The sequence below is a fragment of the Nocardioides sp. P4_G4 genome, assembly GCF_056401085.1.
The window spans coordinates 1-42720 of record NZ_JBFUKA010000029.1 but is presented as its reverse complement, the minus strand read 5'-3'; the positions used below and the strand labels follow the sequence as shown (position 1 = coordinate 42720).

48 protein-coding genes are annotated in these 42720 nt (G+C 73.7%); 26 read left to right on the top strand and 22 right to left on the bottom strand.

The genetic code is table 11. From position 1 onward, the window contains the following. The 7 genes from AC1DQF_RS08895 to ssd all read right to left on the bottom strand — a co-directional run. A partial coding sequence (locus tag AC1DQF_RS08895) for a pilus assembly protein TadG-related protein (protein WP_477524859.1) occupies nt 1–211 on the bottom strand: 211 nt, incomplete at its 3' end. Then, nucleotides 208–567: a TadE family type IV pilus minor pilin gene (locus tag AC1DQF_RS08890; RefSeq protein ID WP_477524858.1), complete on the bottom strand. Its 360-nt coding sequence runs from the start codon at nt 565–567 to the stop codon at nt 208–210. The genes AC1DQF_RS08895 and AC1DQF_RS08890, both read right to left, overlap by 4 nt. A gap of 47 nt (nt 568–614) precedes the next feature. Then, on the bottom strand, nt 615–749 hold the full coding sequence (locus tag AC1DQF_RS08885) for a DUF4244 domain-containing protein (protein WP_477524857.1): 135 nt from the start codon (nt 747–749) through the stop codon (nt 615–617). Nucleotides 750–886: 137 nt separating this feature from the next. Then, entirely contained in the window at nt 887–1609 is a 723-nt protein-coding gene (locus AC1DQF_RS08880) for a type II secretion system F family protein (RefSeq protein WP_477524856.1), read from the bottom strand. Continuing rightward, entirely contained in the window at nt 1606–2406 is an 801-nt protein-coding gene (locus AC1DQF_RS08875) for a type II secretion system F family protein (protein ID WP_477524855.1), read from the bottom strand. Before AC1DQF_RS08875 ends, AC1DQF_RS08880 begins: the two co-directional genes overlap by 4 nt. Next, on the bottom strand, nt 2403–3563 hold the full coding sequence (locus AC1DQF_RS08870; RefSeq protein ID WP_477524854.1) for a TadA family conjugal transfer-associated ATPase: 1161 nt from the start codon (nt 3561–3563) through the stop codon (nt 2403–2405). Before AC1DQF_RS08870 ends, AC1DQF_RS08875 begins: the two co-directional genes overlap by 4 nt. Then, nucleotides 3560–4591 (bottom strand): septum site-determining protein Ssd, encoded by a 1032-nt coding sequence (gene ssd, locus AC1DQF_RS08865; protein ID WP_477524853.1) that lies wholly within the window; start codon nt 4589–4591, stop codon nt 3560–3562. Before ssd ends, AC1DQF_RS08870 begins: the two co-directional genes overlap by 4 nt. A 142-nt stretch (nt 4592–4733) precedes the next feature. Between ssd and AC1DQF_RS08860 the strand changes: the two genes are divergently transcribed. After that, nucleotides 4734–5531 carry an HAD family hydrolase gene (locus tag AC1DQF_RS08860; protein WP_477524852.1) on the top strand — a complete coding sequence of 266 codons (798 nt, stop codon included), beginning with the start codon at nt 4734–4736 and terminating at the stop codon, nt 5529–5531. 251 nt (nt 5532–5782) lie between these two features. Here the strand turns inward: AC1DQF_RS08860 and AC1DQF_RS08855 are convergent, their stop codons facing one another. Beyond that, a complete protein-coding gene (locus tag AC1DQF_RS08855; protein WP_477524851.1) occupies nt 5783–6511 on the bottom strand; it encodes a Fic family protein in 729 nt (242 codons plus the stop codon). A 28-nt stretch (nt 6512–6539) separates the two neighbouring features. Between AC1DQF_RS08855 and AC1DQF_RS08850 the strand changes: the two genes are divergently transcribed. From AC1DQF_RS08850 to AC1DQF_RS08795, 12 genes are all read left to right on the top strand, one after another. Further along, nucleotides 6540–7394 carry a class I SAM-dependent methyltransferase gene (locus AC1DQF_RS08850; RefSeq protein ID WP_477524850.1) on the top strand — a complete coding sequence of 285 codons (855 nt, stop codon included), beginning with the start codon at nt 6540–6542 and terminating at the stop codon, nt 7392–7394. A 35-nt stretch (nt 7395–7429) separates the two neighbouring features. Beyond that, entirely contained in the window at nt 7430–8575 is a 1146-nt protein-coding gene (locus tag AC1DQF_RS08845; RefSeq protein ID WP_477524849.1) for a histidine kinase, read from the top strand. A gap of 71 nt (nt 8576–8646) precedes the next feature. Then, nucleotides 8647–9366 carry a LytR/AlgR family response regulator transcription factor gene (locus tag AC1DQF_RS08840; protein WP_477524848.1) on the top strand — a complete coding sequence of 240 codons (720 nt, stop codon included), beginning with the start codon at nt 8647–8649 and terminating at the stop codon, nt 9364–9366. Then, the gene (locus tag AC1DQF_RS08835) at nt 9363–9755 is read left to right on the top strand and encodes a DUF485 domain-containing protein (protein ID WP_477524847.1); all 393 of its coding nucleotides are present in this window, start codon (nt 9363–9365) and stop codon (nt 9753–9755) included. The genes AC1DQF_RS08840 and AC1DQF_RS08835 overlap by 4 nt, the downstream gene beginning before the upstream one ends. Continuing rightward, entirely contained in the window at nt 9752–11251 is a 1500-nt protein-coding gene (locus AC1DQF_RS08830) for a sodium/solute symporter (RefSeq protein ID WP_477524846.1), read from the top strand. The genes AC1DQF_RS08835 and AC1DQF_RS08830 overlap by 4 nt, the downstream gene beginning before the upstream one ends. A 116-nt stretch (nt 11252–11367) precedes the next feature. Continuing rightward, on the top strand, nt 11368–11868 hold the full coding sequence (locus tag AC1DQF_RS08825; protein WP_477524845.1) for a hypothetical protein: 501 nt from the start codon (nt 11368–11370) through the stop codon (nt 11866–11868). A gap of 51 nt (nt 11869–11919) precedes the next feature. Beyond that, entirely contained in the window at nt 11920–13473 is a 1554-nt protein-coding gene (locus AC1DQF_RS08820; RefSeq protein ID WP_477524844.1) for a flotillin family protein, read from the top strand. A gap of 148 nt (nt 13474–13621) precedes the next feature. Then, nucleotides 13622–13990, top strand: coding sequence for a DUF485 domain-containing protein (locus tag AC1DQF_RS08815; protein ID WP_477524843.1), 369 nt, complete (start codon nt 13622–13624; stop codon nt 13988–13990). Further along, nucleotides 13987–15594 carry a solute symporter family protein gene (locus tag AC1DQF_RS08810; protein WP_477524842.1) on the top strand — a complete coding sequence of 536 codons (1608 nt, stop codon included), beginning with the start codon at nt 13987–13989 and terminating at the stop codon, nt 15592–15594. The genes AC1DQF_RS08815 and AC1DQF_RS08810 overlap by 4 nt, the downstream gene beginning before the upstream one ends. A 170-nt stretch (nt 15595–15764) precedes the next feature. Beyond that, nucleotides 15765–17759, top strand: coding sequence for an acetate--CoA ligase (gene acs / locus AC1DQF_RS08805; RefSeq protein ID WP_477524841.1), 1995 nt, complete (start codon nt 15765–15767; stop codon nt 17757–17759). Between the two features lie 24 nt (nt 17760–17783). After that, on the top strand, nt 17784–18602 hold the full coding sequence (locus AC1DQF_RS08800; protein ID WP_477524840.1) for an S-methyl-5'-thioadenosine phosphorylase: 819 nt from the start codon (nt 17784–17786) through the stop codon (nt 18600–18602). Beyond that, nucleotides 18599–19651 (top strand): NAD-dependent epimerase/dehydratase family protein, encoded by a 1053-nt coding sequence (locus tag AC1DQF_RS08795; RefSeq protein ID WP_477524839.1) that lies wholly within the window; start codon nt 18599–18601, stop codon nt 19649–19651. Before AC1DQF_RS08800 ends, AC1DQF_RS08795 begins: the two co-directional genes overlap by 4 nt. A 28-nt stretch (nt 19652–19679) precedes the next feature. Here the strand turns inward: AC1DQF_RS08795 and AC1DQF_RS08790 are convergent, their stop codons facing one another. Further along, the gene (locus AC1DQF_RS08790; RefSeq protein ID WP_477524838.1) at nt 19680–21080 is read right to left on the bottom strand and encodes a hypothetical protein; all 1401 of its coding nucleotides are present in this window, start codon (nt 21078–21080) and stop codon (nt 19680–19682) included. Nucleotides 21081–21192: 112 nt separating this feature from the next. Here AC1DQF_RS08790 and AC1DQF_RS08785 point away from each other — a divergent pair, with 112 nt between their 5' ends. The 7 genes from AC1DQF_RS08785 to AC1DQF_RS08755 are packed head-to-tail and all read left to right on the top strand — an operon-like array spanning nt 21193 to nt 26583. Continuing rightward, the gene (locus tag AC1DQF_RS08785; RefSeq protein WP_477524837.1) at nt 21193–21849 is read left to right on the top strand and encodes a glycosyltransferase family 2 protein; all 657 of its coding nucleotides are present in this window, start codon (nt 21193–21195) and stop codon (nt 21847–21849) included. Beyond that, entirely contained in the window at nt 21846–22508 is a 663-nt protein-coding gene (locus AC1DQF_RS08780; RefSeq protein ID WP_477524836.1) for a TIGR04282 family arsenosugar biosynthesis glycosyltransferase, read from the top strand. Before AC1DQF_RS08785 ends, AC1DQF_RS08780 begins: the two co-directional genes overlap by 4 nt. Then, a complete protein-coding gene (locus AC1DQF_RS08775; protein ID WP_477524835.1) occupies nt 22505–23146 on the top strand; it encodes a methyltransferase domain-containing protein in 642 nt (213 codons plus the stop codon). The genes AC1DQF_RS08780 and AC1DQF_RS08775 overlap by 4 nt, the downstream gene beginning before the upstream one ends. After that, entirely contained in the window at nt 23143–24303 is a 1161-nt protein-coding gene (locus tag AC1DQF_RS08770) for a molybdopterin-dependent oxidoreductase (RefSeq protein WP_477524834.1), read from the top strand. The genes AC1DQF_RS08775 and AC1DQF_RS08770 overlap by 4 nt, the downstream gene beginning before the upstream one ends. Continuing rightward, nucleotides 24300–24722, top strand: a complete 423-nt coding sequence (locus AC1DQF_RS08765) for a hypothetical protein (RefSeq protein ID WP_477524833.1) — start codon at nt 24300–24302, stop codon at nt 24720–24722. The genes AC1DQF_RS08770 and AC1DQF_RS08765 overlap by 4 nt, the downstream gene beginning before the upstream one ends. Nucleotides 24723–24730: 8 nt before the next feature. Continuing rightward, nucleotides 24731–25447, top strand: coding sequence for a response regulator transcription factor (locus tag AC1DQF_RS08760; protein ID WP_477524832.1), 717 nt, complete (start codon nt 24731–24733; stop codon nt 25445–25447). After that, a complete protein-coding gene (locus tag AC1DQF_RS08755; protein ID WP_477524831.1) occupies nt 25444–26583 on the top strand; it encodes a sensor histidine kinase in 1140 nt (379 codons plus the stop codon). The genes AC1DQF_RS08760 and AC1DQF_RS08755 overlap by 4 nt, the downstream gene beginning before the upstream one ends. A 10-nt stretch (nt 26584–26593) precedes the next feature. Here AC1DQF_RS08755 and nhaA read toward each other — a convergent pair whose 3' ends face one another. After that, nucleotides 26594–27967 carry a Na+/H+ antiporter NhaA gene (gene nhaA / locus AC1DQF_RS08750; protein ID WP_477524830.1) on the bottom strand — a complete coding sequence of 458 codons (1374 nt, stop codon included), beginning with the start codon at nt 27965–27967 and terminating at the stop codon, nt 26594–26596. Between the two features lie 188 nt (nt 27968–28155). On the opposite strand from nhaA, the gene AC1DQF_RS08745 reads away from it, so the two are divergent. Continuing rightward, nucleotides 28156–28623, top strand: coding sequence for a phage holin family protein (locus tag AC1DQF_RS08745; RefSeq protein ID WP_477524829.1), 468 nt, complete (start codon nt 28156–28158; stop codon nt 28621–28623). Here AC1DQF_RS08745 and AC1DQF_RS08740 read toward each other — a convergent pair. From AC1DQF_RS08740 to nth, 4 genes are read right to left on the bottom strand one after another with little or no spacing between them, the layout of a single operon-like run. Beyond that, entirely contained in the window at nt 28564–29742 is a 1179-nt protein-coding gene (locus AC1DQF_RS08740; RefSeq protein ID WP_477524828.1) for a MarP family serine protease, read from the bottom strand. The two genes, AC1DQF_RS08745 and AC1DQF_RS08740, sit on opposite strands and share 60 nt — an antisense overlap. Nucleotides 29743–29746: 4 nt before the next feature. Beyond that, nucleotides 29747–30472, bottom strand: a complete 726-nt coding sequence (locus AC1DQF_RS08735; protein WP_477524827.1) for an NUDIX hydrolase — start codon at nt 30470–30472, stop codon at nt 29747–29749. After that, a complete protein-coding gene (locus AC1DQF_RS08730) occupies nt 30469–30981 on the bottom strand; it encodes a TlpA family protein disulfide reductase (protein WP_477524826.1) in 513 nt (170 codons plus the stop codon). The genes AC1DQF_RS08735 and AC1DQF_RS08730 overlap by 4 nt, the downstream gene beginning before the upstream one ends. Then, the gene (nth, locus tag AC1DQF_RS08725) at nt 30978–31706 is read right to left on the bottom strand and encodes an endonuclease III (RefSeq protein WP_477524825.1); all 729 of its coding nucleotides are present in this window, start codon (nt 31704–31706) and stop codon (nt 30978–30980) included. The genes AC1DQF_RS08730 and nth overlap by 4 nt, the downstream gene beginning before the upstream one ends. Nucleotides 31707–31884: 178 nt before the next feature. Here nth and AC1DQF_RS08720 point away from each other — a divergent pair, with 178 nt between their 5' ends. The 4 genes from AC1DQF_RS08720 to AC1DQF_RS08705 all read left to right on the top strand — a co-directional run bounded on the left by AC1DQF_RS08720 (nt 31885) and on the right by AC1DQF_RS08705 (nt 35406). Further along, the gene (locus tag AC1DQF_RS08720) at nt 31885–32562 is read left to right on the top strand and encodes a Crp/Fnr family transcriptional regulator (protein ID WP_056888191.1); all 678 of its coding nucleotides are present in this window, start codon (nt 31885–31887) and stop codon (nt 32560–32562) included. 31 nt (nt 32563–32593) lie between these two features. Beyond that, nucleotides 32594–33619 carry an aminotransferase class V-fold PLP-dependent enzyme gene (locus AC1DQF_RS08715; protein WP_477524824.1) on the top strand — a complete coding sequence of 342 codons (1026 nt, stop codon included), beginning with the start codon at nt 32594–32596 and terminating at the stop codon, nt 33617–33619. Between the two features lie 78 nt (nt 33620–33697). Continuing rightward, on the top strand, nt 33698–34204 hold the full coding sequence (locus AC1DQF_RS08710; RefSeq protein WP_477524823.1) for a SigE family RNA polymerase sigma factor: 507 nt from the start codon (nt 33698–33700) through the stop codon (nt 34202–34204). Continuing rightward, nucleotides 34201–35406 (top strand): hypothetical protein, encoded by a 1206-nt coding sequence (locus tag AC1DQF_RS08705; protein WP_477524822.1) that lies wholly within the window; start codon nt 34201–34203, stop codon nt 35404–35406. Before AC1DQF_RS08710 ends, AC1DQF_RS08705 begins: the two co-directional genes overlap by 4 nt. A 41-nt stretch (nt 35407–35447) precedes the next feature. Here AC1DQF_RS08705 and AC1DQF_RS08700 read toward each other — a convergent pair whose 3' ends face one another. The 8 genes from AC1DQF_RS08700 to AC1DQF_RS08665 form a co-directional block, all read right to left on the bottom strand. Continuing rightward, the gene (locus AC1DQF_RS08700) at nt 35448–35975 is read right to left on the bottom strand and encodes a TIGR03086 family metal-binding protein (RefSeq protein WP_477524821.1); all 528 of its coding nucleotides are present in this window, start codon (nt 35973–35975) and stop codon (nt 35448–35450) included. A gap of 41 nt (nt 35976–36016) precedes the next feature. Next, entirely contained in the window at nt 36017–36805 is a 789-nt protein-coding gene (locus AC1DQF_RS08695) for an MBL fold metallo-hydrolase (RefSeq protein WP_477524820.1), read from the bottom strand. Continuing rightward, nucleotides 36802–37662, bottom strand: coding sequence for an NUDIX hydrolase (locus tag AC1DQF_RS08690; RefSeq protein ID WP_477524819.1), 861 nt, complete (start codon nt 37660–37662; stop codon nt 36802–36804). The genes AC1DQF_RS08695 and AC1DQF_RS08690 overlap by 4 nt, the downstream gene beginning before the upstream one ends. A gap of 2 nt (nt 37663–37664) precedes the next feature. Continuing rightward, nucleotides 37665–38126, bottom strand: coding sequence for a RidA family protein (locus tag AC1DQF_RS08685; RefSeq protein WP_477524818.1), 462 nt, complete (start codon nt 38124–38126; stop codon nt 37665–37667). After that, the gene (locus AC1DQF_RS08680; RefSeq protein WP_457206122.1) at nt 38126–38281 is read right to left on the bottom strand and encodes a DUF4177 domain-containing protein; all 156 of its coding nucleotides are present in this window, start codon (nt 38279–38281) and stop codon (nt 38126–38128) included. Before AC1DQF_RS08680 ends, AC1DQF_RS08685 begins: the two co-directional genes overlap by 1 nt. A gap of 31 nt (nt 38282–38312) precedes the next feature. Continuing rightward, nucleotides 38313–39374: an LLM class flavin-dependent oxidoreductase gene (locus tag AC1DQF_RS08675; RefSeq protein WP_477524817.1), complete on the bottom strand. Its 1062-nt coding sequence runs from the start codon at nt 39372–39374 to the stop codon at nt 38313–38315. Between the two features lie 65 nt (nt 39375–39439). Continuing rightward, nucleotides 39440–40855, bottom strand: a complete 1416-nt coding sequence (locus AC1DQF_RS08670; protein ID WP_477524816.1) for a purine-cytosine permease family protein — start codon at nt 40853–40855, stop codon at nt 39440–39442. Nucleotides 40856–40954: 99 nt separating this feature from the next. Then, the gene (locus AC1DQF_RS08665) at nt 40955–41995 is read right to left on the bottom strand and encodes an LLM class flavin-dependent oxidoreductase (protein WP_477524815.1); all 1041 of its coding nucleotides are present in this window, start codon (nt 41993–41995) and stop codon (nt 40955–40957) included. Between the two features lie 128 nt (nt 41996–42123). Between AC1DQF_RS08665 and AC1DQF_RS08660 the strand changes: the two genes are divergently transcribed. After that, the coding region (locus tag AC1DQF_RS08660; protein ID WP_477524814.1) for an MFS transporter at nt 42124–42720 on the top strand (597 nt) is incomplete at its 3' end.

The following is a 42720-nucleotide window of genomic DNA, read 5'->3' as shown; positions in this document are numbered from 1 at the left end:
TCGCGCAGGCGTCGCCGCCGTCGGTCGCTGCGGCCGCGCCGGCCAGGGCGGCGAGGTCGGCGGCCGACTGCGCCTGACGGTGGGCCACCACGAACGCGGACACCGAGCCCAGCGCCACCCCGACGAACAGCAGCAACCCCGCGGCGCACACCACCAGCAGCGTCGCTGCTCCCCGCTCCGGTGACCCGCGGGATCGCCGCAGCGTGGTCACGGCCCCTCCTCGGCCACCGCCACCGCCGCCGACCGCACCGTGACCCCCGGCAGGAAGTCGAACAGGCCGCCGGGACCCTCGATCCGGGCCGAGGCCTCGGCCCGCACCTCCCCGTCCGCCACCTCCACCACGAGCCGGGCACCCTCGGGGGCGATGCGTCGTCCCACGGCCGTCGCCGCGTCGGTGCCGTCGCCTCGGGCGGCGACCCGGGCGGCCTCCCGTGCCGCGTCGACGACCCGCACCTGGGCGCTGGCCGCGGCCAGCAGCCAGACGAGGCCGACCGTCACGGCCAGCAGCAGCGGGAGGCCGAGCGCGAGCTCGGCGGTCACCGCCCCGCGCTCGGACCCTCGCCTCATCCGATGCCCAGCAGGCCCATGACGTGGTCGAAGAGGGTCTTGAGGAGCTAGTCGCCGAAGCCACCGGTGAGCAGCTGGTAGAGCAGGCCGGCGAAGCCGGCGCCGGCCGCCGTCCCCACCGCATACTCCGCGGTGGTGATCCCGCGCTCCTCGCGCCGTCCGGGTCGAAGCATCTCGCGCATGTCGTTCCTCTCGGTCGGGGCCCGCACCGTGCGTGCCGTCGACGTCGACCCTGAGCGACCGGGCGCGACTGCGGGTGCCGTGCGTCGGCCGCTGTGGAGGAGACGCCCGACGTCCCCGGGTGTGGAGGGCAGGTGGCTCACGGCGTCGGCCCCACGGTCGCCAGCAGGCCGGCCACGGTGGGGACGATGCCGATGAGGATGAAGGCGGGGAGCAGGCACAGGCCGAGGGGAACCGCGGCCTTGACGCCCACCGCCCGGGCCCGGTCCTCCACCGAGGCCAGCGCCTCCTGCTCGAGGTCGTCGGCGAGACGTTCGACGGCATCGGCGACCGAGGTGCCGCTGGCCTCGGCGCGCGCGAGGGTGTGGCCGAGCGGCGCGAGCACGTCGTCGCGGGACAGCACCTCCCAGACGATGGCCGGGGGTGCCCCGACGCGCAGCCGCGCGAGCACGGGGTCGAGCCGGTCCGCCGCCGCGCCGGGACACGCGGCGCACACCGAGGCCAGGGCCGCGGTGGGCGCCGCCCCCGACCGGAGCGTCGCCGCCAGCAGGTCGACGAGGTGGGGCAGGTCGCGTGCCGCCGAGTCGCGCGCCTCACGGACCTCCGCCGACTCCCAGCGGCCCAGCACCACCCAGGCGACGACGRCCGCCGCCGGCCCCGCGACCAGCCCCAGCGGTCCCGTCAGGAAGAGGACCACCGCGCAGCCCGCGAGGCCGCACAGCACGGCTCGCCACCAGGTCGGACGGCCAGTGGACGCGGGAGCCGCGCGGCCACCGGCGGGGGTGGCGGGAGTCCACCGCGGTCGGGGCGGCACGGCCAGGAACGCCACCAGGACGGCCGCGAGCACGGCCAGCGCGGTCACGGGCGATCGACCCCGTCGGCGATGACCTCGATCCACCAGAGGCCGAGCAGCCCGAAGGCCAGCCCGAGCGCGAGACAGCCCCAGCCGACCGGCGTACCGAGCAGGAAGGCCCACGGGTCGCCACCCGCACCCGAGCCCATCCCGAGGGCCACGACGGGCAGCGCCGCCACCAGGCGCGCGGTCGCCCGCGCCGAGGCCAGCTCGGAGGTGACCACCCGCCGGGTCCGGCGGCGCGCCCGGATCCGGGCGGCGACCCGGCCCAGGGCCCCGGCCAGCCCGTGCCCGGAGTGCTGGGAGACCTGCCACGCCGAGGCCACGACCCTCAGCTCGCCCGCCCCCGGCGACTCGGCGAGGCGCCGCAGTGCCGCGGGGACGTCGGAGCCGAGCGCGTGTGCCTCCACGACGGGTGCGAGTCCGGGCCACCGGCCGGCGGCCTGGGCCAGGGCGACGTCGGGAGGACGCCCGGCGGACAGCTCCGCCGCCACCACCTCACACGCCTCGAGGACGTTTCGTGCGGTGGCGTCGGCGATCACACGGGCCCGGCGTCGCCTCCAGATCCGTGAGGCACCGACGCCGGCGAGGGTGGCGACCGCTCCCAGGACGAGCAGTCGGACGGGCACCGTGCCGGCCGTCGCGAGGGAGACCGCCAGGACCAGCAGCACCCGCGTCCGCGGACGCCGCCCCGGCGGCGCCGTCGCGCCCCGGGACGCGGCCGCCGGCTGGAGCGGCGCCGGGCAGGCCAGCCATGCGGCCGACGCGGCCCCGAGGGCCAACACCCACCACAGGGACCCGGTCACAGGGCGATCCGCCGGGAGAGCTCACGCGCGGCCGGGCCGCGTTCGACCCGACCGAGCGCGTCGAAGGCGACTGCGACATCGAGGGCCACCAGTCCGTCGGGGCCACGTCTCGGGACCCCGACCTGGGCCACCCGACGGACTCCGTCGGTCCCGCGGACCACGTGGACCACGACGTCGAGGGCGGCCGCCAGCTGGCTGTGCACCGCCGGCTGCGGCAGGCCCGCCGCGAGGGCGAGTGCCTCGAGACGGGCCGGCACGTCGACGGCGGAGTTGGCGTGCACGGTGCCGCACCCGCCGGCGTGGCCGGTGTTGAGGGCGGCCAGCATCTCCACCACCTCCGCCCCGCGCACCTCGCCGACCACGAGGCGGTCGGGCCGCATCCGCAGTGCCTGGCGGACCAGCGTGCGCAGCGTGATCTCCCCGGCTCCCTCGATGTTGGGCGGGCGCGCCTCGAGACCGATGACGTGTGGATGGGCGGGGCGCAGCTCGCTGGAGTCCTCGACGAGGACCAGGCGCTCCCCCGGATCGACCAACGACAACATCGCCGCCAGCAGAGTCGTCTTGCCGGTGCCGGTGCCGCCGGTGACCAGGAAGGCGGACCGGGCCGCCACGATCGCGGCGAGCAGCTCGGCGCCCTCCTCGGTCACCGCGCGGCCCGCCACGAGGTCGGCCATCGTGAACACCCGGGCCCGCGGGACGCGCAGCGACACGACCGTCCCCGGACGAGCGGTCGGGGCGAGCACCGCGTGGAAGCGGGTGCCGTCGGGAAGGCGCACGTCGGCGTGCGGGGTGGCGTCGTCGAGCCGCCGGCCACCCGTGGCGGCCAGCCGCTGGGCCAGCCGACGGACCGCCGCGTCGTCGGGGAACCGGACGCCGGTGAGCTCGAGACCGTCGCCACAGTCGACCCAGACCTCGTCCGCACCGTTGACCAGCACGTCGGTCACCCCGGTCCGCCTCAGCAGCGGCTCGAGCGGGCCCGCGCCGAGCACGTCGCGGCACAGCTCGTCGTGCACGGCCAGCACCATCGCGTCCCCGACGGGCCGTCCCGCGGACCGCAACGCCTCCGCCACCCGGTGCGGCGAGAGGTCGCCGGGGGTGGAGGCCAGGCGCTCGCGCACCTCGTCGAGCAGACCGGGAGCAATCGTCGGTGGCGTCATGCGGCGGCGTCCAGCACCTCGCGGGCGGCCCGCGCCAACGGGACCCGGTGGTGGCGCAGCGGCCCGAGCCCCAGGTCCAGCGACTCGGCCAGGCCGCGCTGGTCCGGCACCTCGACAGCGACGGGCAGGCCGGTGGCCCGCTCGAGGTCGTCCCAGGAGACGCCCCCGCGGCGCACGGCGAGCGCGGCACCCGGCAGGTGGTCGAGCCGGTGGAGGAGCCGGACGGTCGACGCGATCCCGGCCAGGGTCGCCGGGACCACCACGAGCACGCGGTCGCACCGGGCCACGAGCTCGTCCAGGAGGGTCCCGCCGTGCCGGTCGAGGTCGAGCACCACCAGGTCGTGTCCCCGCTGGGCGGCCGCGACGGCCTCCCGGACGACGGTGGCGTCGGGCTCCACGACCGTGCCCGACGCCCAGGTCAGCACACCGGGACCAGCCGGTGCGCCTCCGGAGCGGGGCACCGCCTCGCGCAGGGCCCGCGCCCCGAGGCGACCCGAGCCCGCGGCGAGCTCACCCCAGCGGACCCCCGCGACCGACTCCAGCCCGAGCATCCGGTCGAGCCCCGGACCCAACGGGTCGGTGTCGACGACCAGGGTGGCCCCGCGCGCGGCCCCGGCCTGCCCCAGGGCGCAGGCGAACGTCGACGCGCCCGCACCGCCGGCACCCCCGATGACGCCCAGGGTCCGCCCGCGCCCGGGCGACTCCTCGGAGTCGGCGAGCAGGTCGACGAGCCACGCCTCGCAGGCGGGCAGCTCTCCCACCGTGCCGGCGCCGAAGGCCAGCGCCGCGCGGAAGACACCGTCGCCCAGCGTCCAGCCCACGACGTGGACCCCGTCGCGCCGGCCCGGGCGGGCGGAGGCCACCTCGTCGACGAGGTCGGCCCCGACGAGCACGAGCGGGGCCGACGACCAGACGGACAGGGCGGCGAGCGGGTCGTCGTACACCTCGGGGCGGACCCCCGCGGCGGCGCTGAGCCGAGCCACCTCGTCGGCGAGGGACCGGTCGCGGGTGAGGAGGAGCGGCTGCATGGGTCGAGGCTCCCCGCGGGGACCCACGACGCGTCGGCACCGCCCGCACGCCTGTGGACGAGCGCCCCTCCCACCGGCCCGGTGGACGCCTGGTGGCTCGCGACGGCTGATGCCCCGCGGACCGCGGCCTACGATGGCCGACATGCCCCGCCCCACTGCGGCCTTCTTCGACCTCGACAAGACGATCATCGCCAAGTCGAGCACCCTGGCCTTCAGCAAGCCCTTCCAGGCGGGCGGGCTGATCAGCAGGCGCGCGATGCTGCGCAGCACCTACGCGCAGTTCGTCTACCTCGTGGGCGGTGCCGACCACGACCAGATGGAGAAGATGCGGGCGTTCATGTCCGCCCTCTGCGCCGGATGGGACGTCGCCACGGTGCGCGAGATCGTGGCCGACACCCTGCACAACGTGGTCGACCCGATCGTCTACGACGAGGCGGTCAGCCTGATCGAGGAGCACCACCGGGCGGGACGCGACGTCGTCATCGTGTCGACCAGCGGCTCGGAGGTCGTGGAGCCCATCGGCGAGATGCTCGGCGCCGACCGGGTGGTGGCGACCCGCATGGAGATCGTCGACGGCAAGTACAGCGGCGAGATCGAGTACTACGCCTACTCCGAGGAGAAGGCACGCGCGATCGAGGACCTCGCCGCCCTCGTCGGCTACGACCTCGAGGGCTCCTACGCCTACAGCGACTCGGTGACCGACGTGCCCATGCTGCGGGCCGTGGGCCACCCGCACGCCGTCAACCCCGACCRCGAGCTGCGCAAGGCCGCGGTGGCCGAGGGATGGCCGGTGCTGGTCTTCGACAAGCCCGTCGCGCTGCGCTCGCGGGTCCCGCTGCCGCCCGCCCGGACCACCCTCGCCGCGCTGGCCGTGGGCGGTGCGATGGCCGCCGGCGGCGTGCTGTGGGTCAACGCCCGCAAGCGCCGGGACGGGGCCTGAGCCCGCACCGATCGGTGTGGAAGTCAAGCCTTGAACGCGGGCCGGGACCGGCGTACAACTGAGACACAACTCCACAAGCAGCACGTGAGCCCAGAACCCACGCGGCGATCTACCCTTCGCACAAGGGCGCGAGTCACCGGCCACGACCGGGACAGCAGTTGATGTTGCACGCTTGGTAGCCCGGCTTCACGTGTCAGCGACGGCACCTGATCTCACGATCAGGTGCCGTTCGCATGTGGTGTGCCCGCCTGCTACTCCGCCGCTCGCCGCAGCGGGGAGGCCTCGGCCCCCGCGGCGTACGCCTCGGTCGCGTAGATCACCCACGCGTGCACGCCGCGCGGTCCCCCGTCGCGGTAGGCACCGAGGTTGGACTCGTACTGCGCGCGCAGGGCGAGGTGCCCGGCCTCCGGCACCACCAGCGACTTCGCGTCCACCCCGCGGGAGACCAGCACGAGGCGCTCGACGGCCCGCGCGACGATGCCGTTGTGGGAGGCGAAGGGCGCGGCCGTGGCCAGGTCGGCGTGCACGACCGCGGCCACCAGCAGGGCCGGGGCGGACGTGTCGGCGAGCAGCAGCTCGGCGACCCCGCGCAGGCGGTCGGCCGAGGCGGCGTCCCGCGGACGGCCCAGCTGCTCGGGGTCCAAGGAGGCCGAGCCGACGACGCTGTGGATCCGGGCGATCGCCTGCAGGGGGGCCGTCTTGAGCAGGGGGGCCAGGGCCAGCAGGGAGGCCGACATCCGCACCGCGTCGGACGCGATCGCGTCGCCGCCGCCCTCGCGCAGCTCGGCCAGCGTGGCCGCGGAGCCCTCGAGCACCGCGGACGCGTGGGCGCCGCGCAGCAGCGACTCGGCGGTCGTCTCCGGCGACGTACGACGCAGTCCCCGGTCGCGGAGCATCACGTCGATGCCGTCACGGACGGCGGCGTACCCGGAGGGCACTCCCTCGAGGTCCACCAGCCAGGCCAAGGGATCGGTCGTCACGGATGAGGACGCTAGTAGCCTGCAGGGGATGAGCGACGAGCAGCCCACCCGCGACGACATGAAGCGCTGGTCCGGATCCTTCGGGGACGTGGCCGAGGCCTACGACCGGGGGCGTCCGTCGTACCCCGTCGAGGCCGTCTCCTGGCTCGTCGGCGGGGAGGCCAAGGTCGTCCTCGAGCTCGGCGCGGGCACCGGCAAGCTCACCCGCGAGCTCGTCGCGCAGGGGCACGCGGTCTACGCCACCGAGCCGGACGCGGCGATGCTCGAGCTCCTTGAGGCGCGGGTCGCCGGCTGCAGCGCCAAGGTCGCCGGCGCGGAGGAGATCCCCGCCAACGACCGGTCGGTCGACGTGGTGGTCGCGGGGCAGGCGTTCCACTGGTTCGACCACGAGGTCGCCCTCCCGGAGATCGCCCGGGTCCTCAAGCCGGGCGGCCACCTCGCCCTCGCCTGGAACTTCTTCGACCAGCGGATCCCGTGGGTGCGGCGTCTCGTCGCGGCGATGGACGAGCAGTCGATGACGTCCTCGTCCCAGCAGCTTCTCGCGGACTCCGACCTCTTCGGGCCGGTCGAGGCGAAGACCTTCGCGCACTGGCAGGACGTCAACCGAGAGACGCTCCTCGACACCGTCGCCTCGCGCTCCTACATCTCCAGCCTCGACGAGGCCGCCCGCGAGGCGCGGCTCGACAAGGTCCGCGCGCTGTACGACGACTACGGCCGCGGGCACGACGGCATGCAGCTGGCCTACCGCACCGAGTGCTACCGCGCGCAGGTCATCGACCGGGCGGAGGGGCCGACCGGCGAACCCGTCGACGACACCTCCCAGGACGGGCCGATCATCTCCGACGGCACCGACACCGACATGCTGCTGATCGACTTCCGGTAGGGGCCGGGGCAGGGGTTCCTGAGTAGTCTCCGGGCATGGTGCGGCCCCGGCTCTGGCGACGGTCCGACAGCGGTCGTACGGCGCTCGGGTCCCAGGCCGACCGGGCGACGTTCCGGGCGCTGCACAACGCCTCGCTGGCCAGCCCGGCCCTGCGCGCAGGACTCACCGCGGACAGCGCGGAGCGCAGCCTCGGCCACCTCCGGGCCCTGCTCGGCACCCCGGCCGCCGCGCTCACCGACGCCAGCGGAGTGCTGGCGTGGGACGGCTCGGGCCAGCACCACGTCGACGACGTGCCGCGGTTCCTGCCCGACCTCGTCGACACCGGGCGTACCCGGGTGGCCGACCTCGCCTGCCAGCGCGCCCGCTGCGAGGTCCGCCAGGTCGTGCTGGCGCCGCTGGTCGTCGAGGAGACGATCGTCGGCGCGCTGACCGTCGGGACGGCGTACGCGACGGGTGGCCTGATCCGGGCCGCCGACGAGGTCGCGCTGTGGGTCTCGGGCCAGCTCGAGCTGGCCCGGCTCGACGACTCCCGCACCCAGCTGATGGAGGCCGAGGTCCGCGCCCTGCGCGCCCAGATCAGCCCGCACTTCATCTACAACTCGCTGGGCGCCATCGCCAGCTTCGTGCGCACCGACCCCGACCGGGCCCGCGAGCTGCTGCTGGAGTTCGCCGACTTCACCCGCTACTCCTTCCGCCGCCACGGCGAGTACACGACACTCGCCGAGGAGCTGCGGTCCGTGGAGCGCTACCTGCTGCTCGAGCAGGCCCGCTTCGGCGACCGCCTCCAGGTGACGCTGCGCATCGCGCCCGAGGTGCTGCCGGTCGCGGTTCCCTTCCTGTGCATCCAGCCGCTGGTCGAGAACGCCGTACGCCACGGGCTCGAGGCGAGCGCCGACAAGGAGGACGGCGTCGGCCGGCTGAGCATCCTGGCCCGCGACCTCGACCAGGAGTGCGTCATCGAGGTCGAGGACGACGGCACCGGGGAGGATCCCGAGCGGGTACGCCGCGCGCTCGCGGGTGACGCCTCGATGGACTCGGTGGGGCTCGGCAACGTCGACGCCCGGCTGCGCAACGCTTACGGCGACGACTACGGGCTCGTCGTGGAGACGGCACCGGGCGCGGGCACCAAGGTGGTCGTGCGGGTGCCGAAGTTCGCGCCGGGGGTGGTCGCGCGGGGGTGAGGGGGTTTCGTGACAGGGCTCCGCCCTTCCTCGACCATCGGAGCGGGTCGCCGACACTAGGCTGCGTGCCCATGAGCCAGAGCGGCCTGCGCATCCTCGTCATCGACGACGAGCGGCCCGCCCTCGACGAGCTGGCCTACCTCCTCGAGCGCGACGACCGCGTCGCCGGCGTGCTCGGCTGCGACTCGGCGACCGAGGCGCTGCGGATGCTGCAGGACCTCGAGGTCGACGCCGTCTTCCTCGACATCCAGATGCCCGGACTCACCGGTCTCGACCTGGCCCAGGTGCTGTCCCGCTTCCGGTCCCCGCCACCGATCGTGTTCGTCACCGCCCACGAGGAGCACGCGGTGTCGGCCTTCGAGCTCGCGGCCGTCGACTACGTCCTGAAGCCGGTGCGCGCCGAACGCCTCGCCGAGGCCGTACGCCGCGTGGTCGACGCGGGCGCCCCCGTCCCCTCGGGCGACGAGCAGATCCCCGTCGAGCGCGGCGGCGTGACCCGCTTCGTCCAGCGCTCCGACATCACGCACGTGGAGGCGCAGGGCGACTACGCCCGGTTGCACACCGGCGAGGGCTCGCACCTGGTGCGCACCCCGCTGTCCACGCTGGCCGAGGAGTGGGCGCCGGCCGGCTTCGTGCGGATCCACCGCTCCCTGCTCGTCTCGCTCCCCCACGTCGAGGAGGTCCGGTCCGAGTCCGGCCGCGTGTCGGTGGTGGTCGCCGGGCAGGAGCTCGCCGTCAGCCGCCGCCACACCCGCGAGCTGCGGGACCTGCTCACCCGGCGCACCCCGTGAGCGACACCGACCGCCCGGTCCGGGTCCGGGTGACCGGTCCCCCGCGGCGGCGTGCGAGCGGCGTACGCCCGACGGCGTCCCGCGAGATCGACGCCGACAGCGACCTCGGCGCGGTCTACATGAGCTCGCTGCTCGGTGAGCAGCTGCGGCTCGCCGCCGGCGTGCTGGCCGCGCTGTTCCTCACCGTCGGACTGCTGCCGCTGGTCTTCCACCTGTTCCCGGACCTCAGCGACCTGCGGCTGCTCGGCGTCCCCGTGCCGTGGCTGCTGCTCGGGCTGCTCGTCCACCCCTGGCTGCTCGTCCTGGGCTGGGTCTACGTACGCCGGGCCGAGGCCAACGAGCGCGACTTCGCCGACCTGGTCGCCGACGACCCGGACACGCGCCCGTGACCAGCGCCCCCGGCATCGTCGCGGTCGTCCTGGTGACCGTGGCGACCCTGGCCATCGGCACCTGGGGACTGCGGTTCTCCCGCACGACCAGCGACTTCTTCGTCGCCTCGAGGTCGGTGCGCCCGGGGCTCAACGCGAGCGCGATCGGCGGCGAGTACCTCTCGGCGGCGTCGTTCCTCGGCATCGCCGGGCTGGTGCTCGTCTTCGGTGCCGACATGCTCTGGTACCCCGTCGGCTGGACGGCCGGCTACCTCGTCCTGCTCGTCCTGGTCGCCGCTCCGCTCCGCCGCTCGGGCGCCTACACGCTGCCCGACTTCGCCGAGGCCCGGCTGGGCTCGCGCCGGGTGCGGTCGCTGTGCTCGGCGCTGGTCGTCGGCATCGGGTGGCTCTACCTGCTCCCCCAGTTCCAGGGGGCCGGGGTCACCCTCGCGGCCACCATCGGCGCCCCGCCGTGGCTCGGAGCGGTCATCGTCGCCGCCGTCGTGCTCATCAACGTCACCTCCGGCGGCATGCGCAGCATCACCTTCGTGCAGGCCTTCCAGTACTGGCTCAAGCTCACCGCGCTGCTCGTCCCTGCCTGCGTGCTATTGGCCGTCTGGGTCGGCGACGGCGCCCCGAACCCCGCCGACGCGGCCGCCCCCGGCGACGCCTTCTGGTCGCTCCCGCTCGGGGACGGCGGCGGGCAGGGGCTCTACGTCACCTACTCGCTCATCGTCGCCACGTTCCTCGGAACCATGGGCCTGCCGCACGTGGTGGTCCGCTTCTACACCAACCCCGACGGCCGGGCTGCGCGCCGTACGACGCTCGTGGTGCTCGGCCTGCTCGGCCTCTTCTACCTGCTCCCGCCGGTGTACGGCGCGCTGGGACGTCTCTATGCGCCCGACCACGCCGCCAGCGCCTCCGACGTGCTGGTGCTCGAGCTGCCGCGGCTGATGGTCCCCGGACTGGGCGGCGAGCTGCTCACCGGCATGGTGACCGCCGGYGCCTTCGCCGCCTTCCTGTCCACCAGCTCCGGACTGACCATCGCGGTCGCCGGGGTGCTCAGCCAGGACGTCGCCAGCCGTCGGCTCAGCGGGATCACCGCGTTCCGGGTGGCCGGCGTCGCCGCGGTGGTCGTGCCGTGCACCGTGGCGATCGCGGCCCCCGACGTCGGCGTCGCCCGCACCGTCGGGCTGGCCTTCGCCGTGGCCGCCTCGACCTTCTGCCCGCTGCTGCTCCTCGGGATCTGGTGGCGCGGGCTGACCGCGGCCGGGGCGGTGGCCGGCCTGCTGGTCGGCGGCATCGGCTCCGGGTGCGCCGTGGGCTGGACGCTGCTGACCAGCGCGACCACCGGCTGGGCCGCGGTGCTGCTGGGCCAGCCCGCCGCGTGGAGCGTGCCCGCTGCGCTCGCCACGATGGTGGTGGTGAGCCGGCTGACCCGGGCGTCGGTGCCCGCCCACGCAGGACGCTTCATGGTGCGGTTGCACACGCCGGAGGCCGTCGAGCTGCAGCGCTGAGGTGCCGCACCGTCGGGTCGGACCCCGCCGGCCCGAACCCCGGCGCGGGCGGGCGGGATCTGACATGCTGTGCGCCCTCCGTCGGGGAAGCGGGGGTCAGCACTACGGGGAGTGGCATGACGTTGTTCATGGTGATCGGGGTGGCGGGTCTCGCCCTGCTGCTGGTCTCGCTCGTCGTGGGCAACCTCTTCGACGGGGCCCTCGACGTCCTGTCCGGTGACGTCTTCTCCAGCGCGGTGATCGGCGCGTTCGTCGCGGCCACGGGATTCGGTGCGGCCGCCGCCCAGGGCGCCGTCGGCACGGCCCTCGCGATCCCGGTCGGCCTGGTCACCGGGACGGCCTTCGCCTGGCTCGCCTGGTGGTTGACCCGGCTGCTGCGCGACGGCAGCAGCGACGCCACCCTCACCACCGACGACACCATCGGCCGCGACGGACGCGTCATCTCCCAGATCCCCGCCGGGGGCCTCGGCGTCGTGGACATCCTCGTCGGCGGTCACACCGTGCGGCTCAACGCCCGCGCCGAGGAGCCGATCGGGCCCGGCACCGCCGTGCACGTCACCAGCGTCCTGTCGCCCACCTCGGTCACCGTCGCCCCGGTGTGGCCCGAGATCAGCTGACCCACCCGCCCGCACACCCACCACACGCCCGCACACGCCCAGGAGAAACCCGTGGAACTGTCCAGCCCCCTCATCGCCCTCGGTGGCCTCGTCCTCGTCGTCATCCTGCTGCTGCTGCTCGTCACGAGCCGCTACAAGGTGGCGGGGCCCAACCAGGCGTACATCGTCACGGGGCGCAAGGGGAAGGCGGTGCTCAACCCCGAGACCGGCGCGCTGAGCCACGACCTGTCGGGACAGAAGGTCATCCTCGGCGGCGGCGTCTTCGTGATCCCGTTCGTCCAGAAGCTCGGCACGCTCGACCTGTCCTCGCGACGCATCTCGGTGCAGATCCGCGGCGCGGTCTCGGGCCAGGGCATCAAGCTCAACGTGGAGGGCGTGGCGATCGTCAAGGTCGGCGGCAACGCCGACCAGATCCGGCTGGCCGCCCAGCGGTTCCTCAGCCAGCAGGAGGAGGTCGAGGCCTTCACGCAGGAGGTGCTCGCCGGTGCGCTGCGCTCCATCGTCGGCGGCCTGACGGTCGAGCAGATCATCCGGGACCGCGCCGCCTTCGCCCAGCGGGTCGCGGACGAGTCCGAGAACTCCCTCACCGGTCAGGGCCTGATCCTCGACACCTTCCAGATCCAGGACGTCACCGACGACGGCACCTACCTCGCCGACCTCGGTCGTCCCGAGGCGGCGCGCATCCAGCAGGCCGCCTCCATCGCCGAGGCCAACGCCCGCCAGGCGGCCGAGCAGGCCCGGATCGCCGCCGAGCAGGAGATCGCCATCTCGACCCGGACCCTCGCCCTCAAGCAGGCCGAGATCAAGGCCGAGACCGACGCCGCCTCGGCCACCGCTGCCGCGTCCGGCCCGCTCGCGCAGGCCGACCGCGACCAGGCGATCCTGCTGGAGCAGGAGAAGGTCGCCGTCCGCCAGGCCGCGCTCACCGAGCGCAACCTGGAGACCGAGGTCCGCAAGCCCGCCGACGCCGCCCGCTACAAGGTCGAGCAGGAGGCCGAGGCCCAGCGCTCGGCCGAGATCGCCGCCGCCGAGGCCCGCAAGGCGGCCACCATCGCCGGCGCCCAGGCCAAGGCCGAGGAGGCCCGGCTCAGCGGTGAGGCCGAGAAGTCCCGTCGTACGGCGCTCGCCGAGGCCGAGGCGATCGAGGGCGCGCGCCGCGGTGAGGCCGAGAAGGCCCGCCGCACCGCGGAGGCCGACGCGACCCGCGCCGAGGGTGAGGCCACCGCGGCCGCGACCCTCGCGGTCGGCCAGGCCGAGGCCGAGGCGATGGACAAGCGCGCCGACGCGTTCGCCCACTACAACGACGCCGCCGTCCTGCAGATGCTGATCGAGGTGCTGCCGCAGATCGCTCGCGAGGTGGCCGCGCCGATGGCCGCCATCGACCAGCTGACCGTGATCTCCGCCGACGGTGCCGGCGCCCTGCCCCGCCAGGTGAACGACAACGTCGTCCAGACCCTCGCGATGCTCAAGACCTCCACCGGCCTGGACCTGGAGGCGCTCATCAAGAAGTCGGTCGGTCAGGCCGCCGGCACGTCCAACGGCACGTCGAACGGGGTCCCGGACCACGGTGCGCTGGCCGACGGGTCGTCCGGCCCGGCCGCGTAGTCGACCGCTCGTCGTACGCAACCGACCGCTCGGCGACGCGCCACCCCCGCCCGCCGACGTACCGACGAGCACCCCTCCCCGTCCGCGCGGCCGCGGTGCGACCGTGACGGCGGTCACACACCGGTGACCCTGCGCGGAAGGAATCACCGTGACACCCGAGACCCACGAACAGGCGGCGCGCCACGACCCGGTCTACGACCGACTGCACGAGACGGCGGAGTTCACCGAGCTGCGCCGTCGCTACCGCGGCTTCGTCTTCCCCGCGACCGTGGCGTTCCTCGCCTGGTACCTGCTGTACGTCGTCATGTCGAGCTGGGCGCCCGACTTCATGGCCACCCAGGTCGTCGGCCACATCAACGTGGCGCTCGTCTTCGGGCTGCTGCAGTTCGTGACCACCTTCGGGCTCGCGTACGTCTACAGCCGCTTCTCCAACGCCAGGCTGGACCCGCTGGCCCGTGACCTCGAACGGTCCTACCGCGAGCAGGTCGGCGCCGACGCGAAGCGGGGCCAGGCATGAACGACCAGGTCCTCACCACCGTCCTGTTCCTCTCGGTCGTCGCGCTGACGATCGGCATCACCTTCTGGGCGAGCCGCCAGACCAAGACCGCCGCGGACTTCTACTCCGGTGGCCGGTCCTTCTCCGGGTTCCAGAACGGCCTCGCCATCGGCGGCGACTACATGTCGGCCGCGTCGTTCCTCGGCATCTCGGGAGCCATCGCGCTCTACGGCTACGACGGCTTCCTCTACTCCATCGGCTTCCTCGTCGCGTGGCTCGTCGCGCTGCTGCTCGTGGCCGAGATGCTGCGCAACGCCGGTCGCTACACGATGGCCGACCAGCTGGCCTTCCGGATGAACCAGCGCAAGGTGCGCACCGCGGCGTCGATCTCGACCGTCGTGGTCTCGATCTTCTACCTGCTGGCCCAGATGGTCGGCGCGGGCACCCTGGTGGCGCTGCTGCTGGGTGTCGACAGCCAGGCGATCAAGAACATCACCATCATCGGCGTCGGCGTGCTGATGATCTTCTACGTCGTCGTCGGCGGCATGAAGGGCACGACGTACGTCCAGATCACCAAGGCCGTCCTGCTGATGCTCGGCTCGGCGCTGATCGTGGTGCTGGTGCTCAAGGAGTTCAGCTTCAACCTCTCCTCCCTCCTCGGGGCGGCGGCGGAGAACTCCGGCCAGGGCGAGGCGTTCCTCCAGCCCGGCCTCCAGTACGGCAGCACCCTGACCTCGCAGATCGACTTCCTGTCGCTCGGCCTGGCCCTCGTGCTCGGCACCGCCGGCCTCCCGCACATCCTGATCCGCTTCTACACCGTCCCGACGGCTCGCGACGCCCGCAAGTCGGTGCTGTGGGCCATCGGCCTGATCGGCGTCTTCTACCTGATGACGCTCGTCCTCGGCTTCGGTGCCGCGGCGCTGCTCTCGCGCGACGTGGTCGACCCGGTGGAGGGCGGCAACCAGAACCTCGCGTCGCCGCTGCTCGCCGAGGCGGTCGGCGGTGGTGAGGGCTCCACGGGCGGGGCGATCCTGCTCGCCCTCATCGCGGCGGTGGCCTTCGCGACCATCCTCGCGGTGGTCGCCGGCCTGACGCTCGCGTCGTCGTCCTCGGTGGCGCACGACCTCTACAAGGGGGTCCTCAAGAAGGACCAGCAGGTCTCCGAGAAGGACGAGGTCCGGGTGGCCCGCATCGCGGCCTTCGTGATCGGCGCGATCGCCATCGTGCTGTCCATCCCGGCACAACGCCTCAACATCGCCTTCCTGGTGGCCCTCGCCTTCGCCGTCGCGGCGTCCGCCAACCTCCCGGCGATCATCTACAACATGTTCTGGCGGCGCTTCAACACCCGCGGCGCCACCTGGAGCATCTACGGCGGGCTCATCTCCGCCGTCGGGCTGGTGCTCCTGTCCCCCGTCATGTCGGGGCTGCCCACCTCGCTGTTCCCCGACTCCGACTGGGCGATCTTCCCGCTCAACAACCCGGGCATCGTGTCGATCCCGCTGGGCTTCCTGCTCGGCTACCTCGGCACCGTCTCGGGCCGGGAGCCGAGCGCCGAGGACCGCTTCACCGAGCTCGAGGTCCGCGCCCTCACCGGGGCCGGTGCCGAGGGGGCCGTGCACCACTGATCCACCACCACTGATGCACCACCACGACGTCCGGACCGGTCCCCGACCTGCACCAGCGCCACCCGGGGGCCGGTCCGGACGTCGCACCATCGACCGACCGACCTCGGCCGAGTAGGTTCGCCGTCATCGGCACCCGCACGACACGACCGCATCGACCAGACGGAGCTCGCATGTCCGACCAGACCACGTCCGACGCCCTCGCCAACCTCGCCACCGAGGACCGCCGCTTCGAGCCCCCGGCCGACCTGGCCGCCGACGCCAACGTCACCGAGGAGGCCTACGAGCGCGCCTCCTCCGACCGCGAGGCCTTCTGGGCCGAGGCCGCCGAGCGGCTCGACTGGGGACAGAAGTGGGACCAGGTCCTCGACTGGAGCAACGCCCCGTTCGCCAAGTGGTTCGTCGGCGGCACCCTCAACGCGTCGGTCAACTGCGTCGACCGGCACGTCGACGCCGGCCACGGCGACCGGGTCGCCATCCACTGGGTCGGCGAGCCCGAGGACGACACCCGCGACCTGACGTACGCCGACCTCAAGGACCAGGTCTCCCGCGCCGCCAACGCGCTCACCGAGCTCGGCGTGAAGAAGGGCGACCGGGTCGCGATCTACATGCCGATGATCCCCGAGGTCGCCATCGCGATGCTGGCCTGCGCACGTCTCGGCGCCCCGCACACCGTGGTCTTCGGCGGCTTCTCCGCCGACGCGCTGGCCACCCGGATCGCCGACTGCCAGGCCGAGGTCGTCGTCACCTCCGACGGCGGCTACCGCCGCGGCGCCCCGAGCGCACTCAAGCCGGCCGTCGACGAGGCCGTCGCCAAGGCGGCCGAGCAGGGCCAGGAGGTGCGCTCGGTCGTCGTCGTGCGTCGTACCGGCCAGGAGGTCGACTGGGACGAGAGCCGCGACGTGTGGTGGCACGACGTCGTCGACGCCGCCTCCCCCGACCACGAGCCGGAGCTGCACGACAGCGAGCACCCGCTCTACGTCATGTACACGTCCGGCACGACGGGCAAGCCCAAGGGCATCCTGCACACGACGGGCGGCTACCTCACCGGCACGTCGTACACGCACTGGTCCGTCTTCGACCTCAAGCCCGAGACGGACGTCTACTGGTGCACCGCCGACGTCGGCTGGGTGACCGGGCACTCCTACATGGTCTACGGACCGCTCGCCAACGGTGCGACGCAGGTGATGTACGAGGGCACGCCCGACTCCCCGCACAAGGGCCGCTGGTGGGAGATCATCGAGAAGTACGGCGTGACGATCTTCTACACCGCACCGACCGCGATCCGGACCTTCATGAAGTGGGGCGACCACATCCCCGCCGAGCACGACCTGTCCTCGATCCGCCTGCTCGGCTCGGTCGGTGAGTCGATCAACCCCGAGGCCTACATCTGGTACCGCAAGCACATCGGGGCCGACAGGACGCCGATCGTGGACACCTGGTGGCAGACCGAGACCGGCCAGATCATGATCAGCCCGCTGCCGGGGGTCACCGCCGGCAAGCCCGGCTCGGCCATGCGGGCGCTGCCCGGCATCAGCGTCGACGTCGTCAACGACGAGGCCCAGTCGGTGCCCGACGGCTCCGGCGGCTACCTCGTGGTCCGGGAGCCGTGGCCGGCCATGCTGCGCACCCTGTGGGGCGACGACCAGCGGTTCAAGGACACCTACTGGTCGCGCTGGGAGGGCCTGTACTTCGCCGGCGACGGCGCCAAGAAGGACGATGACGGCGACATCTGGCTGCTCGGTCGTGTCGACGACGTCATGAACGTCTCGGGCCACCGGCTCTCGACCACCGAGATCGAGTCGGCCCTCGTGTCGCACCCCAAGGTCGCCGAGGCGGCGGTCGTGGGTGCGGCCGACGAGATGACCGGCCAAGCGGTCTGCGCGTTCGTCATCCTGCGCGAGTCGGCGCTCGGCGACGACGGCTCGGCCCCCGAGGACCTGATCGAGGAGCTGCGCAAGCACGTGCAGAAGGAGATCGGCGCGATCGCCAAGCCGCGCCAGATCATGATCGTCCCCGAGCTGCCCAAGACGCGCTCGGGCAAGATCATGCGCCGGCTTCTCAAGGATGTCGCCGAGCACCGCGAGGTGGGCGACGTGACGACGCTCGCCGACTCCACCGTGATGGACCTGATCAAGGGCCAGGAGGGGTCCTCCCCGGAGGACTGACCCGCGGGCCCACACAATGACCCCGTGACCACCACGCGCCCCGCCGCCCCCGGTGTCGCCGACGTCGCCGTCATCGGCGGCACCGGCTTCTACTCCTTCCTCACCGATCCCACCGAGCACGTGGTCCGGACGCCGTACGGCGACCCGTCGGCCGCGATCTCGGTCGGCACCGTCGCCGGGCGCCGGGTGGCCTTCGTGCCGCGGCACGGGCCAGGTCACGAGCACCCGCCGCACGGCATCAACTACCGGGCCAACGCCTGGGCACTGCGATCGCTGGGCGTGCGGCAGGTGCTGGCGCCCTGCGCCGTGGGCGGTCTGCGCGACAGCGTCGCCCCCGGCGACCTCGTGGTGCCCGACCAGCTGGTCGACCGCACGCACCGGCGCATCGGGTCGTTCGTGGAGAGCGGTGCCGTGCACCTGCCCTTCGCGGACCCGTACTGCCCCCGGGTGACGGAGGCGCTGGCCGGGGCCGACCCGGACGTGAGGGTCGGCGGCACCATGGTCGTCGTCGAGGGACCGCGGTTCTCCACCCGCGCGGAGTCGAGGTCCTACGCCGCGTCGGGCTGGGACCTCATCAACATGACGGGTGCTCCGGAGGCCCAGCTGGCCCGCGAGCTGGGCCAGTGCTACGCCCCCCTCGCGCTGGTGACCGACATGGACGCCGGCGCAGAGTCCGGCGGCGGCGTCGGGCAGGAGGAGGTCTTCGCCCTCTTCCGGGCCAACCTGGAGCGGCTGACCGGGCTGCTGGAGCGCGCCGTGGCCGCCCTTCCCGACCCGGACGGGTGCACGTGCGACTCGTGGCGTGAGGGGATCGACCTGACCTACGAGGTGCCCACGCCGTGAGGGTCCTGCTGACCGGGTCCGCCGGCTTCATCGGCACGGCCATCGGCGCCGAGCTCGAGCGCTCGGGCCACGAGGTGGTGCGGGTCGACCTGATGCTCGACAGCGCGCACGGCGCGTCCACGCCTCCCGACGGCACCCACCACCTCGACGTCCGCGACTCGGCGCGCGCCCCCGAGTGGGCGGCCCTGCTCACCGGGGTCGACGCGGTCTGCCACCAGGCCGCCCTGGTCGGGGCGGGCGTCCGGGTCGGGGACCTGCCCGACTACGCCTCCCACAACGACCTCGGCACTGCGGCCCTGCTCGCCGGCATGCACGACGCCGGCGTGGACCGGCTCGTGCTCGCCTCCTCGATGGTGGTGTACGGCGAGGGCCGCTACGCCTGCCCCGAGCACGGACCCCAGGCCCCCGGTCCGCGCCCCGTCGCCACCCTCGAGGCGGGCGACTTCGAGCACCGCTGCCCGCAGTGCGACCGTGACCTCGGGTGGGAGACGGTCGACGAGGGTGCCCGCCTCGACCCGCGCAGCAGCTATGCCGCGAGCAAGCTCGCCCAGGAGCACTACGCCTCCGCGTGGGTGCGCCAGGCCGGTGCCGCGGCGGTGGCCCTGCGCTACCACAACGTCTACGGCCCGGGGATGCCCCGCGACACCCCCTACTCCGGGGTGGCCGCCATGTTCCGCTCGTCCCTCGAGCGGGGCGAGCGGCCGCGGGTCTTCGAGGACGGCGGCCAGATGCGCGACTTCGTGCACGTGGCCGACGTCGCGCGGGCCAACGTCGCGGCCCTCGAGGCCGTGACCGCGGCCGCCGACGGCGACTACGCGGCGTACAACGTGTGCTCGGGACGTCCGATCAGCATCCTCGACGTCGCCCGCCGGGTGGCGGCCGGCACCGGTCGCGACGTGGAGCCGGAGGTGACCGGAGGCTTCCGGGCCGGGGACGTGCGCCACGTGGTCGCCTCGCCGGAGCGGGCACGCGCCGGGCTCGGCTTCACGGCCGGGATCGGCCCGGACGAGGGGTTGGCGGCGTTCGCCACGGCACCGCTGCGGGCCTGACCCGCCGGGTGACCAGATCGTGTCGAGCTCACCAGGTCGTGTAGAGCAGGTGCTGCACGACGAGCGCGGTGAGCACCTGCACGACCAGCCCGGCCCGCCGCCACCGCGCGGGCAGCAGGGCGAGCGACAGCGTCAGCCACGGCACGAACGGCAGCCAGATCCGCTCCACCTCGGCCTTGGACATCCGGGAGAGGTCGGCGACCACCACGGTGGTCGCGGCGGCCGCGACCAGCCAGCAGATCGCCCGCACGCCGGCCGGGTCCACGACCAGCAGCCGGCGCCGTCCCGAGCGGAGGCCCCCCAGCCCGGCCCCCAGCATCGGTCCGGCGCAGACGAGCAGCGCACCGAGGTTGCCCCACAGCCAGTACGACGCCGGGCGGTCCGCCGCCAGCCCCTCCCAGTAGCGCTCGACCAGCACCGGGTAGGCCTCCCACCAGGAGAAGCCACCCGCCGCGAGGAGCAGCACCGGCACCAGGGCGGCGAGCCCGGCCACCGGCAACGACCACCACGACCGGGCCACGAGCAGGACGGCGAGGGCCAGCAGGCCGAGCAGCGGCAGCCCGTAGGAGCACATCACCGCCCAGCCCAGCAGCAGACCGGCCAGCACCGCCCAGCCGACCATCGCGCGACCACGTCCCGCCCGTGCGGCCAGCGCGAGGGCGGCGAGGCCCCAGGCGGCGAGGGCCGCGAAGACGGCGTCGGTCGAGACGGCGAGGAACACGGCGGCCGGGGTGAGGACCAGGAAGGGCGCCGCCCGCCGGGCGAGGTCGGCGGCACCGAGGGCGCGACAGGCCACCAGCACCGCGACGGGCACGGACGCCGCGACGACGGTCACCGCGAGGCCGGCGGCGAGGTCGCCTCCGAGGCCGACCCGCACCAGCGCCACGAACATCAGCAGCGCACCGGGCGGGTGGCCGGCGACGTGGATCGGCCAGTTGTCGGGGTGGTCCAGGGGGATCCGGTCGACGTACGTCGTGAGCAGGGCGCCCACGTCGTCGACGCCCCGGGCGGTGACGAGGTACTCGGTGTCGTTGGCCATCACCCGCGTGAGCCCGTCGGTGCCGTCCACGAGGGCGAGGGACAGCAGCCACGCGAGGCCACCGGCGTACGACGCCGCCAGCAGCCACCGCCAGGACAGGCGTCGGGCCCACCGCTCGGCCCGCAGCACGGCGACGAGCGCGACGAGCACCGCCGGCACCGTGCCGGGACCGACCTTCGGCTGCCAGAAGCCGTGGGTCGGCGGTACGCCGAACATGTCGCTGCGCGCCCGGACGTCCCACCCGAGCACCTGCGGCAGCGCGAAGGACAGCACCAGCAACGCGCCCGCGACGACCAGTCCCGCCCGCGCGCCGCGCGCGTCCCACCCTGCCGCCGGCTCACCCACCGACTCACCCCGGGACAGGACACGGTCACCCGGGGCGGCGGTCATGCGCCCACCCTAGGCATCCGGACGCCGGCCACCGGTCCGGCGAGGGTGCACGTCACGGGTTCGTAAGGTCGCCGGACGCCCGCGGAGGCCCTCCGCTGACTACGTTCGGCAGGTGCCCATCTGCGATCTCGTGCTCCCGTGCCGCGACGAGGGACCCGCCCTGCGCGGGCTCCTTCCCCGGGTGCCGGACGCCTTCTCGGTCATCGTGGTCGACAACGGCTCCCGCGACGACACCGCCCGGGTGGCCGGCGAGCTCGGGGCGCGGGTCGTGCCGGAGTCGACCCCCGGGTACGGCGCCGCCGTGCACGCCGGGCTGGAGGCCGCGACCGCCGACTACGTCGCCTTCATGGACGGCGACGGCTCGTTCGACCCCGACGAGCTGCTGCCCCTCCTCGACGACGTCCGGCGCGGCCGGGCCGACCTCGCCGTGGGGCGTCGTCGACCGGTCTCCAGGGGCGTGTGGCCGTGGCACGCACGGGCCGGCAACGCCCTCATCGCGACCTGGCTGCGCCACCGGATCCGGATGGACGCCCACGACATCGCGCCGATGCGGGTGTGCCGCCGCCAGGACCTGCTCGACCTCGGGCTGCGCGACCGCCGGTTCGGCTACCCGGTCGAGCTGCTGCAGGCGGTCACGCTGGCCGGCTGGCGGATCAGCGAGCACGACGTGGCCTACCACCCCCGCGCGGCCGGGACCCGTTCCAAGGTGTCGGGCTCCCTCGTGGGGACGGCCCGCACCGCACGCGACTTCTACCGGGTGCTGCGATGAAGGTGCTGGTCGTCGCCAAGGCGCCGGTGCCCGGGCAGGTCAAGACCCGCCTCGGCGCCGACATCGGCCACGACCGGGCCGCCGCCGTCGCCGCGGCCTCCCTCCTCGACACCCTGTCCGCCTGCGACGCGAGTGGGGCCGAGCGGCACCTGAGCCTCGCGGGCGACCTCCGCGACGCCGTGGACGGTCCGCGGATCGCGGCCGCCCTGGCCGGCTGGACGGTCACGCCGCAGCAGGGCGACGGGTTCGCCGAGCGGCTGGCGGGCGCCCACCACGACGCGGGTCCCGGCCTGGTGGTGCAGATCGGCATGGACACCCCGCACGTCACTGCGGGCGCGCTGCGGGCCGCCGCGGACGCGATGAGCTCGCACGACGCCGTGCTCGGACCCGCGCTCGACGGAGGCTGGTGGGTCCTGGCCCGTCGCGACCCGGAGGCGACCCGGGCGCTGGCCGCCGTGGCGATGTCGACCCCGTCCACGCTGGTCGACACCCAGCGGGCGCTCGAGCAGGCGGGGTGCCGCGTGGGACGGACCTCGATCGTGCGCGACGTCGACACGGTGGCCGACGCCGACGCCGTCGCCACCCTGGCGCCCGGCACCCGGTTCGCCGCCGCCTGGCGCGAGGTCCGGGCGCGCCGGACGACGGGGAGTCCGCGATGAGCACCGACATGTCGTTCACGCACGTCTTCGCGAGCGCGCTGCGGGGGGCGCCCACCACCGTGGTGTGGCTCGACCAGGAGCCCACCGCGCTGCCGGTCGACGTCTGGAGCCGGTCGGCCGACCACCTGGACCATCAGCTCGTCGCCCTGTGCGACGGGCCGACCATCGACATCGGCTGCGGCCCCGGCCGACTGACCGAGGCGCTGACGGCCGCCGGGCACCTGGCCCTGGGCATCGACGTGGTCGAGGCCGCCGTCGAGATGACCCGCGAGCGCGGGGTGCCCGCCCTGTGCCGCGACGTCTTCGACGAGGTGCCGGACGAGGGTCGCTGGCAGACCGCCCTCCTCGCCGACGGCAACATCGGCATCGGGGGCGACCCGGTCGTCCTGCTCCGCCGCGTCCGCAGCGTGCTCGACCCGCGCGGCTCGATCGTCGCCGAGGTGGCGGGTCCCGGCGTGCCGTCGGCACAGGGCTGGGCCTCGCTCGAGGGCTCCGTCCACCGCAGCCGCCCCTTCCGCTGGGCCGTCGTCGGGCTCGACGACCTGCCGTCCGTCGCCGCCGAGGCGGGCCTCGCCGTCCGGAGCGCCCACGCACTCGGGGACCGCTGGGCGGTCGTGCTCACCCGGGAGGGGCGATGAGGGTCCCGGCGCCGGAGGACTTCACCTCACGCCTGCGCAGCCCGGCCGTCGCGGCACGGGTGGGGGTCTGGCTCGGCCTCACCTTCGGGCTCTGCTTCGTGACCGGGCTCATCAGCCACTACGCCCAGCTGCCGAGCCGGCCGATCCCCTTCCCGACCAGCCCGAGCTGGGGCTACCGGCTCACCCAGGGCGTGCACGTGACGGCCGGGGTGGCCGCGATCCCGCTGCTCCTGGTCAAGCTGTGGTCGGTCGTGCCCAACCTGTTCGAGGGCCTGCCCCGCCGCTCGCCGCGACGGCTGCTGCTCACCGGCCTCGAGCGCGGCTCGATCGCCGTCCTCGTCAGCGCCTCGGTCTTCCAGCTCGCCACCGGCCTGGCCAACGCCGCCCAGTGGTACCCGTGGACGAGCTTCTCCTTCCGCACCGTCCACTACGCCCTGGCCTGGGTGGCCATCGGTGCGCTCCTGGTGCACATCGCGGTGAAGCTGCCGGTGATCCGCGACGTGCTCACCTCCGACATCGAGGCCACCGACCACGACCGGGCCACGGCGGTCCGGCCGGGTGCGGTGTCCCGCCGGGCCCTCGTGCGGACGGCGCTGGCCGCCTCCGGGGTGGCGGTGCTGGCGACCGCGGGGAGCACCGTCCCGTGGCTGCGCCGGCTGTCGGTGCTCGCCGTCCGGTCCGGGGACGGGCCACAGGGCATCCCGGTCAACAAGTCAGCGGCGGCCGCCGGCGTGGAGACCACGGCGACCGACGCGGCGTACGCCCTGCGGGTCGTCGTGGACGGCCGGGAGGCCGCGGCGCTGGGGCTCGCCGACCTGCGGGCGCTGCCCCAGCACTCGCACGACCTGCCCATCGCCTGCGTGGAGGGCTGGAGCGCCTCCGGCACCTGGAGCGGGGTCCGGGTCCGTGACGTGCTCGCGGCGGCCGGCGTGGTGACCGGCACCGAGGTCACCGTGGTCTCCCTCCAGGAGCGGGGTCCCTACCGGCGCACGATCCTGCCCGCGAACTTCGCCCGCGACGACCGCACGCTGCTGGCCCTCTACCTCGCCGGGGAACCGCTCGACCTCGACCACGGCTACCCGTGCCGGGTCATCGCGCCCAACCGTCCCGGCGTCCTCCAGACCAAGTGGGTCGCCGCACTGGAGGTGACGACATGAGGACCCGTGGTCTGCTCGCCGGCCTCGGGGTCCTCCTCGGCCTGTACGGCGCGTGGCTGCTCGTGTCGCGCCAGGACCCCGGGCAGCTGCTGGAGGCGGGACTGTGGCTGGCGGGCGGCGTGCTCGCCCACGACGTGGTGCTGACCGCGCTGCTGGTCGCCCTCGGGCTGGCCGGGAGCCGCCTGCTCACCCCTGCGTGGCGGGCGCCCGCGACCGTCGCGCTCGTCGTGTGGGGCACCCTGACAGTGGTCGCCGTCCCCGTCCTGGGTCGCTTCGGYGCCCGCCCGGACAACGCCACCCTCCTCGACCGGCCCTACCTCYTGTCGTGGTCGCTGCTGACCGTCCTGGCCGTGGCGACGGTGGTCGTGGCGGGACTGGTCCGGTCGCGACGGCCCACGCCCGCACCGGACCGGGGATGATCGTCCCCATGGCGCACGTGCTGGTGGTCGACGACGACGAGACGGTCCGCGAGGTGGTGGTCGACTACCTGCGCGCCGCCGGGCACCGGGTGAGCGAGGCGGCCGACGGAGCCGGCGCGCTCGACGCCGTGCACCGCGACCGGGCCGACCTCGTCGTGCTGGACGTGATGATGCCGGGCATCGACGGCCTCGAGGTGTGCCGCCGGCTGCGCCGGGCCTCCGACGTGCCGGTCGTCCTGCTCACCGCGCTGGGCAGCGAGCAGGACCGGGTCGTCGGGCTCGAGATCGGCGCCGACGACTACGTCACCAAGCCGTTCAGCCCCCGCGAGCTGGTGCTGCGCGTGGAGTCGATCCTGCGCCGGACCGCCGGGGGCCTCGACACCGACGTGCCCGCCGTGATCGTCGACGGGAACCTGGTCGTCGACCGGGCGCGCCGGGAGGTCAGGCTCGACGGCTCGCCGCGTGCCCTCACGGTGCGCGAGTTCGACCTGCTGGCGCACTTCGTGGCACGTCCGGGCACGGTGTTCTCCCGCGACGACCTGCTCCAGCAGGTCTGGGGCTGGTCCTTCGGCGACCAGTCGACGGTCACCGTGCACGTGCGTCGGCTCCGGGAGAAGATCGAGACCGAGCCGACCACCCCCACGCGCCTCCTCACCGTCTGGGGGGTGGGCTACCGCTGGGAGCCGGCACCCTCCCAGGACACGTCGTCCGGGGAGGGTGCATGAGCGACACGGCGGAGATCTGGTTCATCTCGGCCCTGTCCGGGCTCGGGGTCGGTGCGCTCGGGCTGGCGGCCGGGTGGCTGCTGCGTCACCGCACGCTGCGCTGGCAGCTGGCGCTGGTCGCCGTCGTCACCGTGCTGACGGTGATCGTGGGCATCCGGGCGGTCGCACAGCGGATGCTCCTGTCCCGCCACGACCTGGCCGTGACGACCATCGTCACGACAGCCGCCGGCCTGGTGTCGATGGTCGTGGCGCTCGTCCTCGCGGCCGCGCTGGTGCGCTGGTCGCGGACCCTGCGCGACGACRTACGCCGCGTGGGCGACGGGGACGCGGTGGTCGCGGGCCGCCGTGGTCCCGCGGAGTTCCGGGAGCTGGCCACCGAGCTGACCGCCGCCCACGAGAAGCTCGCCGAGTCACGCGACCGCGAGCGCCGGCTCGAGGACTCGCGCCGCGAGCTGGTGTCGTGGGTGTCGCACGACCTGCGCACCCCGCTCGCGGGCATCCGGGTGATGACCGAGGCACTCGAGGACGGCATCGCCACCGATCCCCCGCGCTACCACCGGCAGATCCGCGGCGAGGTGGAGCGGATGGTCCGCATGGTCGACGACCTCTTCGAGCTCTCCCGCATCCACGCCGGCGTGCTGAACCTCGTCCCCGAGGAGGTGCTGGTCGGGGACCTGGTGAGCGAGGCGATCGCCGCCGCCGACCCGGTCGCCCGGGCCCGGCAGGTGCGGCTGGGTGGCGAGGTCGACCGCGGCCTGCTCGTGGCGGCCGACCCGGCCGGCCTGTCGCGGGTGCTCGGCAACCTCATCGCCAACGGCATCCGCCACACCCCCGCCGACGGCTCGGTCCACGTGGCCGCGCGCGCTGTCCCGGGTGCGGTGGAGCTCACCGTCACCGACGGCTGCGGGGGCATCCCGGACGACGCCCGGGGCCGGGTCTTCGACGTCGCCTACCGCGGCACCCAGGCCCGGACCCCCGACGCCCCGGACGAGATCGACGTGCACACCGCCCGCGCGGGACTCGGGCTGGCCATCGTCAAGGGCATCGTGGAGGCCCACGACGGAGCCGTGGCGGTCGAGAACGTCGCTGGACCGGCCCCCGGGTGCCGGTTCCTGGTCCGCCTCCCGGCGGGGTGACCCCCGCCGCTCAGTCGTCCTCGGCGGGCTCGCGTCCGCGCGTGGTGAGCAGCAGCAGGACCGTGCCCAGGACGGCGGCCACGAGCGAGGCCACCAGGATGCCGACCTTGGCCTCGCCGGTCAGCAGGTCCGAGCCGGGGAACGAGAGCCCGGCGATGAAGATCGAGACCGTGAAGCCGATGCCGGCGACCGCGCCGAGGCCCAGCACCATCGACCACGTGGTGTCGTCGGGGAGCCGGCCCAGCCCCAGCCGGACGGCGATGAAGCAGGCCAGCAGGATGCCGACCGGCTTGCCGACGACCAGGCCCACGCCGATGCCGAGCCCGACCGCCGACGTCAGCGCGTCGCCGAGCGCCCCGTCACCGAGCGCCACGCCCGCGTTGGCCAGCGCGAAGACCGGCAGCACGACGTACGACGACAGCGGGTGCAGCTTGGTCTGCAACCTCTCGACCACCGGCACCGACTCCCCGAGCAGGAAGTGCAGCCGGCTCAGCTCGTCCGGGTCGAGCTGCCGGTCCTCCAGGGCCTTCTGGGCATAGCCGCGGGCCACGTCCTCCTTGAGCAGGGCGGTGGCCGGGGTGATCAGGCCGATCGCGACGCCGGCCAGGGTCGCGTGCACACCCGACTCGAACACCGCGAACCACACGAGGAAGCCGAGCACGACGTAGACCCACACCGACCAGACCCGCAGGACCCGCAGCGCCACCATGGCGCCGAGCAGCAGGAGCGCGAGGGCGAGCCACTCCAGGTGCAGCTGCTCGGTGTAGAAGACGGCGATCACGATGATCGCGCCGATGTCGTCGACGATCGCCAGGGTCAGCAGGAAGAGTCGCGCCGCCGACGGGATGCGTGTGCCGAGCAGGCCCAGGACGCCCACCGCGAAGGCGATGTCCGTGGCCATCGGGATGCCCCAGCCGGCACTGCCGTCACCGCCGCCGGCGATGAGGAGGTAGAGCCCGGCCGGCACGAGCATGCCGCCGATGGCGGCGACGATGGGCAGCGCGGCGGTCTTGGGGTCGCGCAGGTCGCCGCTGACGATCTCGTACTTGATCTCCAGCCCGACGACGAAGAAGAAGACGACCATCAGGGCGTCGTTGACCCAGTGCTGCAGCGACTCCTCGAGGTGGAACCCCCCGATGTCGATGCTGATCGCCGTGTGCCAGAACTCGTCGTACGACGAGGCCCACGGGCTGTTGGCCCAGATCAGCGCCGTAGCAGCTGCGAGGAGCAGCAGGATCGAGCCGGCGGCCTCGATGCGGAGGAACTCGCGCACCGGGCGCGCGACCAGGCGGGCGAGCGGCTTGTTGCTGGCCAGGTAGGACGGACCGGTGGTCCACACCTCGTCCTCGGAGACGTCACGGTGGCCTTGGGGTTCGATCGGCATGCGGCACGCGGCCTTTCGCAGGGTCGCTGTCGGGACACTCCACGCCCTGATGGACGTGGGCCGACCAGACTTCCCGGCACACCAGCGACCACTGTATCGGGCGCGGGGTCGGCTCGACGCCTCGCACCGCGGGCCTTGTGTAGGGTCAGGACGTCAGACCAGCGTCGTACTTCTGCGAAGGACTCCACATGGCCACCACCCCGGTCAAGGACACCGATCCCACGATCGGCGGCCTCGTCATCGACGCCAGCCGCGACATCTCCACGCTCATCTCCAAGGAGATCCAGCTGGCGAAGTCCGAGCTCAAGGTCAGCGTCAAGCACGGCGGCACCGGCATCGGCCTCTTCGCCGGGGCGGCCTTCATCGGCGTCCTGGCGATCATCATGCTGTCGGTCGCGATCGCCTACTTCATCCACATGACCGGCCTCGACCTGGCCTGGTGCTTCCTGATCGTCTTCGGCGTCTACCTGCTGGTGGCCGCGCTCCTGGGCTACATCGGGCTCCGTCAGGTCAAGCAGGTCAAGGCCCCGGAGCGGGCGATCAACCAGGGCAGGGAGATCCCGGCCGCGCTGCGCGGACGTGCCGACCCCCAGCCCTCAACCGGTGCAGGCCCCGGTGCCGACGGCCTCGTCGCGGGTGACACCCAGCGCCGCTGACTCGGCCACCTGGTCGGCCGTCAGCGCGTAGCCGGTGTCGGTGTCCGTCACGGACGCGGCGAAGACCAGGCCCGCCACGTCGCCACCCGACGACAGGATCGGACCGCCGGAGTTGCCGGCGCGCACCGAGCCGCGCAGCGAGAACACCTGGCGGATGACGGCACCGTCACCGTAGATGTCGGGCGAGCGCAGCCGCTGCTCGGAGCGGATCCGGCCGACCTCGACGTCGTAGGGACCGTCCTGCGGGTAGCCCACGATGGCCACGCCGTCCTCGGGCGCGGCGTCGCGGTCGAAGTCCAGGTGGGGCAGGTCGCCGTCGTCCAGGGCCAGCACGGCCACGTCGATGCGCGGGTCGTAGTGGACGACCGTGGCGACGACGCTCGTGCCGTCGCCGAGCTCCACCTCCGGCTGTCGCACGCCGGCGACGACGTGGGCGTTGGTCATCAGTCTGCCCTCGGAGTAGAGGAAGCCACTGCCCTCGAGGCCGCTGCCGCACGCGTTGGTGCCCCGCACCTTGAGCACGCTGCTCTGCGCGTCGACCACGTCGGGGTCGGTGAGCAGGCGGGACGGCCCGGCCTTGACCTCCACGATCCGCTCGGGCGCGAAGGGCTCGAGGTAGCGCGGGAAGAACGTCGCCCCCACCACGTTGTTGAACGCCTGGAGCACCCCGTTGGCCTCACCGGGCAGCAGCGAGTCGACCTCGGCGAGCACGGCCGAGTCCCGCACCGTGGGGGTGATGYCACCGATCCGCGAGCCCGAGACCGCGACTCCGAGGGCCCACGCGACGATCAGCACCGCCACCGCGCTGAGTGCGGCCCCGCCGATGGCGTCGACCGCGCGGATCGGCTGCCAGCGGATGTGCGCCCGGATCCGCGCGCCGACGTACTGGAGCACCGCCTGGCCCACGGAGGCGGAGAGGATGACGATGAACAGCGCACCCAGCGACACCCACACCGAGGGCTCGGCGTCGCCGAGGGCGATGGGCGCCAGCCACACGCCGAACAGGCCGCCGCACAGGAGCCCCGCGGTCGCGAACGCCCCGGTGACGAAGCCTTGCCAGTAGCCGGACAGGGCGTAGATGCCCACCAGTGCGACGAGGCACCAGTCGAGGATGTTCACGTGCTCACTCCCCGAGTCTGGTGTGGGGCCTGAGGTCCTGGCCCGGTGTGGGACCAGATTGCAGCATGTACGTCGGCAGGTCACGCACCCGCTCCGCGTCCCAGGGCGTCGTCCAGCCCAGGAAGTCGAAGAGCCGGGCGATGATCCCGGCGGTGAAGCCCCACAGGATGACGTCGCGCTCCGCTCCGATCAGGAAGCCGGGCCCCATCCAGCCGTTCGGGTGCCGCACGCTGATGCGGTGCTCGGGGTCGAGGAGCTCGCTGATCGGCACGTGGTGGATCTCGTGGACCTCGTCGGGACTCGCGATGCCGACCTCGCCCCTCTCCCGCCACCAGCCGAGCACGGGGGTCACGGCGAAGTTGCTCGGCGGGAGCCACAGCTCGGGCAGCTCGCCGAACACCTCGATCGAGGTCGGGTCGAGGGCGATCTCCTCCTCGGCCTCACGGAGCGCCGCCTCGACGGCCGTCTCGCCCGGGTCGATGGTGCCTCCGGGGAACGACACCTGCCCCGGGTGGGAGCGCATGTGGTGGGCCCGCTCGGTGAGGAGGATCTCCCCCTCGCCGTCGGCGTCGGTGTCGGCGAAGAGCATCAGCACCGCGCCCCGCCGGGGGTCGCCGTCCGCGGGCGGCGCGAAGCGGGTGAGCTCGTGGACGCTGATCTGCGTGCACGCCTCGACGACGGGCCGCAGCCAGGCGGGCAGGCCGTCGACCGGGCCGCCGACCGGGCTCACAGGGTCACCCCGAGGTGGTCCTCTGCGAGGGCGACGATCTCCTCGACCGAGTCGACCTGGCCGGCCTTGAGGTGGGTGACCGTCCCGTCCTCGTCCACCAGGGCCCAGAAGGGCAGGCCACGCAGGTTGGGGAACGCGCCCTGCCCGTTGACGGCGCCGTCGGGGTCGGCCACCAGCGGGTAGGTCACTCCGGAGGCGGCGACCAGGTCGGCCGCCTTGTCCGTCTGCGCGTCCTGGTAGTCGATGCCGAGCACCGCGACCTTGTCGCCGTAGCGCTGGTGGAACTCCTCGAGCAGCGGCATCTCCTCGCGGCAAGGCCCGCACCAGCTGGCCCACAGGTTGACCAGCACGGGGCCACGGAGCTGGGAGAGGTCGACCGGGTCGCCGCCGTCGAAGCCGGCCAGCGTCACGTCGGGCATCGTCGTGGGACGCTCGGGGGCGTCGGTCGAGCAGGAGGCGAGCACGAGCGTCATGAGCACCGCCAGCGCGACGGAGGCAGTGCGGATCACGCGGGCCCCTGGGTCTTGACCAGCTTCTCCGCCTCGGCGGCGTCGATCGGGCCGGTGCCGTAGGACKGGCAGAGCCGGGCGAGCGGGCAGGCGCCGCACGCGGGCTTCTTGGCGTGGCAGCGACGCCGGCCGTGCCAGATGACGTGGTGGGACAGCATCGTCCAGTCGCTCTTGGCGAAGAGCGCCCCGACGGCGTGCTCGACCTTGACCGGGTCGGTCTCCTCGGTCCACCCGAAGCGCCGCACGAGCCGGCCGAAGTGGGTGTCGACGGTGATCCCGGGGACGCCGAAGGCGTTGCCGAGCACGACGTTGGCCGTCTTGCGACCCACTCCTGGCAGCGTGACCAGGTCCTCGAGGCGGGCCGGGACCTGCGCGTCGTAGCGCTCCACGAGGGCCTGGCTGAGCTTGAGCAGTGCGTCGGTCTTGGCCCGGAAGAAGCCGAGCGGGCCGACGATCTGCTCGAGGTGCTCGCGCGGGGCGGCGGCCATCGCGGTGGCATCGGGGTAGGCGGCGAAGAGCGTGGGCCGCACGGCGTTGACCCGGCGGTCGGTCGTCTGCGCGCTCAGCACCGTGACGACGAGGAGCTCGAAGGGAGTGTCGAAGTCGAGCTCGCAGCGGGCGTCGGGATAGGTCTCGGCCAGCACCCGGTCGACCTTGCGAGCACGCCGCACCAGGGCCGTGTCGGGCCGGGGAACGGGGGTGGCGGTCGAGGATCGGGCTGGCACGCGGACAGCCTACGACCCACCTCCGACAGCGCTCCGGGGCTGGGATCGCCCGCACCCCCGGCCATTCCCTCCCCCCTGGAGGTGGCGTCGTTGTCACCTGTGATGCAGACCACGGCTAGGATCAGGCAGCAATCACCAGGGCGGCCCTCGGGCGGCCGTAACCACGGGAGGGACCTTCGTGGACAACGACGTACTTCGTCAGGCACCGCTGTTCAGCGCGCTCGACGACGAGGCGGCGACCGCGCTGCGCGGCTCGATGGCCGAGACCAAGCTCCGCCGTGGCGACGTGCTCTTCCACGAGGGTGACTCGGGCGACAAGCTCTACGTCGTGCTCGACGGCAAGGTGAAGCTCGGCCGCTCGTCCTCCGACGGCCGTGAGAACCTCCTCGCGATCATGGGTCCCGGCCAGATGTTCGGCGAGCTCTCCCTCTTCGACCCGGGCCCGCGCTCGGCCACCGTCACCGCGGTCACCGACGCGACGTTCGCCTCGCTGTCCCACGAGGACCTGCTGCGCTGGCTCGACGGTCGTCCGATCGTCGCCCGCGGCCTGCTCTCGCAGCTCGCCGCCCGCCTGCGCAAGTCCAACGACGTCGTCGCCGACCTCGTGTTCTCCGACGTCCCCGGCCGGGTCGCCAAGGCCCTGCTGGACCTCGCGGACCGCTTCGGTCGCACCGCCGACGACGGCGTCCACGTGCACCACGACCTCACGCAGGAGGAGCTCGCCCAGCTGGTCGGCGCCTCCCGCGAGACGGTCAACAAGGCCCTGGCCGACTTCGCCTCGCGCGGCTGGCTGCGGCTCGAGCCGCGCTCGGTCGTCATCATGGACGTCGAGCGCCTCTCGCGCCGGGCGCGTTGATCGTCGCCGGCGCGTCGTCCCACTCATCGTCATGAGCCTGGCCCCCGAGGAGTTCGCTCCTGCGGGGGTCTTCCTCAACTCGGCCACGCTCGGCCTCGCCCCCCGCCGCAGCGTCGAGGCGATGCGCGACTTCGAGGCCGCCCGGGCCGCCGGTGAGGTCGACGCCGTCTCGGTCGATGCGTACGTCGAGCGGGGCCGGGCCGCGTTCGCCTCCCTGATCGGTCGTTCCCCCGACGACGTGGCCACCGGCAGCCAGACCTCCCAGTTCGTCGGACTGGTCGCGGCCTCCCTCCCCGCCGGCGCGGTGGTGCTCGCCGCCGAGGAGGACTTCACCTCGGTGCTCTTCCCGTTCCTGCGCACGCCGGGGCTCGACGTGCGTCTCGTGCCGCTGGACGGCCTGCTCGACGCGGTCACCGACGAGGTCGACCTGGTCGCCGTCTCCGCGGTGCAGTCCGCCGACGGCCGGGTCCTCGACCTCACCGGCCTGGCCGAGGTCGCCGGCCGGCACGGCGCCCGCACCCTGGTCGACGTCACCCAGGCGGCGGGCTGGCTCCCGCTGGAGCGGCTGCGCGCCGACTACGTGGTGGGGGCCGGCTACAAGTGGCTGCTGGGCCCGCGGGGCACCTGCTTCTTCTCCGTCGGTCCCGGGCTGCGCGACGGCCTCCCGGCCCTGGCCGCCGGCTGGTACGCCGGGGGCTCGCGGTGGGACTCGATCTACGGCCCGCCGCTGCGGTTGGCGCAGGACGCGCGTCGCTTCGACCTCTCGCCGGCCTGGGGCTGCTGGGTCGGTCACGCCCCCGCCCTGGACCTGCTTCTCGAGGTCGGGATCCACCGCATCCACGCGCACGACGTGGCGCTGGCCAACCGCCTGCGCAACGGCCTCGGGCTGCCCTCCGGGGACTCGGCCGTCGTCTCGGTGCCGTGCCCGCCCGACGTGCCCGAGCGGCTGGCGGTCGCCGGCATCCGGGCCGCGGTGCGCGCCGGCCGGCTGCGGCTGTCGTTCCACCTCTACAACTCCACCTCGGACGTCGACGCGGTGCTGCGCGCCCTCGCCTGAGCGCCGCCGGGAGAAATCTCGGTGCGGTGACCCCCGCGGGGCGGGTCGCGTGCGTCGTACTGCATGAAGGGGGTGGCCATGAGGGGCAGCAACGACCGGGACCGTGTCGCGTTCGACGAGTTCGTCGCCGCGCGCAGCGGCGCGCTGCTGCGATCCGCGTGGCTACTCACCGGCGACCACCACCTCGCGGAGGACCTCGTGCAGCACGCACTCATGCAGGTCGCACGGCACTGGGAGCGCATCTCGACCTCGCCGGAGGCCTACGCCCGCCGCACGATGCACCACCAGCACATCTCGCTGTGGCGCAAGCGCCGCTTCACCGAGACGTCGTGGGGCTCGCACGACGCCGCGCAACCGGCCACCGACCCCGACCTCCGGCTCTCCGTCACCGAGGCGCTGGCGCGGCTGACGCCGAAGCAGCGGGCCGTGCTGGTGCTGCGGTTCTTCGAGGACCTCACCGAGGCCCAGTCCGCCGCCGTCCTCGGGGTGTCGGTCGGGACCGTGAAGTCCTCCACCCGCCAGGCGCTGTCCCGGCTGCGGGTCCTCGCGCCCGACTTGGCCGACCTGGTGGGGGTGGAGTCGTGAACCGTCTCGAGTCGGTCCTCGAGGAGCTCGCGCACGACGCGCCCCGACCCACGCCGCACCCGGAGCTGTGGGACCGCGGGCGGCGGCTGCGTCGGCGCGACCGGGTCGTCCGCGGCGGGCTCGTGCTGGTGATGGTGCTGCTCGTCGGCGGACTGGCCTCGTTCGTCACCGCGCGGCCGGCCCTCGTCGCGCCGGCCGGGGACGTCGCCCCGGACGGGGCGATCCCGAGCCGGATCGAGGACCCCGGGTCCGACCTGGAGCCGGAGACCGACCTCGCGACCGGAGGGGCCTCGGTCGCGTTCGTCTCGACGTCCGGCACGGCCGTGGTGATCGGCGCCACCGACGGGCGCTACCACGCGCTGGACCTGCCGGGCTTCTCCGCGGACGACCCCGGCGTGGTGGCGCTGTCGCCCGACGGCTACCACCTCGCGTGGAGCACGCAGGAGCGCGTCGACTCCGTCGACCTCCGGACCGGCGAGGTGGTCGGTCTGGTCCCGCACGGGGGCCACGGAGCCGACGTGACCGAGCTGGCGTGGACCTACGACTCCGCGCGGATCACCTACCAGGGGACGTTCGACGGTCAGGCGGTGGCCGGAAGCATCGAGCCCACCGGCCCGTCGGAGGTCGAGATCCCGGTCGAGCGCACCCTCGCGACCGGCCTGAGCTCCCCCACCAGAGGCATCGTCGCCCTGCCCACCGGGTCCGACCGGACGTTCGCACGGTTCGAGAGGGTCGCGCGTCCCRCCGAGCAGGCACAGAAGGACCTGCGCTCGGACGAAGGAGTGCCGCTGCGTCGCCAGCTGCCGCCGGACCTCTACCCCGGCGGCGCGAGCACCCGGCCCCTGGGCTGGGCGACGGGCAGCCTGGTCGTGGCCCAGGCAGACGGACCGTCGGGGAGCTACGTCGAGGGGCAGCACCTGGTGCTGTTCACCTCGCCGGACCGCCCGGAGTCGGAGTGGACCTTCCGGATCCTCGTGCGCGACCTCCCCGACGCGACGCCGGTCAGCATCGCCGTCGACCTGGTCCCCGACCTCGACGGCACGTCGTCGCAGCAGCTGACCCACGACTTCGCGTCGCACGACGCGGGCCTGCCCGCCGGTGTCCGGTGGGGCGGGACCGCGCTCGCCGCCCTGGGCGTCCTGCTGGCGGCGTACCTGCTCCGGCGCCGTGAGCAACGCCGCCCTGGCCGCCTGACCGCCTGACTGGCGGCGTGAGGACTTACGACGCCCGAGCGCCTGGCGCCTCAGCGCGGCGTGCGGCCGGACCAGGCGGCCAGCCGGTCGTGGACGGGCGCGTCGTCGGCGAGCTCCACAGGGGGCCCGAAGGCACTCCCGCGGTTCTCGGGCGTCAGGCCCTGGCTCATCGCGGCGAGCGCCCGCTCGGCCACCACGGGATCCAGGGCACGGCCCGGGTCGATCGCCTGCGAGAGGTCCCAGGCGTGCACGGCGAGCTCGGCGGTGGTGAAGTCCACGCCGCCCCTCGCGTCCTCGGGCTGGGACTGCCAGTGCGCCATCAGGTCCGCCGCATCGGCCCGGAACTGTGTCGCCCAGCGGTCCTCGGGGACGTCGGACGGCGTGCCGAAGTCGACCGACTCCCCCTGCGCCGACCGCAGGAAGCGCCCCGGTGAGGACGCCAGGTGACCACCGAGCTCCCGGACGGTCCACCCCTCGCACGGCGTGGGCCGGTCGAGGTCGTCCGGCTGCACACCGGCCAGCAGCTCGCCGGCCTGGTCGAGGGCCGCGGACAGGGTCGTGACGTCGTCGTCGCTCATGCTCGCCACGCTAGGACGAGTCCCGCCGGGAGTCGAGGGCCTCAGCGCTCGAGGTGGGCCAGCTGCGCCCGCACCGAGAGCTCGGCGGCGCCCCACAGGACAGGGTCGACGTCGGCGTACACGATCTCGACGACCTGCCGCGGCAGCGAGACGGCGTCGGCGACCCCTCCCGAGCGCAGCAGGGCGACCGCGTCGCGGACCTGCCCGAGCCGCTCGCGGCGGTGCGCGACGTAGAAGTCGAGCGCTCCCAGGGCGTCGGAGATGACCGGCCCGTGGCCGGGCCACACCGTCGTGATGCCCTGCTCCGAGCACAGCGCGCGCAGCCGGTCGAGCGAGTCGAGGTAGGCGCCGAGCTCCCCGTCGGGGTGCGCGACGACGGTGGTGCCGCGCCCGAGCACGGTGTCCCCGGTGAGGACCGCCGACTCCGAGGGCACCACGAAGGACAGCGAGTCGGCCGTGTGGCCCGGAGTGGCCACGACGTGCACCTCGAGGTCGCCGACGGTGACCACGTCACCGTGGCCCAGCCCCTCGGACCCGAGACGGTACGCCGGGTCGAGCGCGCGCACGCCGCACCCGTGCCTCTCGGCGAACGTCCGGGCGGCCTCGGAGTGGTCGGCGTGGTGGTGGGTGAGCAGGACGCCGACGACGTCCTGCCCGACGGCGGAGACGAGGTCGAGGTGCGCCTCGATCTCCGGGCCGGGGTCGACCACGAGCGAGCGCCCGCCCGACGAGAGCACCCAGGTGTTGGTGCCGTCCAGCGTCATGATGTCGGCGTTGGGCGCCAGGACGCAGGTGGCCGACGCGCCGAACGAGCCCCCGGTCCAGCTCATCGCCGGGCCATCAGCGGCCGGTACCGCTCCGGCATCGAGAGCACGAAGTCGTCCCCCGACGAGACGACCTGCGGCGTGAACATGTTCACGGTCAGCCCGTCGGCGGCGGCCAGCACGTCAGCGGGGGTCGCGTGCTGCGCCACGTCGAGGCAGGTCAGGTAGGTCGGGGGGAGCATCAGGATCTCGCGTGACTCGACCGCCTCGGCGGCCGCGATGGCCGGCGTCCAGTGCACCGACGACGACTCGGTCGAGACGTCGCGGGTCACCTGGCCCTCGGGCAGCACGGCGACGAAGAACCACGTCTCGTAGCGACGGGGCTCGAAGACCGGGGTCAGCCAGCCCGCCCAGGCGCCGAGCAGGTCGGTGCGCAGGACGAGCCCGCGACGCACGAGGAAGTCGGTCATCGACAGCTCGCGCGTCTCGAGGGCGACCCGGTCGGCCTCCCAGTCGTCACCGGTCGTGTCCGAGACGACCGAGTCGTCCGACGGGCCGGCGAGGAGCACGCCGGACTCCTCGAAGGTCTCCCGCACCGCCGCGCACACCAGCGCCCGGGCCAGCGACTCGTCGCAGGACAGGCGCCGTGCCCACTCCTCGGGCGACGGTCCCGCCCAGGCCACGCTCGCGTCGTGGTCCCGCGGGTCGACACCGCCGCCGGGGAAGACGCACATCCCCCCGGCGAAGGCCATCGAGGTCTGCCGCCGCAGCAGGTAGACCTCGGGACCGGCGACGTCGTCGCGCCCGCCCTCGCGCAGCAGCACCACCGTCGCCGCGTGACGGGGCTCGGCGGGGACGGCCTCACCGGTCTCGAAGGCGCGCGCCTGGTCCACGAGCGCCTGGGGCAGCGGGAGTCGCTCCAAGGTCAGGACTTGATCTCGACGATGAGCTCCACCTCGACGGGCACGTCGAGCGGGAGGACGGGTACGCCGACCGCGGAGCGGGCGTGCTTGCCCGCCTCTCCGAACACCTCGCCGAGCAGCTCGGAGGCACCGTTGGCCACCTTGGGCTGCCCGGTGAAGTCCGGCGTCGAGGCGACGAAGACGACGGCCTTGACGATCCGGACGACGTCGTCGAGCGAGCCGATCTCCGCCTTGACCGCGGCGAGCGCGTTGAGCGCGCACTGCCGGGCGCACTCGTAGCCCTCCTCCTCGGTGACCTCGCCGCCGACCTTGCCGACGGCGATCATCTCCCCGTCGCGGGCGGGCAGCTGGCCGGCGGTGAACACGAGGTTCCCCGTGCGCGCGGTCGGCTGGTAGGCCGCCACCGGCGGCACCACCTCGGGGACGGTGATGCCCAGCTCCGCGAGCCGCGCCTCCGCGCCCATCAGGCGGCCTTGGGACGCTTGAGGAAGGCGACCAGCCCACCCTGCGCGTTGGTGTGGATGGCCACCAGCTCCCAGCCGTCCTGGCCGAAGTTGTTGAGCATGAGGGCTTCGTTGTGGAGCGGGATCGGCGCCACCTGGTACTCCCAGTTCGTCATGCCCGGCACCCTACTCGGGGGCCCACCAGCCTCAGCGCACCAGCGGCAGCAGCTGGTCGCCGACCCGGACGATCTCGTCGCGGTACGGCGTGTCGGACAGGATGAAGTGGGTGACGCCGAGGTCCTGGTACCTCCGCAGCGCCTTGGCCACGTCCCCCGCCGACCCGACCAGCCACGTGGTCCCGGCCCCGCCGCCGCCGTAGCGTCCCGGAGCGGTGTAGAGGCACTCGTCCAGCACGTCGCCGCGCTCGGCCAGGTCGAGCAGCCGCTGCTGGCCCACCGCGCCGCTGCGACGCTGGTCGACCGGGGTGACCCCGACCCCGTCCGCCATCTGCGCCACCTTGGCCTCGGCGTCGGCCCAGGCCTCGTCGGTGGTGTCGCGGACCAGCGTGGTGATCCGCAGCCCGAACTCCAGCGGCGCGTGCTCGCGACCCACCTTTTCGGTGAGGTCGCGCAGGTGCGCGATCCGCTCGGCGACGCCCTCCAGCGGCTCGCCCCAGAACAGCTGCACGTCGGCCTCGGCCGCCGCGACGCGCTGCGCCGCCTCCGACGCCCCACCGAAGTAGAGCCGCGGGTGGCGCCGGTCGCCGCGCACCACCGGCCGGGTGGCCACGGTCGACCCGGTCACCGAGAAGTGGTCGCCCGCGAAGGTCACGTCCTCCTCCGTCCACAGCCGGCGGACGAGCTGCATGAACTCCCGGGTCCGCGCGTAGCGCTGCGCCTGGTCGCCCTCGGTGTCGCCGTACGCCGCCAGCGAGTCCTGCCCGGAGACGATGTTGACCAGCAGCCGACCGCCGGACAGCTGGTCGAGGGTGCTCGCCGCGGAGGCGAAGTTGGCCGGACGCCAGTAGCCCGGCCGGATCGCCACCAGCGGCTGGAAGCTCGTCGTGCGGGCCGCGAGCGCGGTGCCGACGGTGAAGGTGTCGGGCCTCCCCCAGCCGGTACCGAGCAGTGCGCCGCCCCACCCGTGGTCCTCCACCAGCGTCGCCAGCTCGACGAGCCGGTCGAGACTGTTGTGGCCCTCGCCCGCGTCGTCCCCCCGGTGGCCGGGCTCGACCTGGTTGGGGATGTACCAGAGGAACTCCTGCGTCATGGCTCGCCCTTCGTTCGATATGTCTAGTTGTTCACTAGACTAACCCCACGAATGGCGAGAGTCGGTCAGGCGGCCGGCGCCCGCGGGTCCCGGCCCGCCCACAGGTAGTAGACGAGCGCCGGCACCACGAGCCCGACGAGCCAGGAGATGTCGGCCCCACCGAGGGCGTCGGTCACCGGACCGGTGTAGAGCGCCTGCGCGAGGAAGGGCACCTGGACCAGCACCCCGAGGGCGTACGTCGTCAGCGCGATGCCGTTCCACGCGCCGTACCGGCCGCGGGGGTCGTAGAGGGCGGGCAGGTCGACCCGCTCGCGCGAGACCAGGTAGTAGTCGGTGGGGTTGATGGCGGACCACGGCGTGAAGACCATGAGCAGGAGCAGGACGAAGTTCTTGAAGTTGTCGAGGAAGTCCGCGCTGGCCCAGATCGCGATCCCCATCGAGGCGGCCAGCATGGCCAGCACGAACGCCGCACGAGCGTTGCGCCCCATCGTCCGGCGGCCCGTCACGGCCGTGACGATCGTGGCGGCGCACATGAAGCTGCCGTAGGCGTTGAGGCAGGTGACGGTCAGCTTGCCGACGACGATCAGCGCGTAGACCAGACCGGCCACGACCGCCGTGGAGGCGAGCCCACCGAGCCAGCCGACCTGGTTGGTCAGGAAGGCGTCGCCGGCCACGGCGGCCACGACCGCTCCGAAGGTCATCGACAGCTGCGAGCCGATCACGCTGCCGGCGTAGGTCCACCGGAAGACCGCGCGCTGCGAGGTCTCGACCGGCAGGTAGCGCGAGTAGTCCGCGACGTACGGGCCGTAGGTGAGCTGCCAGCCGGCAGCCAGCGAGACGGCGAGCAGGAAGGTGACCACGTCGAACTGCGGGTCGACCAGGGCGGCCGAGACGTCGTGGCGCCGGACGAGCTCGAAGGCGAGGTAGGCCAGGCCGAGCACTCCCAGGACGCTGGCGAATCTCCCCACCGCGTGGATCCACCGGTAGCCGACGATCGCGATCACGGCCACGACCGCCACGAAGCAGACGATCCCCACCCACGGGGCGTCGACGCCCAGCAGCTCGTTGATCGCCTGGCCCGCGAGCACCGTGCCGGTGGCGGTGAACCCGAGGTACATCACGATCACCAGGAGCAGCGGCACGATCGCGCCGTAGACCCCGAACTGGGCCCGGCTCGAGATCATCTGCGGCAGTCCCAGGCGCGGACCCTGGGCGGAGTGCAGCGCCATCACCACCCCGCCGAGCAGGTTGCCGACGAGCAGGCCCACGATCGCCCACAGCGCGTCGGCGCCGAAGACCACCGCGAGGGCACCGTCGACGATCGCGGTGATCTGGAGGTTCGCCCCCATCCACAGGGTGAACTGGCTGAACGGCGTCCCGTGGCGCTCCTCGGGCGGGATGACGTCGATGGTCCGGCGCTCGACGCGCGAGGACTCCGGCGCCACCGCCGGGGTGGTGGCCGTGCTCGGGCTGGTGTTCATGGGGGCCTCCTGTCAGGGCGTGTGCCCCATCACAGCCCCGGCCGGCCGGCGCGCAACACCCCTCACCGCCGGCCACCATCTCGTATCCGAGACAGCGGGTCAGCCCACAAGGAGGCGGAGCGTCTCCTCCCGGGCCGGCGACGTGGAGGCCGGCGTACCGGCGAACGCGCTGGTCACCGGGTGCACCATCACCTCGTCGACCCCGAACTCGGTGGCCAGCTCCTCGACGCGGCGGCGGGCCGCAGCCGGCTCGTCGACGACCCAGCGCTCCAGCATGGCCTCGACCATGCCTCGATGTGCCTCGGGCACCGGCGTGGTCTCGGCCTCCTCCACGAGTCGCTGGGCGCTCAGCGGGGCACCTGTGCGCAGCGCCACCATCTGCTGCGCCTGCGGCAGCGCCAGCCGGCGCGCCTCCTCGGCGGTCTCGGCCACGGCGGCGTTGACGGTGAGGAGGGTGCGCGGCTCCGGGTGCTGCTCGGAGGGCTGGTACGACGACCGGTACAGCTCGATGGCCTCGGCCGTGCCCTGACCGGCGAAGTGATGGGCGAAGACGTAGGGCAGCCCCCGCGACGCGGCCAGCCGGGCCGAGTAGTCCGACGACCCGAGCAGCCACACCGTCGGCACCGAGGAGGCCCGCGGGGTGGCGCGCAACGGCTGGCGCCGGCCGCCCACGGTCATCTCGACCCCGTCGGGGTGCATGAGGGTGATGATGTCGTCGACGTACTCCGGGAACCGGGTGACCGCATCGTCGGCGGCGGCCGACGAGCCGCCCCGGAGGACGTAGCGGGTCAACGGGTCGGTCCCCGGCGCCCGGCCGATGCCGAGGTCGATGCGCCCGGGGTAGGCCGCCTCGAGGAGCGCGAACTGCTCGGCGACGACGAGCGGCTCGTGGTTGGGGAGCATCACGCCGCCGGACCCCACCCGGATGCGCTCGGTGGCCGCGGCGAGCATCGCGATGAGCACCGGCGGGTTGGTGGCCGCCACGGCCGGCATGTTGTGGTGCTCGGCCACCCAGTAGCGGGTGTAGCCGGCGGCGTCGGCGGTGCGGGCCAGCGACCGCGAGGCGGCGAGCGCGTCGCCGGTCCCCTGGTCGCTGCGGACGGGCACGAGGTCGAGGACGGAGAGAGCAGGGAAGGTCACCTCAGGGCAACGTCCTCACCACGTCACTATTCCGTCGCCCCGGCGTCGTGCCGGTCACGTCGTGCCGCTCACGCCGGCGTGGTCCCGACTTGATCTCGAGTGCACCTGAGGTCCTAGCGTCTGCGATCGTGACGACAGTGACGGGCACGACGGGCGACAGCACCACGGGGCGGGCGCCGCGAGAGCGGCTGCTGTCCCCGACCTACGCCGCCACGACGATCGGCATGTTCGCGCTCATCGCCTTCGTGGCCTTCGAGGCGATGGCGGTGACGACGGTCATGCCGACCGTGGCACGGGCCCTGGACGGCGAGTCGCTGTACGCGCTCACCTTCGCCGCACCCCTGGCCTGCGGGGTGCTCGGCACCGTCGCGGCGGGCACGTGGAGCGACCGTCGTGGTCCGGCCCTGCCGCTGGTGGTGGCGATGGTGCTCTTCTCCGCAGGCCTCCTGGTCTGCGCGGCGGCGCCCACGATGGAGGTGCTGCTCGCGGGCCGGGTCCTCCAGGGCCTCGGGGGCGGGGCGCTCACCGTCGGCCTCTACGTCCTGGTGGGCATCGTCTTCCCCCCGGCCCTGCGCCCGGCGGTGTTCGCCAGCTTCGCCGCCGCGTGGGTGCTCCCGGCACTGTTCGGCCCCGCGCTCGCCGCCCTCGTGGCCGACGCGCTCGGCTGGCGGTGGGTCTTCGGGGGCGCGGTCCTCCTGSTCGCGGCCGCCGCCCTGCTCATCGCC

Bases quoted from the DNA above. Each gene is read 5' to 3' on its own strand.
- AC1DQF_RS08890 (WP_477524858.1), bottom strand. From the start codon at position 567: ATGAGGCGAGGGTCCGAGCGCGGGGCGGTGACCGCCGAGCTCGCGCTC.
- AC1DQF_RS08885 (WP_477524857.1), bottom strand. From the start codon at position 749: ATGCGCGAGATGCTTCGACCCGGACGGCGCGAGGAGCGCGGGATCACC.
- AC1DQF_RS08870 (WP_477524854.1), bottom strand. From the start codon at position 3,563: ATGACGCCACCGACGATTGCTCCCGGTCTGCTCGACGAGGTGCGCGAG.
- ssd (WP_477524853.1), bottom strand. From the start codon at position 4,591: ATGCAGCCGCTCCTCCTCACCCGCGACCGGTCCCTCGCCGACGAGGTG.
- AC1DQF_RS08850 (WP_477524850.1), top strand. From the start codon at position 6,540: ATGAGCGACGAGCAGCCCACCCGCGACGACATGAAGCGCTGGTCCGGA.
- AC1DQF_RS08845 (WP_477524849.1), top strand. From the start codon at position 7,430: ATGGTGCGGCCCCGGCTCTGGCGACGGTCCGACAGCGGTCGTACGGCG.
- AC1DQF_RS08840 (WP_477524848.1), top strand. From the start codon at position 8,647: ATGAGCCAGAGCGGCCTGCGCATCCTCGTCATCGACGACGAGCGGCCC.
- AC1DQF_RS08825 (WP_477524845.1), top strand. From the start codon at position 11,368: ATGACGTTGTTCATGGTGATCGGGGTGGCGGGTCTCGCCCTGCTGCTG.
- AC1DQF_RS08810 (WP_477524842.1), top strand. From the start codon at position 13,987: ATGAACGACCAGGTCCTCACCACCGTCCTGTTCCTCTCGGTCGTCGCG.
- acs (WP_477524841.1), top strand. From the start codon at position 15,765: ATGTCCGACCAGACCACGTCCGACGCCCTCGCCAACCTCGCCACCGAG.
- AC1DQF_RS08790 (WP_477524838.1), bottom strand. From the start codon at position 21,080: ATGACCGCCGCCCCGGGTGACCGTGTCCTGTCCCGGGGTGAGTCGGTG.
- AC1DQF_RS08780 (WP_477524836.1), top strand. From the start codon at position 21,846: ATGAAGGTGCTGGTCGTCGCCAAGGCGCCGGTGCCCGGGCAGGTCAAG.
- AC1DQF_RS08775 (WP_477524835.1), top strand. From the start codon at position 22,505: ATGAGCACCGACATGTCGTTCACGCACGTCTTCGCGAGCGCGCTGCGG.
- AC1DQF_RS08770 (WP_477524834.1), top strand. From the start codon at position 23,143: ATGAGGGTCCCGGCGCCGGAGGACTTCACCTCACGCCTGCGCAGCCCG.
- AC1DQF_RS08760 (WP_477524832.1), top strand. From the start codon at position 24,731: ATGGCGCACGTGCTGGTGGTCGACGACGACGAGACGGTCCGCGAGGTG.
- nhaA (WP_477524830.1), bottom strand. From the start codon at position 27,967: ATGCCGATCGAACCCCAAGGCCACCGTGACGTCTCCGAGGACGAGGTG.
- AC1DQF_RS08745 (WP_477524829.1), top strand. From the start codon at position 28,156: ATGGCCACCACCCCGGTCAAGGACACCGATCCCACGATCGGCGGCCTC.
- AC1DQF_RS08715 (WP_477524824.1), top strand. From the start codon at position 32,594: ATGAGCCTGGCCCCCGAGGAGTTCGCTCCTGCGGGGGTCTTCCTCAAC.
- AC1DQF_RS08710 (WP_477524823.1), top strand. From the start codon at position 33,698: ATGAGGGGCAGCAACGACCGGGACCGTGTCGCGTTCGACGAGTTCGTC.
- AC1DQF_RS08700 (WP_477524821.1), bottom strand. From the start codon at position 35,975: ATGAGCGACGACGACGTCACGACCCTGTCCGCGGCCCTCGACCAGGCC.
- AC1DQF_RS08695 (WP_477524820.1), bottom strand. From the start codon at position 36,805: ATGAGCTGGACCGGGGGCTCGTTCGGCGCGTCGGCCACCTGCGTCCTG.
- AC1DQF_RS08685 (WP_477524818.1), bottom strand. From the start codon at position 38,126: ATGGGCGCGGAGGCGCGGCTCGCGGAGCTGGGCATCACCGTCCCCGAG.
- AC1DQF_RS08680 (WP_457206122.1), bottom strand. From the start codon at position 38,281: ATGACGAACTGGGAGTACCAGGTGGCGCCGATCCCGCTCCACAACGAA.
- AC1DQF_RS08675 (WP_477524817.1), bottom strand. From the start codon at position 39,374: ATGACGCAGGAGTTCCTCTGGTACATCCCCAACCAGGTCGAGCCCGGC.
- AC1DQF_RS08670 (WP_477524816.1), bottom strand. From the start codon at position 40,855: ATGAACACCAGCCCGAGCACGGCCACCACCCCGGCGGTGGCGCCGGAG.